We start from the raw sequence: 54,966 nt of genomic DNA on the forward strand, positions 1-54,966 counted from the left end.
CACAGCTTGCACCGAGTCAGAACTGGCAGCGAAGAATTGGACAGAGCGGTGATCTCGTCGACCGGCTCGAATCCGTTCCGCTCATATAGTGCTGCCAACTCCGCGGCAGTGATGGGCCCGGTGTTGGTTGAAGTTTGCTCGACCCAGAGTCGCCAATGGCAAAGGCGGCAAGCGGGCTCGTCGCGGGTGTGGAGTTCCAGGAGGTAGTTCAGTAGATAGTCGCACTCGGCACCACAGTCTAGGCACCGTGTTCGCCAGCGCTCCTTGATCCCGGGAAACGGGACGACTGATTTCATGCCAATCTCTCCAAGGATTACTTCGAGGCATTCGAGGCACCATGCTGGCTTCGTTGTGGTCCGAAAAGCTGCAGTATTCCCGCATGTGCCAGACCAGCAAGGTTTCATTCCGGGTGCCATAGGCCCTCCATTGTTCATTCGCGCGGACCCAAAGGCAGCCCGTGTAATCAAGATGTCAATGCTAGCCGCTGCAACAGTGGATTCGAGCCTTGTCATTCACGTTGCGTATGGAGTCAGGTAGGCCAGATTGGACTGCCCCGAGAGTCAACGAATCCCGGGGCAGCGCCGAGTCGGAGGAATGCGACCCGGTGGAAGCGTCCTCGCCGTATAAGTGCCCTTGTCGCGTCTAGGCTTTCGCCTCCCAATTGGCGATTATCTCGGAATGGCGGGCCGCACTGACAGGACCCGGATGCTCGGCGACAACCAGAACAGGGTCAGTGGCATCCGAAAAGTAAGTCCCTAGAATGTCTTGGCGTCGCCTTCAAGGTTGCACTCTCTTCGACGGGCTTAGGCGCCACCGAACGATAAGATCATTTTGTGGCCGTGCTAAAGATATTGGACACGCGCTTAGTAGTCTCAGAGAAACATTTGCTGCTGGAATTTGGGGGATAACGACGTGTGGATCACCGGTGGCGTGAATTTGCCGCAAGCCGTTCTTGACGCGCAGGCTGCAGGGCGACTGGTGCTGTTCGTTGGCGCGGGCGCTTCAGTCGATCGTCCGTCCGGGCTGCCGCTCTTCGACAAGCTAGCAAGTCAATTGGCGGAAATGGCGCTAGTGCCGTTCGACAAGGATGTTGCGATCGACTTCTTTCTGGGATCAATGCCGGAGGGTTTTGACACTCATCGGCATGCGCGCGATATCGTCACCCGCGCCGGCTCAGCCCCCAATGCAACGCACGCGGCACTTGTCCGTGTCGCTTCTTCCCATGGGCAGTTGAGGATCGTAACGACGAATTTCGATGACCATCTATCGACGGCGGCAACTGCCGATGGCATCACCGTATCTGATACTTGGGTTGGACCGGCACTTCCACTCGGAGGAGACTTCACGGGAATTGTCCACCTTCACGGGTCCGTGCTTCGCGAACCTCCAGAGCTTGTTCTTGATGACCGTGACTTCGGGAGGGCATACCTCACCGATGCGTGGGCGACCCGCTTTCTATTACCCATGTTTCAAGGGTTTACCGTGTTGTTTGTCGGCTACAGCCATGATGATCCGATCATGCGCTACCTCGCACTTGGCCTCCCATCGGGAACGCCACGCTATGCCTTCACAATAGACAACGAAGCAAAAAACAGTAAATGGGTTCGGCTCGGGATACAAACGATCGGCTACCCCGTCAAAGACCATGATCACAGCGCACTCGTGGCGGCTCTGGAAGCGTGGGATCTCCGCGCCCGCATGGGACAGACTGACCACCATGCTCGAATCGTCGAACTAGTTGAAGGCGGGCCGACACTGACTCCGGTGGACCACGACTATCTCGTCAGCCAGCTGGACACTGCAAGCGGTGCTCGCGAATTCGTCCGGGCTGTAAATGCCGCTGAATCGGCCCAGCAAGTCGCATGGCTCCTTTGGATAGAGGACTTACCCGAATTCAAAGTGATCTTCAATGGACAAGACGGAAATGCCACGGCTAACGTCCTTGGAAGCTGGTTCTGCCAGAGTTTCATAGCTGTACCTGAACTTCATGGTGCTGCATTGCAGACAGTGCAACGATTGGGGCAGTCGCTCGGTAAAGAACTCTTTCGTGACGCCTGTTGGGCTGCCGACGAACTATTCAAAGCGGATGGTGACGCTGGCAGACGATGGAAAGTGCTGCTTGCAACCTCAATCCCTGGCCACTCCGCACCGGTCACTTCGGAATCCCTTCTTCCTTACGAACCAGCCGGGCGCCTAGAAGACTCGACGGTACTACGTGCCATTCTCAGACCCTATCTCGTGCTCAAACGGCGATGGAATTTTGGAGGCTCCGAGGAACTGACACCGTTCCCGGATGCAGAGGTGTACTGGACCACAGACGAAGGAAGTCTGACCGCGCACGTCTTGAAAGCCGTCGAAGCATCGGTGTCCGGGGATTTGATGCTCGGAATGCTGCTGGAAAGCTCTCTCCATGAGGCCTATGAACTGCTTGACGCCTACCACGGTCAACGAACCTGGGATCCTTTGAACTCAGGGCGTTCGGCTATCGAACCACACGAGCAGGACGAGAATCGTGACCCAGTAGATGCAATTATCGATGCTCTGCGGGAGTACGGTGCCAAGAATACGCTTGCACTAGCTGACCTGCCTGAACGATGGTGGTCACTGGATCGAATTCTCTACAAACGACTCGCCTTACACCTGGTAGCACTAGACACTTCCCGGTCGCCCGACGAAAAGATCTTGTGGTTGCTGGAGCGAGCGGCACTCTATGAGTATGACCTCAAACACGAAGTTTACGGCGTCCTTAAAATGGCGGCAGAAACAGCCACTAGCGATGCTCGTGACAGCTTACTGAAGGCGGCGCAGGCTGGACCGACCCTCCCTGAAGCCCTTCCAAATTTCGATCGACAATTTGCCTACTCGACTTACAACTTACTTGTGTGGTTGACCCAAGTAGCACCAGAGTGGGCAGAAGCTATCGTGGCGAAAGAAGAGGTGCAGTCCGCCAATACTGACTTTGCCCCCCGGGCCAACCCTGACTTCGATATGTGGTCGTCAAGCGGAACATGGGGAGGAAAGCTGCCAATGGAACCCGAAGCGTTAATTGCATCTATTGAAGACGACCTTACGGCTGCTATGGACGACCTGCTTTCCATGGATTACTCGGAACGGAATTTCGGTGAACCTGAATGGAGGGACGCTCTTTCCCTTGTGAATCAAGTTGTTGAGTCCCGTCCAGAACTTGGTGAAAATATCTGGTCGTTCATTGATGGGCGGTTGGAACTTGGGGCACAGGCAAACGATCTTCGTGGAGCTGTCATCGAAGGCTGGGCAAAAGCTCCATTGGATGGGATTGGAGACTCCATAGTTGCCAGAGTTGCGACACAGATACCAAGTATTGAATCGGCGCGGTCAATCAGCAGCTTCCTTTTGGAGCAGGGGCGCAAGCGAATCGACAGTGTTGAAGTTCCAGCTATTGTCGCAATGCGGCGCATGGCTCTCGATCTCTGGACGGCTCATGGACAGTCGTTCACTCACTATGCTGAATTGGACCCCAATTCGTCCGCAGCACTCTATCTAAATTGTTGGCCAGGGGATCTCGCCCAATACTGGTTGGTCGAAGTAGATCGGCGGTGGCGAAAGGATCGTGACGGCTGGTCCGGTCTTAGCCTAGAAGAACACGAAGCACTGAATCAGCTACTCGACGGGCCGCCACTCGCACTCCACGCGACGCAACCTGCATTGGCCAGCCAATTGTTCTTCTTATTTGGGGCGGACCCGACCTTTGCGACCGAACGTGTGATCCCACTATTTGGCGAAGAAGAAACAGCGGCGCTGGTATGGAGCTCCTACTTATACGTACCTCGATACAATGACAAGATGCTTGAGGCTGGCATGTTAGACGCCACGATCGGGGAGTGGAAGCGACTAAGCGAATTGAGCGGTGGTACACACCAGAATCAATTTTTCTCCCTAGTCACTTCAATCATCTCTTTTGCCGGCATTACCCCGGAGTCGAGGCAAAAGATGCTCGACGAAAGTGTGCTTGCCGCTGGTGGTAAGTTTGAAGCGAAGTTTGCCCAGGCTGTTGTACGTTTCATCCGCGCGGACGCAAAAGTCGGAGCCAAATTATGGAACACGTGGCTTCACGAACACCTGACTGCGCGCATGAACGGAGTGCCACGAACCCTAGCCAGCGAGGTCCTTATTTGTTGGTCGGAGATTGTTCCTTACCTCGGTGATGGTATTCCAGAGGCAACTGAGCTGCTTGCCAGTAGGGGCATCGGCCTTGGTTTGCGGCCTGTCCAGCGGGACATTCCAGAAAGCGCGCTATCCGCTCACGGCGAGACTCTGGCATTGCACTATGCAGAACGAATACGTAGTTCGGCACCGAGTCACTACGTTGTCACTCACCAAGTGAAGAAACTGATAGATTCTCTGCGGAGCAGCCTTGGCGATGCCGGAGTGGAAGTCCTCATTCAAGCGGCAACTGAGAGAGGAATCATCAGCAATAGGGGTGAGTGAGGGGCCGACCAAGATTTGGTTGACGCCTGGTCAGAGCAATGGAGCCTCCGCGTTACTTGAGTTCAGAACACGTTCTGAATTGGAGCTAGTGCATGAGCACACTAACCCCACCCAGAACGACTTTTCAGTCATCTGAGCTGAGTCGTGCATCTGCTGATGTGTTTGCGGCTGCTGCGGATCATCCTGTTCGGGTCACCCGGCGCGACAGCGAAGCGCTTGTGCTGATGTCTGAGAGTGCAGACCAGGCCCGTGCCTCGCTGTTGGAGCTTGCTGCTCAGCTTGTCGCGGTGTCGACGAGCTCGGATGGAAGTCTTGCGTCTCGAATGAGTGACCGCTTCCCGTGGATGCTTGCCCTGAGACCAGTTGACCAGGAAGCCTGCGCGAACGATATATTGACAGCGGCTCGTGCCTCCTTTGCAACGAACCAGCCTCACTTGGCCATTGCGGAACTCACGTCGTGGCGTGAAACTGCGACTGCCATCGCGGCGGGTCTTGGCCAGGAGCCTGTGGAATGGCTCGATGACTAAGAAGCGGTCGAGCGTCCTTAGGGCAGGGCAAGAAGCGCATAGGTTGAGCGGCCGACAAAGAAGAGCGAATACAAGCTTCGCTTCGCATCTGTGCAGGCGAAGCGTGGCTGGACCGCACTGAAAGCTACGGCCAGGAACTCCTTGGCCGTTGCGTGGGACTTTCTGACCAGAACACCTCAGTCCACTACCCCCACCAACTACCGCCTACGCGGTGAACTGGGTGGTGTGACCCGAGATGGTTCTAGTCATGAGCGATGGCAGCACAAAACAAACCAACACTCAAAGGTGACGCGCGGGTCTGCTCCAATAGCCACAGGCATCGTTAACATCCGTCCCTGAGTACCAGTTCGCCAGGTCGAGTACTCAACGAAACCGGGGGCAGACATATTCGATGTTTAGCACAACATAAATGACAGGGGTGCCAATTGCGAATATGCTCCAAATCATGCCTATACACGCATCTCACTTCGGACCATTCCTCTCCCTCGGGCTCGTTGCAGCTAATTCGAGCAGGCGGAGCGTAGACAGGCTACTCAAAGAGATTCAATCTGAAGTGTTTTCTAAGCGTCCGAGTTCCGAGCAAGGTAAGCCGGGCAGTGTGAAAAAAATCGAGAAGTTCACTGAAGGTTCAATCGAAGGGCAGGGTTTTGTGTATCGAGTACAGGAAACCCCTTCATGGTGGCGAGGCCCATCGGATAGTACTCCAAACGGCAAACGTTATGAGTCTCCAATTCTCAGTGACGTCCATCATTTAGTGCTGTTGCTGAAACTGAAAGAAGTGTTCGCGGTTTACACATCTCACCCCTCCGATTGGAGGAGAATCAAGCGAGGAATTGATGATGGGCGCGTGTCAAAGATAAAGCTTGTGCCCGCTGAACTGCTAAACGGTGCGTTCACCCACAATGATTGGGCAATGGGTGCCGTCTGGATGAAGGGATTGCACAACTCTGTAGAAACGAAGGCCGATAGCAAGCAGTTGACTGGCCTCAATGTGCGATCGGCCATCGATCCCTTCGGGGACCAGACATACCATTTTTCGTCGGGGCGCTCGAAGGTTCCATCTGGAAATGACCATGAGACACTGGGCCTTTCTCCGGGAAAACACCGGATTTGGTTGGGCCAGTCGGCCGATTTTGCAGATTTTTGTGAAAGGGCATCCTGGGCAATGGGGCTACTTTCTGGCGCGACTGAACTGGCGACACCTATCGAGCAACTTGCGCAGCCTCTAAGTTCTCTTGACAAACTTGGGATCCCGGACGAAGTCAGCTGGGCACCGCAGGGTGATCGCGATTCATGGCCCCCAGAAACGGTGGAAGCTGTTGACCTGCTTGACGAGATGAGCATAGAACTTGTCACTACGAATTCGAACATCGAGAAGGTTGAAGGAGGCAGGAGGCTCGACGTCGTCATAAAGATAATTGATCAGGGGGCTTCCGTTGCCGACGTTACGCTGGAAATTCAATATTCTGGCACTTCGAGCCCGGTCGCAATGACTGTGAAGCGATCCATTTCTGCAGATGATCCTTCAATTTGGGAAGTCGCTGTCGAGACCATCTTCTTGGCCGAAGGGTGGGGAAAGCTCCGTTATGGCAATGGCTGCGTGGTCTCAGGAGACAGAGCGTACCTGCCGCATTATTCAGCAAAGCCATTCACGGCCTGGACTTGGGTCGATTCCTTTTCTCTTGACGGCATCGATGTGACGAAAGAAAAGCCAACAATTGGTGGCGGGACAGATAAGCGAAAAGTGGATCTTGATCGCATAGGCAAAACCGGCGACGATTCCTTGTTTGCTTGGATACACAAACATTGGGGGCGTGAGCGTGAGGGGATATTGCTTTGCGACGATGGTAGTGGCGAGATCGCCGACTTTTTGCACCTAGCGAAGTGTGACCAGGACGGGGAGAGTGTGCTTACTCTAATCCATGCAAAAGCGAGTAAGAGCGCAGATGCCGGGCGAGGCCTATCGGTTAGCGAGTACGAGGTTGTTGTGGCTCAGGCCGTCAAAAACCTTGCCTACGCGTCCACTGAAACGATAGTTGAGAAGCTTCGCAATCTCTCCAAAAACGCCAGAGTGTGGGTCAACGGGAATAGGCAAGACGGAGCATCATATTTTGCTGATCAGCTTAAAGATAGGGGGCATAAGGTGCGTCTTCGAATCGTCGTGCTTCAGCCTCACACCCTCAAGATTCGATACGAAATCGATCCCAAAGCGGCGACCGCTTCGTTGAAAGCTCGTCACGCTCAACTCAGCACGCTTCTCTTGGAAGCCGAGGCGGCTTGTCGGAGTATCGGTGCAACCTTTAATGTCTACGCCTCTAAGAATTGAGCGCAGGCTGGAGCAGTGACCCATTGTCAGCGGCCATGAGAACCTGCCCATAGGCGGCCACGAAAGGGTCTACGGCCTGCTCGTGCCACAATGGCCCGCGCGATTTTGACGACGTAGTGGTCGGCCGCTCCGCAATGACCGGGTGTGGGTAAAAGAATTCGTTCTGACGCGTCCTGGAATCACGTCGCTCAAAAAGCGACGGCATGATTCGTGGGATGGCTCACAAAGCCTATGGACTTGTAAATGGGATCAACAATGCTCGCATATACACTTGGTCCATGGGAGATTATGATTTTCGGGCGTTATCACCGATCGACTTCGAAGTTTTTGTTCGTGATTTGCTTAATGCGGACAAGGGGCTAAAGCTTGTAACTTTTGCCGTCGGTCCTGATGGCGGCATCGATCTCCGGGACTCTGAATCCGTTGATCTTCCTGTCATAGTTCAGTGCAAACACATGCCAAGCGCAACCAAAAGAACACTTGTAGCTTCAGCAAAGGGTGAGGCTATGAAGTTGGCGGGCGTCAAGATGCACAGCTACATTTTCATAGTTTCGGCGCCTCTGACACCTGATGCCGAAGACGAAATTAGAGAAGAACTGGTGACCCTGAAAACCAGCAATGTTGAAGTCTGGCATAAAGGAAAGATCAATGAAGCATTGCAGAGATTTAAGCAAGTTGAGCAAACACATTTCAAGCTATGGCTCTCAAGCTCGACAGCGCTCGTACGCATAGTTAACAGCGCTGAATGGCTCCGCAGTGAGGAGCTCGTTCAGCGAATAATCGATAGAGCGAAACTTTTTGTTGCAACACCGTCCTACTCCCTTGCACGTGAAATCTTGGCAAATCAAAACGTACTCATCATCACGGGGCCACCGGGCGTCGGAAAGAGCACGCTCGCCGAGATGCTGTTGTTGGATCATTGGGAACAAGGCTGGCGGATCGCGAATATTGACTCTGATGTCAAGGAAGGGTGGAAGCAGATCAGAGAGGGGGAACAGCCAACGATCCTGTTCTACGATGACTTCCTTGGGCAAGCGAGCAGTGCTGAACTGAACAAGAACGAGGCCGGCAGCCTCACGGCGCTTCTTGAGAAGATCCATCGCGGCAAAGGCAAATATAGAATAATCCTTACCAGCCGGGAACAAGTTTTTGGCGAAGTGATTCATGGCCTCGATGACCGGCTAAGACGGCTAGGAACGATCGAAGGCAAGCTGACAATTGACCTTGCGCAAATTAGCCGCCTCAACAAAGCTGAAATCTTATTCAACCACCTATATTTTGGTTTCGAAAATGACTCAATTCGGCGTATGCTCGCATCGGATGTTCGATATCTCCAAGTTGTAGATCATATTGCTTTCAATCCCCGAATTCTCGAAACTGTTGCAATTGTCAATACTCACATTGATGTCGATAGTTTTTATGTACGCCTTTTTGAATCTTTAGAAAATCCAGAAGAAATATGGTCCGTGAGTTTTAGGCAATTGCCATCACTTGCTGTGGATATACTTCTACGGCTTGCAAGCGAGCCGGAACGCCTAACACTCGATGAGCTTAGATTCCATATAAATATTAATGAAGAACGCGAGTGGATGCCCACTCTACGCATCTTAGATGGGACTTGGATTACGCTGAACCCAAGAACTGGCCCAGTAACTTCCGTTGCACTATTCGATCCAAGTCGCCGCGACTATCTCCTTAGTCAATTTGAAGAAGAGCATTTCTTGAAGCGGCTACTAGAGAACCTGGTGAAGTGTAGTCAGTTAGCATACCTTCTTCGCTTGGCGGGCTACTTGCAGAACACAGTATCCGGCGAGCACTTCAAGAATCGACCAGTGTTGGGTGGGAACCTTGCGGGAGAGTTGCATAGTCTTGATTACTTGATAGTTAAGGTCGCTGGGCGGAATCTCGAACTTGCTTCCGAGAGTGAACGTAAGCGGAGCTCCGCTAAGTTGCTACGGGAGGCAGGGATCGGCACCCGAACAGTAAGTTGGCAAGGTGAGAAACTTTCGGAGCGGTTGGACACTCTGCTGTCACTGGCTGCACTAGCGTTCGGGACTCCAATGGCCCAGCCGCTAGCAGAGAATCTTCTTTGTGAAAACGTCAAGGAATTTCTAGAGATGTGCCATTCTCGCGTCTATCCTGACTCGACTTCCCTATTTCGCCTTGGCGCTTGGCTGGCAGAGGACATTCGACCCTCGTGGGCTCACGATTCTGCGGCGGAAATACTCATGCTCGCGTTCGAGCATGCGGAACAGTCCAGTGACCTCTTGGAATACGGAGAGGTTTCGCAGGCTTATCGAGAAGGGGAATTTATTGTAGTTGGTGAAAAACTTTTGGTTGAAGCCATCGAGCGTGAAGTGGATGCAATTCGTCAACAGTCTCCTGATTTTGAGTTGATGGAGTCTATATTGAGTGAGCTCGAGCATGTCATTGATGAACTTGGAGTAGATTATTCTCTCGATTCAATTTTGAATGAAATTGATGAATTGAAATCCACATATAGGGAATCGTCAGGCTATTCTGGTCAATCTTATCGTCGAACGACTACTGTTGCTGATGCCTCGGACGCAGATTTATCTAGTTTATTTTCTAAGCTAATCTAAATAAAATTATATAAACTACCTTGTTGTGCAATTTCAATGCTCTAGAATAATATTGGTAAGATCTAGATCGGTGGATCTTGATTCTGTTCGGATAGTACTTCATTGCGGCCAAAATGCACTCCACTGTATTTGCTACTCGATGATAGGTACTTCGGATTCTCGGTCTTGGATGGAGTGCTTTGCCGAGAATCGTCGTGACGGGGGGCGTTCCCGTCGTGAACACTTGTCCTTTAGATCTGGTCAGGACTACGCCAAACCTGGCCGTACTGCCATAGAAATCCTTGAGTCCGCAGTGTTTTCCAATGTTGGAAGTTGGTTCGTCACCGTGGTCAATGCGGCTGCCCGAATCAGGTTCATCTACGGGGAGGAAGGATCCACGCAGCCAGTGAACATGCTATCCAGTGGTTTGTAATCCTGGAATTCACGGGCGATCCTGCTGGCTTCGTTGAGTTGGTCCCCGTGAACTTTGCTCCAGTCGATGAACCAACCGGCATCGGCCGCTACTCGGTTCCAAAATTCCCGCTGTGTCCTGCCGTTGCCCTCACGAAACGGGTGGATGTGGTTGAAGCCGTCGTAGTAGTAGGAAAGTTTAGCCACGAAGTCCACGTGACCCAAGCCCTGCATCGAGGCATCGTCGTGGAGTTCTCGAGCTGTATTTGCGGCCGCTCGCTCTATTAGATGTACTGGGCAGAATGGTTCATTGCCGGGGCGGGCTAAGTCAGTTGTGCGGATTTGCCCAGCCCAAGGATAGATATCTCCAAATAGATGTCGATGGATTGCCTGGAACTCCAATAGATCTCTGGTAGGTTCTATGCTGACACTGTCGCGCAACTGGATAAGACGGGCAGCTACAAGATCGGCCTCGATAGCTGCCAATTCGGTGTTGGTCTTAGCTCCTACGAGGTTTCTGAGGATGCCAGATATCGGATCCATATAGGGATCCGGAGCTGAACTGTCGAATTCAGTCGAGTCCAAAACGTGCACGTGCTTTTCTTACCAATTCATCAGATGTCACTTTGCCGGCCACGTACTCTTGGGAATCCGCGCGGTAGTCGGCACTGACCTCAAGCCCCTCAAGACTCATACTATGGGCGGCCTCGTTGACCCAATTGGCTCGCTGCTCGTTCATCGTCATGCTGGTCCTTTCCAACTTCGGCACACTATCCATCTAGGGCCCCTTCGGTTCCCTGAGTCCAGAACAGAGGGATAACTAAGCATTGGACTCTTGAATCAATTCTACGTGCATTGGCCCTGAATGGTCGTTCAAACGGGGTGTTTTGCATATATGTCCGCCTGACCTGAGGCTGAGGGCAACCAATGTCGTCGTATGCACCGGATCTCGTTCCTGACATCCCACGCATGCACGGTTCCGTCACTCTGGTGTGCCGCCATCACGGTCGGGACATTCGACACGAGGTTCGATGGCAGTCATTTCACGCTCATTTCTTATCTCCGAAATACCGTACTGAGACTCCATGCCTTGGCGAATCCAAATCGGGGAAGTGTTCACAGCTCCTCTCACATGGGTGTGTTGACAGTGTCAACACGTTTCCTGCCGGACTGGTCCGGACTGCGTCGTACTGGGCCGTATTGGCGAGGTGGTTTGCGAGTTCCCTGTGTTTACGCGGGTTTAAATCACTTTCAAGTCCCACCTCGGGCACATTTCATACAAAGAATGACCTCCTGGAGACAGGGGGTCATTCTTGTTTCCGCCTGGTGCTGTCCGCGTAGCTCCGCTGGTGAATGGGAGATGGGGGGGGGGCAGTGCCCTCGCTGGGGCCGGTATTTCCTTGCCAGCATCATTGTGTCGCAGATATGTCCCCCAGTTCATGCATGGTCCTGTCCTGGCTTTGGGGCGTGGACAATGAGCACGGGACAGTGGGCGTGGGAAACGCAGGCGGAACTGACCGAACCCATCAGCAGGCCGGTGAATCCGCCAAATCCACGCCGGCCCAGAACCAGCAGTGAAGCCTCCTTACTGGCCTCGATCAGGCTCTGTCGGGGAGGCCCCATTTTCAGTCCGGTAGTCAGGTTTTCGGGCCAGTCCATGCCAAATGCGGCCTCGATCGCAGTGTCCAGAATCCCCTGTGCCGCCCCCTTGAAGTCGAAGGTGCCCACAGAGTAGGGGAGTTGGTAAGAAGTGGGAATTGTCCAGCACAGCAGAGCGTGGACGGGTGTGCCCAGTCTGGTGGACAGTCTGACAGCTTCCTGCAGTGCCGCAATGGAGGGTTGGGATCCATCGACCCCCACCACGATGGCTGTAGGGATCAGTTTGCCGTTCATGATGCATTCCCTTTGCTCTTTGGAGGCGTCCAGACCCAGTCGCGAATCTCCGGTAGATCCTTCCGATGCTCCCGAATACAACTTCCGTGCTTCTTGAACATCCATTGGCAATGGCCCGCCTGTTCCTGTGCCTCGTCAAAGTGCAGGCCCACCCGGTCCACGGCCTCCAACGCAAGGTTGTATGGGCTCATCAGGTTCAGGTGGCCGTGCAGGAGTTGATGGAAGGCGCGGCCGTAGCCGTGCAATGCCACTATCACCTCACCGTCTGGCGTGAATAGACATTCAAAGTCGGCGTCAGGTATACCGCGCGGATGCTCTTGCTTGTCCACGACCACCAGGTTCAGGCTGGGAACGGGGGTTCCGCCAAGGAAGTTCACGGGCGTGCTCCAGCCATTTTTCTTGTTGGATGGTCATGGAAGCACTCACCCTGGCAGACGTCTCGTAGGTGGCAAGAAGCCCGGGGTGGACCAGGACAGGATCGTTGCCGGAGACAACCGCCGGGGCCTGCCAGGCGCCCTCCAAGGGAGCCGCCTCCGCTTCGCCGTCCCCCACAACACAGGCCACGACGGCGGGACCGCCATGGCCGGGGCCCATTACGAAGGGCATCCTGGCCCGGTATTGCGAATCAGCCGGTTGAGGTGGACGCAAATCAATAAAATCCCCGGGCTCGTATCCCAGTGCCCGAGCAAGCGATGTTTGATGTCCTCTGCCGCCAATGGTAGGCGCAGCACGGCATTGTCCTGAAGATAGATTTGCGCCGCAGTCAGGTAGCTGGCGGCATTCCAGTACCGGCGCAAGAGGGAGAATTCTGCGGGCAATCCGGCTTCACTGGACCCTCGTTGGGTTTGGTGGTTGATTCCATCAAGGTCGCTGTTCAAGGCAGGCTCCGTGTTCATTTCGCTGATTGTGTGCCGGGTCGACCGTCGTTCCGACGCAGGCAAACAATGTCCGTTACTCTCAGCGTGGCACGCACGGATTCATACCGTTAGGGCCCTTAGACTCTGTCAGGGCACGTCAGTGGCCGTGAAAGATGGAGGGAAGGCGCAGCTAGGCTGAACTGCTCGAAGCGCACACGAAAACTAACGAAAGATGGTTCGAGTCATGGAAGACCAGACAACCCGTGGGGGATCACACATTGTGGTTGGTGTCGATGGCTCACCCGAGTCTGGGCTGGCCCTGCGATGGGCACAAACGCTGGCGGGCACACTTGGGGCAACCATCACCGCCGTCACAGCCTGGCACTTTGATACCTCTTTTGGCCCCTATACGCCGTCTGAATGGAATCCCGAGTCAGACGCCCAGCAGGTTCTGGCGGACGCCCTGGCACAAGCGTTTGGGGATCAGTTCCCTCCAGGATTGAAGGCACAGGCAATCCGGGGCCGTCCGGCACAAGTTCTCATCGATGAGGCAAAGTCCGCCAAGATGCTCATTGTCGGCTCCCGTGGGCGTGGGGGATTCGCCAGCTTGTTGCTGGGCTCTGTCAGTTCGGCGTGTGCTGAACACGCAAGTTGCCCGGTGTTGGTGGTTCATGGAGCGGAAGATGCTGCGGAGGTGGTGACTGTGGGCGAAATCCATGAGGACGTCGATGAGCCTAGCCGTATCAGCTGAGCCGGCAGACCTCACACAGATTTCAATTGCCGGCACAGCCCGACTGAGCGGTGAGCAAGATCTTCGTGAACTACAGTCCGCGGAAAGTGGCTTGAGTGGAGGGTTGAGCTAACGTAAGTTTCGCTGTCCGTGAGTTCGCGTCAGCGCTTACGCGGCGACAACCCCTCCGGTTTGTCGATCACGGTCCGCCCGTGTCATTCCACGAGTGGACGGCTCTCTAAGGAAACGCCATGGCCATCCTCGTTGGTAGCATTCTGGCCATCGTCATACTGCTCTTGATCGTGGCAGTGCTTGCCCTCCATGTAGTCAATCAGCATGAAATCGGCCTATTTTTCGCCTGGGCCGCGTTACAAACGTCAAAAGGCCCGGCCTAGCCCTGACTATCCCCGTGATCGAAAGGATGCCGTGAAATTACTGATTGTCATTGAAAACGTGTACTCCGTGATCGACCAAATTGCCCAGACCACCTTGCGGAAAGTCGTTGGGCAACACACCCTAGATGAGACGCTGGCTGCGCTTAAGGACATTCAGCTCCCTGACAGCATGAAACGTGCCATGGCACGCCAAACGGAAGCAGAGACGGAAAGGCGGGCAGAAATCATTGCCGCCAAAGGCGAATCATTGGCCGGCGGCGCGCTCGTCGACGCCTCGGACACCATGATGGCAGACCCGCTGGCGCTCCAGCTCAGGAACCCCCAGACGCTGGTTGAGTTGGGCGTGGACAAGAACACCACTGTTGTATTCCCCGCCCCGCTGATGAGCGCCATCAGCGAACTGGGTGCTTTCATGGCCCGCGAGACCGCATTGGCGAAAGCTGTGAAGACACCTGGCGTTGCCGCGACGGGAATGCCCCGCGGCCTCGTTGACCCGCTTGCTGCCGTCCTCGAGAACCAGGCCAGGCAGACTCCTACGGACTTTAGGACTCTTTGATTTATGCGCGCCGGGCGGAGCGGCTCCACCTTGGCCTGCTTCTGGTTCATGTGATCCCTGAGGATCTGGTGTCACATGGGAATCCCGAGTACCGAAGTGTTCACGACGCCATTGCCGGCCTCCTGGAGAGTGAGGCAGGCAGGGCTCGGGAACTTGCGCCAGCCGTGCATGTGCAGACCAGGCTGGTCAGTGGTGAGACGGTTCCTGTGCTGGTCGAGTTGTCAGCCAGTGCCACCATGGTGGTGGTCGGAACGGACCGGATGGCCACGCGGGACGATATGGAGGGGCGTATGATCCTGGAGTCAGCCGTCTCCTGCCTGCGAGCCCGCCAGATACATCTGAGCGTTTCCGACCGCTTCGACTCTGCGATACTCGTGGTGGGAAGCCGCGGCCTGGGAGCGGTGCAGCACGCGATCATGGGCTCAGTGACACAGGTTCTGCTTTTGCACGTTCCCTGCCCCCCTATCCTGACCCGACCAGCCGGGTGAGGATGACTTTGAGGGCCTTGGTTTCCGCCGCCCGGGAGAACGTGTCGTACGCTTCAAGGAACTGGTCAAAGGTGAAGTGGTGAGTTGCCAGTTTGCTGGCCGGGATCTTGTCCTGGGCCACGAGTTTGAGCAGCATCGGGGTGGTGCTGGCGTTGACCAGGCCCATGCTGATGGTGATATTTCTGATCCACAGCTCCGCCATGTTCAGGGTGACCGCCTGCCCGTGGACGCCGACGTTGGCCACGTGGCCGCCGGGCCGGACCAGATCCAGGGCCATGGTGAGGGTTTGCGGGGTGCCAACGGCTTCAATGGAGACGTCGACGCCGGCACCGTCGGTTAGGGCGAGTACCTGGGCTTTCCAGCCCGGGGAGCCGGAAACTACTGTGTTAGTGGCCCCGAAATCGAGCGCCTGATCAAGGCGGTTTTCATCCAAGTCGATGGCTATGATCGTCGCTGCTCCGTAGAGTCCGGCCGTGGCAATCGCGGCCAGGCCTACGGGGCCGGCCCCGATGACGGCGACGACGTCCCCCGGGGCGACGTGCCCGGCCTTGACACCAATTTCAAAGCCCGTCGGGAGTATGTCCGAAAGCATGACACCTTGATCGTCGCTGACATTCTCTGGCAATTTGTACAGCGAGTTGTCCGCATACGGGACCCTGACATACTCTGCCTGGGTCCCGTCAATGAGGTGGCCGAAGATCCAGCCAATGCCGGACTCACCTTCATCTCCAAGGCAGTGGGAGTACAGGCCGATTCTGCAGTTGGTGCAATGCCCACATGACTTGATGCACGAGATGATGACGCGGTCGCCGACGGTAAAGTTGCTGACCGTCTGGCCCAGTTCGATAACCGTCCCGACCCCCTCATGGCCAAGAATGCGCCCATTGTGCACGGCAGGAACGTCCCCCTTGAGGATATGCAGGTCAGTGCCGCAAATGGTGGTTGTATCGACGCGCACAATGGCGTCGGACGGATGAAGTATTGCCGGATTAGGGACATCGGTCCAACTGATCTGTCCTGGACCGTCGTAGACGAGCGCTTTCATTGTTTGTCCTTGCGTTGGGGGTGGTATTCGGACACGTGACTACTCAAAGGTTGAGCGTCGTGTATCGGCCAGTGGTGTAGTCCAAATGTCGGCCCTGGGGACGGGAAACCGCCGCCCATTGAGCGTCACTGTGTTGATGCGCACCACGTGTTCCTTGTTGCCGCCCTGCCACGGTTGAAGGGGCGGGACTGTGGGTTCGGCGAGCCCGGAGTCGTGGTGGAGCTCTTGGCCGATGCCGCACAGGACCACGCTCCAGGCTTGCTCTGTTGTCGCCTCGTAGCCATCAATTTCAAAGGCCACCTGGGAGTTGGAAGTTACGGCAGGGAATTTGGCTCCTTCGGCGGTGCGAAAAATGACCGAGACGTTGTTCACCGCGTAGTTGACCGGAAAGATTTCAGCGTGAGCTTCAATGACAACGGCCGGGGAATCGGGGGTAGTCACTGCCGGATTTGATTTCATCGTCATGGAACCGACTCTAAGGGTCTGGTGCCGGGGGCTGTAGGGCACAAAGCCCCCAACGGCGTGAGCTGGGTGGCCATACTTGAGAGCCGAACTTCGGCCAACCAGCGTAGTCTGTCGATAGTGGCCCAAATGAGGTGGGCCAGTGCCCGAATACCGATGGCCGATCGAAGGTGGGTCTATGGAAGAATTTAACGTGGATTCGGCTGAGCCATTGCTGCCGACTGCAACAGGCACAAGGATTGAGGATCTGCTCAGGGAATTTGTTGATCGAGCGGGCGAACTGCTCTCAACGCAGGAACGAATGAGGGGCTTGTTAGCGGCTGTCGTTTCAGTGGCCGAAGACCTCAGCCTTGATGCAGTTTTAGAGAGGGTGGTGAAATCGGCCTGCACGCTCTTGAACGCCCGCTATGCCGCGCTGGGAGTCATCGGTGAAGACCAGTCATTGAGCCACTTCATTACCGTTGGTATTGATGAGGATATGATTCGCAAGATTGGTCCCTTGCCCACTGGGCACGGAGTCCTGGGCCTGTTAACCAGTGACCCGCGCCCGTTACGCCTGCATGATTTGAATGCTCACCCGGCCTCCGTTGGCTTCCCTGACAACCATCCGCCCATGGTGACTTTTTTGGGTGTCCCCGTACGTGTCCGGGGGAAGGTCTTTGGCAACCTGTACTTGACTGAGAAGGCAGGCGCCGAAGACTTTACGGTCGAGGATGAGGAATTGGCTGTAGCCTTGGCGGCCGCGGCCGGGGTTGCCATTGAAAATGCCCGTTTGTTTGAGGATGCCAGGCGCCGTTCTCGTTGGCTGGAAGCGTGTATGTACGTCACGGGCCGAATGATGGATGACGAACGGAACATCACCGAGAGTAGTCTGGACATGATCGCGGAGTCCGCTATGGCGGAATCGGACTCCGCCCTGACCATGATTGTGGTATCTGCGGAGAATGGACCTGAGCTTTATGTCGCAGCGGCCGTCGGGGAACGTGCACCGCTGCTGGTCGGGCGCACGTTGGCGTTGGACTCCCCGGCAATCGCAGAAGTGTTGCGGTCAGGTGTCCCGACGGAGTTTGAAGATGCCACTGATCTGCTTGGCGAAGCGGACGGGACTGGCTTTGGGCCAATAATGGTCATAGCGTTGGGCCCGCAGGGAACAAATCAGGGTCTTTTGATCTTCGCGCGGAGCCAGGGTTCAGCCAGCTATTCCCGGATCGAAATGGAAATGAGCGCCGTGTTTGGATCCCATGTTGCGTTGGCCTTGGAACTGGCCCGGACGCACAGGTTGCGTGAACAGCTCATGGTTTTCACCGACCGGGACCGCATCGCCAGAGACTTGCACGACGTCGTCATTCAGAGGCTTTTTGCCGCTGGGCTCAGCGTCCAGAGTCTGCAGCGGTTCATCACGGACAAGACGGCCTCGAAGAGGATCAGGGCCGTCACAACCGAGCTTGATGAGACCATTCGTGACCTGCGCAACACTATTTATTCACTGAGGGTCAGTGCCGGTGAAACGGAGCTGCTCAGCGATTTGATCCTGCGGGCCGTTCGCAATGCTGCCAGGCCGCTGGCCTTCGCGCCGCGGTTGAATCTGGCTGGCCCCATCGACTCTGCGATTTCCGAGGAGACGGCCAAACACCTTTTGGCAGTCTTGTCCGAAGGATTGAGCAACGCGGTGCGCCATTCCGATGCCGGCGCCATCGAAGTTTCCGTTGATGTTGTGGGGGAGACGGTGACCATCACTATTGACGACGACGGCGTGGGGTTGGGAGTCCCGGGTCAACGAAGCGGGCTTTCCAACATGGAACAACGGGCCAAAATACTCAACGGGACATTTGAGATTGGTAGTACAAACGGAAGGGGAACCCGCCTGAGGTGGTGCGTACCGGTGGCAGGTCCTCAATGATGTTCTGGAGTGCTCTTCCACCGCGTGTCGGTAATGAATACCGCCGCCTGGGTGCGTCGTTCAAATCCCAGCTTGGCCAGCAGCGATGAGACGTAGTTCTTGATCGTCTTTTCGGCGAGAAACATTTCGCGGCCAATATCCCGGTTGGTTAAGCCATGCCCAATGAACTGCAGGACGCGGGCTTCCTGCGGGGTCAAGGCCGAGATTCGTGGATCCATGCGTTCTGGTTCGGCCAGTCCCTGGATCACTTTCGCCATCACCTCGGGGCTAAAGAGTGATTCGCCTTTGGCGGTCCGGTGAAGGGAGGTGAGTAAGTCTGTGCCGTCAATTTCCTTCAACACGTAGCCAGCTGCGCCGGCAAGAACAGCGCCACGCAGCGCCTGTTCGTCGTCGTAACTGGTGAGAATAAGGCATCGCAGCGTTGGATCAACGGACCGTACGTCACGGCAGACTTCTATGCCCGTACCATCGGGCAGGCGGGCATCCAACACGGAAACGTCCGGATGCAATGCCGGAATGTGACGGGTGGCCTCCTGAGCCGAACCGGTAGAACCAATGACCCTGAAACCCTCGCCCTCCAGGAGTTCCTTCAATCCCCGCCGGACGAGTTCATGGTCGTCGAGAATGAAGACCGTTATGGGAGCTGCAGGCTCGCGCGAGGTCAGTCGATCAGGATCAATTGGCCGATCCATGGTCCTCATTCTCCGTTCGTGATGATGGTTCCCACTGAGGGTTCTCTTGAGGCGTTGAAGTAGTCTTCCTTCGTTTGTATCAGTATTGCCAGTCTTTCTTACCCACCAAGGTCCAACAAGGGTACAAAGTCATAGGGGATCAGCCCGAGTTCTGTGTGTCCAGATCCGCCAGTTCCTGACCTTCCTGGCAGGCCAGCAACCTGCCCTTACCTCATCGATCCCTGCTAGGGCTGCGATATGTGCCGCCGAGGCAGTTCGGAACTTTTAGGGAAGGAGGTTCAAGGACGTGTCCCAGTTGAAGTTCTCATGGGCGGGGCTGACTTGCAGGCCCATGACCAACAGCATCATGGCCTCCAGGTCGCGCGCCCGGCGAAGCGGCCCAACATCGATGGGCCGCAACCCCGACGCGGCAACAACGGAGCTGACCTTGAGCTTGGCCTGTTCCGAGTCACCAGCAATGAAGACATCCAGTGGCACTCTGGCCACCGATCCCAACTCCAGCGGCTTCGCGAAACAGGTGTTGAATGCCTTGACCACGAACGCATCGGCAGTGGTGTGAAGAGCGATTTCTTCGGCGGCTGAGGTTCCCACGGGGGTCACTAGGCTGTCGAAGGTGGCCAAGTCAACGGGGTTGCAAATATCCACCACTACACGTCCTGCCAGGGCATCACCGTAGAAGATCACCGATTTCTTGGCCTCAGCAAACGGTACAGCGAGGAAAACGATGCCGCCTTCGACGACGGCGCCTTCCCCGCCACCCTGAGCCCCGGCTCCGAGAAACTCGACGAGCTCGCGGGTCTTTTCCCCGTTGCGTCCCAGAATCTGCACGGAGTGCCTGGCACTGATCATCCGTACAGCGATGGACCTGGCCATATTGCCGCTACCAATGATGGTTATTTGTTCCATGGCTTTGCTGTCTTTCAGAGGGAGATGCGTGTGTAGGTGAATCTTGATGTGGTGGTTCTCATTCGGCTGAGGCGTGGGTGGCATTCGCTTGGGGGGTCCACCACTGCGCTGGATCGATCACCTTGAATTTACGGCCTGTGACTAAAGTTGGAACAATGCGGACAAAGGCATTCTTGTGCCCGGAGTGCCAGGGAAAGAGCATAAGAGAGTAGCTATCCAACACATCCTGGGTCGAACTGATGAGCGCGGCACTGCCTTTCACAACAACACTCCACGCAACGCCGCTGGCGGGGTCGACGCCGTCGGCCTCAAGGGCTACAGGCGTATCACGCTGGGCTGCGGCAAGCTTTGTTCCTTCGCCGGTGCGAAAGACAATGGTGCCATGGTCAACGGTGAAGTTGATGGGAAAAATATCTGGGTGGTCAGTGACCCAGACGGCCAGACGCCCCACGGATACTCCGCGAAGTAGGGCCCAGCACTCATGAACGGGTAGTTCCTCCGTGCGGGCGGCAGCTGGTTTGTTCATCATGGAATCGAGCCTAAACGGACGGCGCCGGTGGCACTAGAGTCTAAAGACCCGCAGCGGTGGCGATGCTCAAATTGCACTGCGGAAACGTGGAGTGGAAAGGTTTATGGTCCTCCCTGGACATCGGTATGCGGGCTGCGCTTTGTTCTAGGCCAAAGTCCTGAGCGGAACAAGCGGCTGCCCGATGTGCGGCGGAACGTCCAAGCCGGCAACCAGTCGGTTACCGATTTGTTCAGCCCGGGCCGTCAGCGGAGCCAACTGCTCTGAATGCAAGTGGACTTCGACACCGTTGTCCAGACCGTCAATCAAAGGTCGTATCTTATCGGGGAGCTCGGCACCCAGACCGAGCGCCGCCTAGACCCCATTTAGCACCTACCGGAGCATGCTGGCTGGGTGGTGTCCTCGGACGGGTTAGTTACTGCTGGCCCACCGGGGACCCGCAAACGGTCAAAGCGCTGGCAGCTCGGACAAACAAGCCGCATGACCACGATCTTCACGCATAAGTCGAGAGTCGAGCGCCCCCAGGTCAAACTGCGGACGATCCAGGCTCAGGACGCACCCGTGCTTCACCGGCCGCTTCAGGACTCCGAAGCGGCGATTTCTACTGTGTCAGTGCACTCCGGGAGCCAGAGAAGATTGCCGTGGTCTATTGATGAGCCCCGCTGCAGCAGTCTCGTTCTGGCGGTGATTGATAAGGCTAGGAACGCAATGACTGGAACGAGTTGAACTGGACTTTAGGCAAGGGCGGACCTTCTGCTAAATGACCCGCCCCGATTTTAGCTTGTGCACAAGTAACTTGTGCACAAGCTTTTAACGTGCAAGACTGTAGATATGAGTGAGAGTGAAGAATCAATGGAGCCAAGTTCTGAACCTCTGGACCGCATGGTGTGCTTCGCACTGTACGCAGCAGCGCGAGCCACCAACCGCCGCTACATTGCCCTTTTAGCGCCTTGGGGCCTGACCTACCCGCAGTACTTGGTCTTAGTCCTGCTGTGGACGCGCCGTTCATTGTCCGTCAAGGAAGTTGCCGAGCATCTCATGCTTGACTCCGGCACCGCATCTCCACTGATTAAAAGACTCGAAGCCCGCGGCCTTCTCAGGCGCGAGCGGTCAGCTGCGGATGAACGCGCTGTCATTGTGTCCTTGACTGACTCTGGACTCGGCCTGAGGGAAGAGCTGGCCCATATTCCAGGCTGTATTGCCCAGTCCATTCACCTGACTCAGGCTGACGGACAAGCTGCACTTTCACTACTTCATGATCTGACTCAACGCCTCTCCAGCGCACTCGCCCTTGGAGAGAACCCCACTGAAAGGTCCACGCAATGAACCCCCTCTACACAGCTGAAGCCCTCTCCACCGGCGCAGGCCGAAATGGTCGCGTCAGGACAACTTCCGGAACGGTGGAACTGGACTTGGCTCTCCCTAAGGAAATGGGCGGATCTGGAAAGGGCGCAAACCCTGAAGAGCTGTTCGCTGCCGGATATGCGGCATGTTTCCACTCGGCCCTGCAGATGGTGGCACGCACCCAGAAAGTTGCTATCTCAGACACCTCCGTAGGGAGCCGCGTGAAGCTTCTTCCCAATGGCGAGGGCGGCTTTGTTCTCGCCGTCGAGCTGGAGGTTGTAATCCCCGAGATTGACCGGGACAGCGCCCAAGCGTTGGTGGATGCCGCCCACCAAGTATGCCCCTACTCCAATGCGACCCGGGGCAACATCGAGGTCACCGTTACCGTCGTTGACGACTAATCCTTCAACACTTCAACGCTGCACTTCACATCACCGTGGAGAGCAACCCATCAAAAATCACCGCTTCCTCGGGAGCAACACAGAATCACGATTGAGAGAATCATGCGCGCCCTAATGCACACTACGTTCGGCGATCCCTCGGAAGTCCTCACCGTTGAGAACGTCCCCGTCCCAGAACCCGGCGACGGCGAAGTCCGGGTCCGGCTGCTCCTATCACCTATCCATAACCACGATCTATGGACGATTCGCGGCACCTACGGGTTTAAGCCTGAACTTCCCGCGCGCGCCGGGTCCGAAGCCGTGGGTGTCATTGACTCCATCGGGGCTGGGGTCACGGAGCTGAAGGTTGGCCAACGCGTTGCCACCGGTGGCACCTTTGGGGTGTGGGCCGAGCAATTCATCGCACAGGCTGCGGCACTCATTCCTGTGGATGACAGTATTTCCGACGAGGTGGCTGCACAACTAGTGTCAATGCCCTTCAGCGCTATCAGCCTTCTAGACTCCTTAAAGCTGAACACGGGCGACTGGTTTGTGCAGAACGCCGCCAATGGAACCGTAGGGCGCCTCCTAGCGCAACTCGCCCAGGCCCGCGGGATCAACGTTATTGGTCTTGTCCGGCGCAGTGCTGGCATTGCCGAGCTTGCCGCACAGGGAATCAACAACATCGTTGCCACAGACACTGACCAATGGCCCGCGCAAGTGCGGGCCATCGCAGGCGATGCACACCTTGGAGTTGGTATTGATTCCGTTGGTGGACGTGCCAGCGGGGAAGTCCTCTCGCTCCTGGCAGAGAACGCCACGTTGGTTGTGTTCGGCGCCATGGCCTCTCCCATCATGGAGATCGGCTCCGGAGATGTCATTTTCAAACAGGCAACTGTTCGCGGATTCTGGGGAAGCAAGGTCAGCACGTCCATGCCTGCCCCACAGCGCGGTGCGCTGTTAGGTGAACTGGTCGGGTACATCAGCAGTGGCGTGCTGACACTTCCCGTGGAAGCGAGCTACTCCTTCGACGAGGCCAAAACTGCAGCCAAGGCAAACTTCACACCTGGCCGCACCGGCAAAGTCATGCTGCACCCCTAACACTATGAAGCTTTGGTCTGCATGAGCTCGAAGTTTTTCTGCGGTGAGGTGTTGCTCTGTGGCGCAGCACTGGTGCCCGCTAGGGTGGGTTTATGCAGATTGAAGTGATCATCACCGGGTGGGAGCAAGGCTGTTGTGGGGCCCCTTTTCAGGTAGGTTCTCCCATGACATGGAAGCTCCAGGCCGAGGATCCAGCACAGAAGCACGCGGATGCTCTTCCTCGGTTCCAGGAGGAGCATCATGAACAGACCCCAGAAGACGTACCTCAGTGGGATGTAACAGGTGTGGTTGTTGCCATCACGGGCATCAACTATCCAAGCCTGCCCATCACGGGGGAGCCACGGTCTTTCACCCCGGCCACCGAGCATCCACAAGACTGTGCCATTTCTTCTGTAGGCGAGCCTGCTGAGCCTGATTTTGAGCAGTACAGCGTGGTCTTTGAGGTGGCTGAGGATGCCGAACTGCCTCCCTATGCCCCGGAGGAAACACTGCGGCAGATTGAGTTCGAGGCCATAGCTGAGGAACTCAACCACGCACGCATGCATGACGGAGTTGGTGTGGTGCTGGAAGCTCTCGCCGATCATGCCCAGAACAGCTACGGCACAGTTGCCCGCATAACTCGCGAAGCCAATAGGTCAGCGGTTACCGCGGAGCCTCACAACACGGAGGCCACGGCCATTCGCTGGGCGCGCAGCAGCGCGAACGACGACGGGATACTGGTTACCGTTGGCGATGGAACCTGGCTGCTACCGGCCACGGCCGCTGATGCCGATTCTGTGGGAGAGTTCCTTCTTGCTGCTGCGCAAGGACGGGTGGCAGAACACGTCAGGCTTGGCGAGGGCAAGGCCCAATATCTCGCAACAGAGTTTCAGGGAACAGATGGGCATCTTTGGTCAGTGAAAACAGAGTTCGAACCCTTCGATTCTGGAAATGGAGTCTTTGCCTTTGTTGGCACGCTCTGGGAACGCGTGCAACGAGGGGAACACCGCTACCAGAAGTGGGAGCGCTGACACACTTCCTCTCAAAAATTCTCGGCTCCTGGCAAATAGGGAATGGGGCAACTCCGGTGGACTGGCGAGCCATGCCGTCAACGAATAAAAGGCAGCTCGCCGGGCCGCCTTCAGCGAGGCCGAGCGGTTGTGGCAAGAAGGCACCGCCGCCCGCGCCGGCTTCGACCCCAAGTTCGGTGGCTGGGCCGTGCTCATCTTCGCTGGAGGGATCCGGAAGCGGCCTGAGGAATAAAGCGGTTCTGCCGAGACTTTCAGCATCCCACCAAAGAGTCAGTCGTTGGGTTGGTCCGTTCGCCTTCCAGCACCATCTCCATCTCCAGTTTCGCCCTCTGTATCGGCAAAGGTGCGCTGGTAGAGGTCCTTGCCGTAGCTGGTGGGTAGCGGTGCTGCGGGGATGAGCCGGAAGGGTCGTTGCCCGTCCGTGCCGCGTTCGGCACGGAGGAATACGGTGGTGTCCGTATGCTCCTGGTGGTAGCGGTGGGCAAGGGTGTAGAGGTGGGTGACAAACACCATCTTGATATCGATGTCCCTCATGGCGTGAATAAAACCGTCCGCAATCTCGGAAGCTTCCCTCTCATTAGTGGCGGCGAATGACTCGTTGCACAGAAGCATGGCGCCAGGAGCCATCGCCGGGACGAGGGAGCTCATCCGTGCCAACTCTTCGTCGAATTTCCCACTTGTCATGGTGGCGTCCTCCTCACGCTTGTAGTGCGTGAACACACCAGTGGTGACTGTGGCAGAAAATGATTCAGCGGGGGCAGCCATGCCCGCTTGCATCATGATTTGTGCCAGACCAAGGCTGCGCAGCAACGTTGATTTCCCGCCCTGGTTGGCGCCTGTAATGATCAGCAGCGGTTTGTTTTCTGCTCTGAGCTCGTTGCCTTGCACCCGCCCGCGCACACGCAGCGAGAGGCACGGATCGAATAAGGCTTGCGCGCTCCAAACGTTACGTCCCAGCGGGTGGGGATCGGGTAGGCATTCCGGTTCGCCTTTGGCCGAGAGTTGCTCGTGGAGGTTTAGGGATCCCAGGTAGAAGCCGAGTTCGTTGCGTAGGGAGGTGAAGAAGTTGAGGATATGGTCTGTGGATTGTCCTAGTGCGTTCGCAGCAAGATTCACTCCGCGGTCCCGAAGCCGGCCCAGTGCTTCTCCTCCGGCTTCATCACGTGGTGCCACGGTGTAGCTGTAGGTGGGCTTGCCAAGCATAGAGTGCCGTAACCGGAAGCGGCGGTTGTCTGGCTGCGGGGATCGCAGAACGTACTCTATGCCTTGACCGCCTGTGCCAAGGCTGGCACTCATCAGAACACCGTCGTTGAATCGAAGGTAGCGCAGGTGCTGGCGCATCTCATCGAAGTAGTCCTCGTCCAACTCACGGCGGACAGTTTCGAAGAATCGGGTAAACCCTTCAGAGTTAAACAGGTTGGCATTCTCTTCGGTGAGTGTCCGCAACCGGCTGAGCAAGGGAAGGAATGTTTCGGCTCTGGTGATCGAGGTATGAAGCAGGGAGGAGCTGTTGTGCGTCATGAAGAAATTGTTGTGGAATATTTTCCGCTCCTCCACGATGGCCTGCACCGCCAGTTTGTAAAACTCGCGGACTAGCTCAGGCTGTGCCAGCACATCAGTAAGTATCGCTTGGCGGTAGCGGATCGCCTCCACATTGCTCAGGCCGGTGAGCATGGCGGAACGGGCCGCAACATAGATCACTGGGTCATCAAGTGCCATCGCATGCCAGAGGGTCTCCAGTTCGAGATCGGAAATCAGGTCTTGCTGACCGAGGGGTGGCTCATCCACGCGGCCTTGGCGGCGGGCATAAGGCCTTTCCAAGGATTCCAAAAGGTCAGCGTCTATCTGAAAGTCTTGGTCCTTGAACATCAGCAGGGCCTTCATGATGACCCTGCCTCGGTGCCACGGTTGGCTGTTATTCTCTCGTAGGTCAACCCGTATTTATCCGCAATGGCATGGGCGTAGGCTCGCCCGTTTGCTTTGATGCGGATAACTTTGTGTGTGCGGATGGCCGGGTCATGGGGATCTACTTGGCTGACCATGCTGACAGTCTTGTGGTTCAGGGTGGAGAGTTCGTCAAGGAAAGTGACGCACACTCCCAGCGCGTCCAGCTCGGTAACCCGCTGCAGGATTTTGCTACTCAGATAGACGGCATCGGCCACCGTGGTGGAGTTGAACACCTCATTCAGTACCATCAGGCTTGCCGGCGTAGCCAAGGCCAGATCGGCGTGCAGCCGGTTCAGTTCATCCTGTAGCTTGCCTGCCAGGGTGGCGAGATCCTCTTCCTTTTCGAAATGGGTGAAGATCTGATCACACAAGAACAGACGCACCTCCCTCCCCGGAACAGGGCAGCCAATCCGCGCCAAATGATGCAACTGGCCAATGGTTCGGGCCAAGGTGGTTTTGCCACCGTTATTGGGACCGGAGATGACCAGAATGCGTTCAGGCCCACTGAGAGTGATGTCGCTGGCGACCACCGTATTACCCTGGCCGATCATTTGGGCGGCTAACGCAAGATCGAAGGTATCCAGAACCTGCTCGGCCTTGTTTATGAGTGAAACACGGGGGTAGCTGAAGTTGAGCCCGGCCTTGCGCAGCGGGCGAATGTATTTCAGGTAGCTTAGGTAGAACTGGAATTCGCGGTCGGCAAGGGCCACAGTCTCATCCATGTAGTCATGGTGCTGCTGGCAGAAGGTATCAAGTGCGGCGAACAATTCTGGATACAGCTTGGCAACCATGCCCAAGATATTCAGGTTGGCGAAGTCTTCTTCCTTCCAGTCCGGGCGTGTGTCGCGGTAATCGCTCTGTGCTCCCTGCTGGAAACGCTCGAATGTTCCAGTGACCTGATCGCTGTAATTTGCCTGGTCTTCGAAGCGGCCCACTGTGACCTTGTCACCCTTCACTAAGATTGCGTACTCCACGGAATCCAGTGCTTCCTTTAGTTTCCGTGATTCCGAGAGCATCAAGGTAAAAGCCGCCGAGGCCAGATACTTTTGGAGGTGGTCGGACAGCCCGAGCAGGCCCAAAGAGCCCACGCCTACCGTTTGCAGGCCCTCCGAGAAGGTCATTACACTCTGGCAGTACTTTTCAACGGCGTTGAGGAACCACAGCGCCCGGTGGTAGTGAGAGTAATCCTGATGCTCCGTCGCCATCTCTTGGGTGCGGTATGTGAAGTCCGCCACCAGTGTCTGGGACTCGAACGCTGACACCAGCTCGCGTACCTCGCGGCGCTCCAAATCCTCAAACACACCCTGCCGGTAGCGCACCGCATCAACGTCCCGCAACGGACGGTAGAAGAAAGGTCCCAGCCTGTACCGGTCTTTGCCGGTCACAGCTGCCACCACCTGATCCAGGTTCAGATCGGAGAAATACCCGGGCTGCGTACCCTGATCCACACCTAGCGGCACCCGTCCAGTGAAAAGGATGCTGTGCGCATGATGACCCAAGGCTGAGGAGCGAGGAACTTCGCCACTAACAACCATCACGCCACCGCCTACATATCGAAAGAGCAGGGCCGATCAACTCTGTGCCCATGATAGGCACAGTCCAGCGGCATAAAGGAGAGCTGAGTGAATTTTCGCCCTAGGATAATAGGAAATGCCTTTCAAAGACCAGCTCAAGCAGTGGGCCACGCAACGGCCAGACCACCCGGCAGTGATTGCCGGGGCGCAATCCATGAGCTATTCCCAGTTGCTGGCCAGCCTCCAGAGCCAACCACAGCCAGGACGGCAGGGGATTTCTGTCATCAATGAGCCCACCGGTGCAGAGCTGGTGGTGCAGTTTTGCGCCGCTGTCTTTCAGGGGCGCACCGCTATGGTGCTCGACGCCGGATGGCCGCAAACGCACCAGCACCAGCTCCGTGAGCTGGCACTGACCTGGGCCGGGCACATCGGCTCCGGTGAGCGACCTTTCCTGCTAGGCCTATCCTCGGGGACCAGTAACATCCCCAAGGGTTTCCTCCGCAACGCGGCATCCTGGCGGGAATCATTTGAAGAAAGCTCCCGGTACTTTTGTCTCTCAGATTCAACGCGCACCTTGGCTCCGGGGCCGCTGTCTGCAAGCATGAACCTCTATGCGCTGGGCGAGTCTCTGTTCACCGGCGGAACCCTTGTTGTCCTCCCACAGTTCAGCGCCGATGCTGCCATAGAAGCCATCACGGACCACGCGGTCAACCGGCTCGTGCTGGTGCCAGCAGTGCTGGACATCATAGTGCGGCGCGCACTAGCAACCGGTGCGGACGGGGGAATGCTCCAACACATTCTCTGTGCCGGTTCGGCACTCTCTCCAGAAGTCATAGAGCTGGCACGGACGTGGGCTCCCAACGCTAGAATCCAGCAGTACTACGGCGCCGCCGAGCTCGGTTTTGTCACCGCTTCTCCACTGCAAGCTCTCGAAGCCACACAGCCTCCCGGCACTTCAAGCACTGACGGCGGTGCCGTAACTAGCGGTGGGGTGGGCCTGCCCTTTCCTGGGGTTCAGCTGAGCATCCGCGGCGAGGACGGTGGGGAAGTTCCGGCCGGGAAGGAGGGACTGGTCAGTGTCAAGAGCCCCTATATCGCCCAAGGCTACGCCTGGGGTGATGACGGGCTCGCCTTCCGTGCATTGGGAGACAACGGCTGGCACACGGTGCACGACCGTGGCAGCATCGACCCGGAGGGTTTCCTCCACCTAGCCGGGCGGGCCAGCGATATGATCATCACCGCCGGCAACAACGTTTATCCGCATGCGGTGGAACAGGCCTTGCGCAGCGGGGTTGATTCAGGGGCGCAAATTCTCGTGGTGGGCATTCCGGACACCGTCCGGGGGCAAAGGGTGGTGGCCGCTTTTTATCCAGCGAGGCAAGCACAGGGCCATGCCAGCGCTGGGATTCTCCCGTCTCTGCGTGCGGCTGCCGCTTCATTACCGGCAAGCCACCGCCCCTTGCATTTCTATGAGCTGGGTGAGTTACCGCTGACAGGCAGCGCCAAGATCAGTAGGGTGCGCTTGGCCCAATGGATTGTAGAAGGAGACCCCCGTGCCAGACGCCGGACATGATGGAATACACAATGATCCACGGAGAACTCCTGTGGTGCTGCTGGCTAGGCGGTTGCCTAACGCCAAGGCCGGGGGAGCCTATAAGAATCACAGGGCACATGATCTCGCCGCAGCGGTGATCAGCCACCTCGTGATGGAATCCGGGATCAACCCGCTGGCCATCAACGATGTCATCTTGGGCAATGCCACCGGTGGTGGAGGAAACGTTGCGCGGCTGGCAGCCCTGACTGCCGGGCTGGCCGAGAGTGTGCCGGGGTTGAGCGTTGACCGGCAGTGCGGATCCGGTTTGGAAGCGATCATTTTGGCCTGCCGTCTGATCCAAGCCGGAGCGGGTGAGCTGTATCTTGCCGGCGGCGTGGAAAGTATCAGTACCGCTCCCGCCAGGGCGCATAGGAACGCAGAGGGCGCCTTGGAGTTCTATGACCGCGCCCAATTCGCCCCGCTGGCAACAGGGGATCCGGATGCCGGTGTGGCTGCGGAAAATGTGGCCCGCCACTATGGCATCACCCGTGCACGGCAAGACGCCTACGCCATGGAAAGTCACACACGAGCACTCGCTGCCCAGCGCAACGCCGCCTTCGCCAGCGAACTTGTGCCCTTCGCGGACCTTGCTGCGGATCAAGGCATCCGTGGCAACCTCAACGCGAGGCTCATGGCACGCTTCCCACCGGCTTTTGTTGCGGGCGGAAGCGTCACAGCCGGTAACTCGTGCCCGTTCAGTGATGGGGCTGCAGTGGCTGTTGTCACCTCGCTGGAGCATGCCAGGACACTCGTGGCAGCGGGAGATACAGATACTGGTGCCAGTGTGGGGTTGGCGTTTCGGGCAAGTGCCGTTGCCGGCAATGATCCGAATCTATTGGGAGTGGGTGCGGCCCGCGCCATGGAGCTTCTTCTTGCCAGTACTGGTCTGGGGATCGAACAGGTGCGCCATTCCCGCGTGGAGTTCAACGAGGCCTTTGCCGCCCAAGTACTTGCCGTGGCGGACCTGCTGGATCTGGACCCGGTGCTGTTCAACCACGACGGCGGTGCGTTGGCTTTGGGGCATCCGTACGGCGCCTCCGGGGCTGTCCTTGTAACGCGGCTGCTCGCTCAAGTGCAGGCAACGTCCCAACAAACCCCGGAGGCCAGGTCCCAGCCTGCGCTGCAGACCGGGTCCCAGGCTGGGGCGGCCGCCGGTCAGGACGCCTTCGCGATGCTCAGCATGGCAGGGGGGATGGGGCTGGCTGCCCACTTCCAAACTGTGGATTTGCGTCCACAACGCTAGGGCTACGGCTGCAACACTGGGTTTGCGCTCATCACGCCCGCTTGCGCCAGTAGCGCTAGGGGAGGGATTCGCCGTCGTGCTTGAGTGTGTTGGGCTTGCCTGTGTTGGGCTTGAGGGAGTTGTGCTCGCTGGCGGGGAGCCCAGGGGTGTGGGGTGCAACGTCAAAGGGTTCGGGATCGCCGAGGCCGCGGGCCGCCAGGGCTTCTCCGGTGGCCCGTGCGTAGGCCACGGTGGCAATCACCACGGGCAGTGAACGGGCCAGTAAGTTGCGCTCCAGGCCGCGGGCCCGGGCTGCGTCGCGCACGTCGGCAAAGGCACCAATGACAAACGGTATGCTGCGCAGCATCAGGGCCACCGTGAGGGAAAAGCGTTCGGGATCGGCGCCAAAACGCTGCAAGGGCTGGACCAGTGCCGAGAGCCCGTCAAGAAGTTCGTCCACGGGCGTGGTGGCGGTGAGAATGTTGGAGGCCAGGACGGTGGCCACAATGGCCGCAACAACCTGCCACGCCACCACAGGCCCGTGTTGCCACCACTGATATCCGCCAATGAGTACCAGGAACACCAGCATCATCCGGATGGCACGCCACAGTCGTTGCCAGGACAAACCCGCCACAAAGTGCGCGGCCGTGACAGCCACCAGCGTTGCCGTGGTAATCCACGCACCCACCAGGGTTGAGATCATCGGCGAGGCCAAGCACAGTACCGCCACCGCCAAGAGCAGAACAGCTTTGGCGGCGAGGGGCATGCGGTGGATCACGGAGGAGCCACGGACGTACCCGGCCACCATGAAGGCGTGCCCGCGCACTAGCTTGCCATCTCGCGGTACGCCGCAATGGCTTCCTGGGGTGCGCCGTCGAACGCCACCTGGCCTGCCTCGATGACCAGGACTCGTTCAAAGGTGGCGGCCAGGACAAGATCATGCGTTGACATGATGATCTGTTGGTCCAGGGTGCTCAGGCGTTGCATAAGGAGCTGGGTATTACGCAGATCCAGCAGAGTGGAGGGCTCGTCCAGGACTAGGATGCTGGGGTCAACGGCCAGCACCGTGGCCAGCGCCGTCAGTTGGCGTTCGCCACCAGAGAGTTCGTAAATACTGCTCTGTGCAAGATGGTCAAGACCGTAGCTGGCCAGGATGTCCAGGGCCTTCTCCTGCCGCTGTTTTTTGCTCAGTTTTTGCCGGCGCAAGGAGAGCTCAAGGTCCTCCTGTGGGGTAGGCATGACCAGCTGTGACAAGGGGTCAGTGAAGACGAAGCCAACACTGCGCCGAACAGCAGACGCTTCGCTGCGTGTATTGCGCCCCTGGACATGAACTGTTCCCGAGGATGGCAGAACAAGGCCGTTGAGCAAGCGGAGCAGGGTTGATTTCCCAGAGCCGTTGGCGCCAATAATGGCAATGCGTTTTTCGGTGAGCTCCAAGGTCAGCGGCGCCAGTATCTGTTTTGCCACTTGGGTGCGAGGATCATCCGGGGCAAGGGTCAGCCCAGCGTCAGCTAAGACTATGCCTTGGCTTGGGGCGCCGCCTTGGCTTGGGGCGCCGCCTTGGCTTGGGGCGCCGCCTCTGCTTGAAACACTGCCAGAGTTTGAGGAGGCGCTCACCGTTGGCGGCGGACCAGGAGGTCGGGGAAGGCTCTGTGCAGGCTCAGCGCAATCACCACGGCGAGAACATTTTTTAGGACATCTCCGGGAAGATAAATCAGATCCGCTGCAATGGCGGCCGGGACGCTCATGCCCTTGAAAACAAAGCCCGCAATGCCACTGATGTGAATAACTACGGTGCCGGCCATGGCCGCCATAAACAGTGCGGCGGGGCGCCACCGGCTACGCACAGCCCAGGTGGCGAGCAGGCCAATCACGGCAGCCCCGAAGATGAATCCCACAATGTAGCCGGCTGAGGGGCTGGCCAAGACGGCCGGGCCGGCACGGAAACCGCTGAAGATGGGCAGACCTATCAAGCCCAGCAGCACGTACAGGCCTACGGCTGCTGTGCCGCGGCCTAAGCCAAGCACCAATCCGCACAGGGCCACCACCAGGGTTTGCAAGGTAATGGCCACGCCCAAAGGGCCCACATTGATGCCGGGGACGGCGATGGAGGCTGCCATGAGGGCGGCAAAGACGGCGATGAGCGAGAGATCCATGGCACCCCAGCGCCGCCGTGGGAGGGCAATGGGGAGGATATCTTCGTCCTTTGCTGGTGCTTTTGCTGGTGTGACTTTGCGTGATGTTTGATGCATTCTGCGTGCTTTCTTCGTGGAGGGATTCTCGTAGTGCCTGAACGTCGTTAGACTAAGGAGGTTGTCCAACGCCATGGCAAGCAAATTATGCTCGCGGGTGGCGTGTTCGGCACCTACCCATTCTTTGAAAGGTTACTACGTTGATTACGGTCCAAGACCTTGAGTTACGCGCAGGAGCGCGGTTGCTCATGGGCGAAGTGTCATTCCGCATCGACAAAGGTGACAAGGTTGGGCTGGTGGGGCGCAATGGCGCCGGCAAAACCACGTTGACCCGTGTCCTGGCCGGGGAAGGTCTTCCGGCCGGTGGCAAGGTCACCCGTTCCGGTGAAATTGGTTACCTGCCGCAGGATCCGCGTACCCCTGACATGGAGCAGCTGGCACGGGATAGAATTCTCTCCGCCCGTGACTTGGACAAGGTCATTACGAAGCTGCGTAAAGCTGAAGCTGACATGGCCAGCGATGACACCAGCATTCGTGACAAGGCCATGCGCCGCTATGACCGTCTGGAGGTGGAGTTCCTCGCCGGTGGCGGTTACGCTGCCGAAGCCGAGGCTGCTGCGATCTCCTCAAACCTGGCCCTGCCCGAACGTATCTTGAACCAGCCGTTGAAGACACTCTCCGGTGGTCAGCGCCGTCGTGTGGAATTGGCTAGGATCCTGTTCTCCGGCGCCCAGACCATGCTCCTGGATGAGCCCACCAACCACTTGGATGCCGACTCGATCGCCTGGTTGCGTGACTTCCTCAAGAGCCACCAGGGCGGGCTGATTGTGATCAGTCACGACACCGAACTGCTAGAAGCCACCGTCAACAAGGTCTATCATCTTGACGCCAACCGTGCCACGATCGACCAGTACAACCTTGGCTGGAAGAAGTACCTTGCCCAGCGTGAAACGGATGAGCGGGCCCGACGCCGGGAGCGCGCTAACGCTGAAAAGAAGGCTGGCGTCCTCATGGAGCAGGCCAACAAGATGCGCGCCAAGGCTACCAAGGCTGTGGCCGCACAGAATATGGCTAAGCGGGCCGAGCGGCTGCTAGCGGGGCTAGAAGACGTGCGAGCTCAGGACAAGGTGGCGGCGCTGCGCTTCCCCGATCCTTCACCCTGTGGCAAGACCCCGCTGATGGCTGAGGGTCTGAGCAAGTCATACGGCTCACTGGAAATTTTCACGGATGTCAGCCTCGCCATCGACAGAGGATCCAAAGTGGTCATTCTGGGTCTCAACGGTGCCGGAAAGACAACACTGCTGCGCATGCTGGCAGGTGTGGCCAAGCCGGATACGGGTGAAATTATTGCCGGTCATGGCTTGAAAGTTGGCTACTACGCGCAGGAGCACGACACCCTGGACGTGACACGGACTGTTCTGGAAAACATGCGCTCTGCCGCCGGTGACATGAACGATGCCGAGGTGCGTGGCATCCTTGGCTCATTCCTGTTCTCCGGTGATGACGTCAACAAGCCTGCAGGTGTGCTCTCCGGTGGCGAGAAGACCCGCCTAGCGTTGGCTACCATCGTGGCATCCAGCGCCAACGTGCTGCTGCTCGATGAGCCCACGAACAACTTGGACCCGGCCAGCCGCGCCGAAATTCTTGGCGCACTGAAGAACTACACGGGTGCAGTGGTACTTGTCAGTCACGATGAAGGCGCTGTCGCAGCTCTTGATCCCGAGCGTGTGGTGCTCCTGCCCGATGGTGATGAAGACCTCTGGAACCAGGACTACCTGGACCTCATCACGCTGGCATAATTTCCGCCGTACTAGTTCCCACCGCGCAGCGTTCCGGCTGTGCAGAAACTGCCGTGTGCTTGGTTTAGCGCACGGCAGTTTCTTTTGCCCCTGTGATTCTCAGAAGCTGGTCATAGCTGAGCGAGAGCATGGCCTGATGGCTGCCGGCCCCAGCCCAAAGCACGGGGTACTGCCGTAGTTCGGTGTCGAGGAGGCAGCGCAGTTGCTGCGGGTGCCCGAGAGGCGCAACACCGCCCACCGGCTGGCCTGCGTGCTCGAGCACAAAGTCCGGGCCCGCACGGTTGATCTTGGAGAGCCCGTTTTCACGGGCCACCTTTTTCGTGTCAACCTTGGCAGCACCGCTGGCCATGATCAGCAGGGGTGCCCCGCCACATTCAAAGATGAGGCTATTGGCGATGGCGCCCACCTCGCAACCTAGGACTGCTGCAGCGGTGGCTGCAGTGGCGACGGAATCCGGCACGAGCAAGACAGTGTCGCGGAGCCCAGCCTCTGTCAGGGCGCGGCGGACATTTTCCACCACAGGATCGGACAGTTCGGCAGCGGCATCGCTTTGCAGGAACACATTCACGCTTCTTAGCCTAGGCCGGAACCGGGGTTGGTCAAGGTGCTAGAAGCCCTGGGCATCCAGGAGTGCGTCTTCGGCTTCCTCAGCGCTGGGCTTGGCACCGGGTTTGCGCACCTTGACGTGGCGTCGCGGGTGGAACGCTGAACCGCGGCCGTAAAGCTCCTCAACGGGCACACCGGATTCTGCGGCTTCCAACGCATCGAAGTCATCGTTACGGCGTTGCATGCGCGCCGCGTAGCCGAAGCCGATAAAGGCCAGGATGCCGAAAGCTATCCACTGCAAGGCGTAGCTTAGGTGTGAGCCTTCGTCGATGGACGGGGCAGGGAAGGCGACGGGGTTAATCGCGGCTGCGGGGGATTCACTCGCAAGCTGGCCGTAGGAACCAGTCTTGATGGGATACCCCACCTGCCCGGCATACTCCTTGAGGTCAATCGATGCCAACTGCCCTTCCGGGGCGCCACGGTCCAGTTTGGGCTCGGCAGGTTTGAGCCGGGCAATGACCTCAACAACTCCCGGTTTCGGTTGCGGAACAGTGTCCGGATGGCCGGCCTCGTTGTTACCAATGGGCAACCAGCCACGGTCCACGATGACCGTATCGCCATTCTCGAGTGTCAACGGCACCAACACTTCATAACCCGGAGCGCCATTCAGGGGGCGGTTGCGCACTATCCGCTGGTCCGAGTTCTGGTAAGTCCCCTTCAACCGGACCTGAGTCCACTCCTTGGCAGGATCCAGCTGATCAAAATTAGCGGCAATATTGGCATAGTCCACCACTGCACCCGCATAATTTTGCTGAATCTTGTGAATGTTCTCAACCACAGCGTTGCGTCGATTCATCTGCCAGTTACCAAGAGCCACACAGGCGATGGCAAAGACCACCGCCATGGCGAAGTAGCCCAACCACCTACTGGTCAACAGAAACTTGTACGTCTTCATGAACTAGGTGGAATCCTTAGGGCTCAAGGGCAGTGGGGGAGAGGGGCAGTGTTTCTTTCCACAGCAAGCGGCTCTGGAGATAATCCTCTAGCCAAGCCGTGTGATCGGCGCAGGCCAACCAGATCTTACGGCGCTCCTCTGTGTGTATCTTGGGATTGTTCCAGAGCAACTGCGTGGTAGCAGAGGCGCGGCAGCCCTTGCGGGAACAAATCGGTGTTTGCACCACAGGCGATTCAGGCTGTTCTTCCCCGCCCAGCATGTCAAAGATATTCAAGGTCCCTGGCCTCCCATTTCATCGGACGTGGTTTCATCCGGCGTGGCCTCGACGGGGACTGTTGCGTCCGGCTCAGTTACGTCAGTGTCCGCGTCGTCGGGGACGATCTCACCCTGGAGGATGCCTTCAGAGGAGGAGTCGGTGCCGTCCGTGGTGAACTCTGCGTCCGTCACGGCATAGAGGGGAGCCTCATCGAGCAGTTCCACAGTTTCCTGGTGGACGGTGTCCGCTCCACCATTGGCGAGCATGACAGCAACCCAGGGCAGCACCACGGCGCCAACAATGGGGACGATCTTGAACCAGCCGTCAAAAACGAAAATAAGAACCAGGCAGACCATACGGATGCCCATGGTCAATGAGTACTGAATCATTCTGTGACGCATGTCTTCGCTATGGGCGATGGCTGCGTTCGTAATGGCTTGAACAGGGGTGCTGGGTTCGCCGCGGCGGGACTTGCTGCGCCGGCGTGCACCGAATTTCGGTGTAGCTGATTGTTCTTTCATCACACTCCAAGGGACCTCTTTATTCTCTCACTGCCGCCGTGCACAACCAAAAGCTCGAGTGGGTACCGCCGCGGCTTTCACGTAGGATTCCTTAACTAGGGTGAAACTTCCACATCATTTACTTTCAGGAGGAATATATGAGTGCATCGGTAGGCGCGCAAAAGCAGGCTCGCAGTGTTTTGGTCACGGGTGGCAACAGGGGAATTGGTCTGGCCATCGCGAAGGCATTTCTGGCCAATGGCGACAAGGTGGCTGTGACCTTCCGTAGCGCTTCGGAACTACCCGAGGGCATCCTGGGTGTCCAGGCGGATGTTACTGACGCTGCGTCGATCGACGCTGCATTCACGGAAGTAGAAGCCGCCCATGGTCCCGTTGAGGTGCTCGTTGCCAATGCTGGCATCACGAAGGACACGCTCTTGATGCGCATGAGTGAAGATGATTTCACCTCTGTGGTGGACACGAACCTGACCGGTGCGTTCCGTGTGATCAAGCGTGCCTCCAAGGGCATGATCCGGATGCGCAAGGGCCGTGTGGTGTTGATTTCATCCGTGGTAGGGCTTTACGGCTCTCCTGGCCAGATCAACTACGCCGCGTCCAAGGCCGGCCTGGTGGGCATTGCCCGCTCACTGACCCGGGAGCTAGGTTCACGCGGGATCACGGCTAACGTGGTGGCCCCCGGTTTCATCAGCACCGATATGACGGCGGCGCTGCCCGAAGAAACCCAAAAGCAGTACCTATCCACCATCCCTGCAGGCCGCTTCGCCTCGGCCGAGGAAGTGGCCGATGTGGTCCGCTGGATTTCCAGCGACGAGGCGGCCTACATCTCCGGGGCAGTCATCCCTGTTGACGGCGGATTGGGCATGGGCCACTAAAGCCCGACGGCGCGTGCCCGACCCGGCTGAACAGGCACAGCCTGCTCAACGTGATGGGCTGCTTGAGCGGCACGGTCTGCTCAGCAGTACGGGCTGCTTGAGCCGCACACTGTTCGCACATGCTTGGCACGTACTCGGTAGTACGTTAGGGCAACGCTAAGATTCGACAAGAGTAAGCCTGCGCGGGAGCGAAAGACAGCAGCCGGCGCAAGGCAGAGAAACATGAGAAAAAAGGAAAACTTGCATGGGAAAGCTCGATGGAAAGACAGCCATTGTCACCGGATCTTCACGGGGCGTAGGCGCTGATGTAGCCAAGTTCCTGGCTGCTGAGGGTGCAGCCGTTGTGGTCAACTACCGCCAGAAAGCGCCGCGCGCCAACAAGGTAGTTGCCCAGATTGTGGAGGCAGGGGGACGGGCCGTGGCCGTTGGCGCTGACCTCACCACCCAGGAAGGGGTGCAGGCTCTTGTCAGTGCGGCCTTGGAGAACTTCGGTTCACTGGATCTGGTGGTCTTGAACGCCTCAGGCGGCATGGAAGCCGGTATGGCGGAAAACTACGCTCTGCAGCTCAACCGCGACGCGCAGGTCAACCTGCTCAACGCGGCCATGCCGGTACTTCCCGCCGGATCTCGCGTGGTATTTGTCACAAGCCACCAGGCGCACTTCATTGAAACTGTCCCCACCATGGCCGAATATGAGCCGGTGGCCAAGAGCAAGCGTGCCGGAGAAGACGCCTTGCGTGCCTTCATTCCTAACTTGGCTGCGGAAGACATCTCTTTGGTAGTTGTCTCGGGGGACATGATTGAAGGCACCGTGACAGCAACTTTGCTGGACCGTGCCAACCCGGGTGCCATCGAAGCACGACGCGCGGAAGCCGGCAGGCTGTACACAGTTGCCGAATTTGCGGCTGAGATCGCTGCCATGGCCACGGCCGATGTCCCCTCGGGTCACACGGAATACGTGGGCGGCGCAGACTACTTCAAGTAGCAGCGGAGCCTATTTCAGGCTCGAGAACAAAAAACAGCAGCGGTCCTCCGGCGAAAACCGGGGGGCCGCTGCTGTTGTGGCGCCGGAACTATGTTGGGCCGGAACCGTCTGCTTGATGAACTATTGCTTGGTTTTAGATGTTGGCCAGGACCAGTGCAACATCTAGGTTGGCGATGTTGATTTGGGCATCGGCCGCGGCGCGCACGGCGGGCTTGGCGTTAAAAGCCACGCCCAGAGCGGCTGCTGCCATCATGTCCAGGTCATTGGCGCCGTCGCCAATGGCCATGGTGGCCTGTCCGGGGATGGTCGCTTCTGCACTCCACGCCCGGAGTTGAACGGCCTTGGCTGCTCGGTCCACCACGGCCCCGCTGACCTTCCCGGTCAAGTATCCGTCAACAATTTCCAGATCGTTGGCCAGGGCGTGATCCAAGCCCAAGCTTTCGGCCAGAGGTGTCAAAATTTGGGAGAAGCCCCCGGATACTGCACACACCACATGCCCTGCAGCCTTCGCCTCGGTCACCAGCCGTTGCGCACCGACTGAGAGTTTGATCTTTTGGCCCACATCGGCCAGAACGCTTTCGGGCAGTCCGGCGAGAGTGGCAACCCGGTGGTGCAGGCTCTGCTCAAAGTCCAGCTCTCCCCGCATGGCAGCTTCCGTGACACGGGTAACCTCCGCCTCCGTCCCGGCATGGGCTGCTAGCAGCTCAATGACTTCCTGCTGAATCAGAGTCGAATCTACGTCCATGATGATGAACTTGCGTTTCGCCGCCCGCAGCGAATCAGGCACGATGGCGGTGCTGATGCCTTCCTGTGAGGCTTCCGCGAGAGCTGCGCGCAGACGGGCAATACGTGCCGCTCCTTGGGCCTCAGTGGTGCCACTGGGTTCGAGTGCGCCCAGCTCAAAAATGGCAGCTTCGAATCCGGAATGGCTTTCCATGCGTTCCACGGCAACGGTGTAGCCGTGCTCGGCCAGGATTGTTTTGACCGAGGCCAGAGTCTTGGGGGAGAGCGTTTGGCCATAGCTGACAGCAGTAAATGTGGAGGGCATGAGAAGTATTCTAGCCAATCAAGAGCTGGCCCCAAACGTCCAGGGTTCGAATCCTGTGCCAGATGCCTGCCAACAGTTGGAATCAGCGTTGTCATGAAGGGCTCGGCAGCGTTGGTCCGGTTAGCGTTGGCCGCCTTCCGTGCCCTAGGCTCACTAGTTATGAATGAAGTTTTGGGTTTGGCCGGTGTCAGCGTAGTCCGCGGCACCAAAACACTGTTGGACAACATTGATTGGCGGGTTGCTGAGGGCGAACGCTGGGTGGTGCTGGGACCGAACGGTGCCGGGAAGAGCACCCTCATGCAAATTGCTGGTGCCCGTATGCACCCCACCCGGGGTGTGGCTGGCATCCTCGACGAAGTGCTGGGCGCAGTTGACGTCTTTGAACTGCGTCCCCGCATTGGTGTGGCCTCTGCCGCACTGGCGCACCAGATTCCGGAGCATGAGAAGGTCCTCAACGTGGTGGTCACCGCCTCCTACGGTGTGACCGGACGCTGGCGGGAGGATTACGAGCGCGACGACGAACGCCGTGCCTTCAATCTCTTGGATCAGTGGGGTGTCTCCACCTTCTTCAACCGTCCGTTCGCGTCCCTCAGTGATGGTGAGCGCAAGCGTGTCCAGATTGCACGAGCCCTGATGAGCGATCCCGAACTGTTGCTCCTGGATGAGCCAGGTGCCGGCCTTGACCTTGCCGGACGTGAAAGCCTAGTGAAACGGCTCAGCGAACTGGCCGCGGACCCCCTGGCCCCGAGCACGGTTCTGGTCACCCACCACCTAGAAGAAATTCCTCCGGGCTTCACGCACGCGCTGCTGCTGCGTGAGGGCGCCGTAGTGGCCCAAGGCCCGTTGGCCGAAGTACTCACGGAAGAACACCTCAGCGCCACGTTTGGCCTGCCACTGTCTGTAACAAGTAACGCGGGTCGCTACACGGCGACTGCTCGCAACTAACCGGCGTAGTACCAAACGGTGAATACGCTCGATTCCTTCTTGATCCTGCTGGGCGGGTTATGGGCCGGAACCATCAACACAGTTGTTGGTTCCGGCACGCTCGTCACCTTCCCAATCCTGATTGCGCTGGGGATTGCCCCCGTCATGGCTGTTGTCAGCAACGCTATGGGCCTGATCGCTGGGGGAATCTCCGGAACGTGGGGGTACCGTCACGAGTTGCTAGGCATGGGGCGCAACCTTGCCCGCCTCATGCCCGCCTCGCTGCTGGGTGGAATCACCGGCGCCTACCTGCTGCTGCACCTTCCTGAAACGGTGTTCTCCGTGGTGGCGCCGCTGTTGATTGTGCTGGCACTGCTTTTGGTTATTTTCCAGCCTCGCTTACAGGCGGTCATCAAGGCGCGCCGCGAGTCAAACCCCTCAGCCCGTTCCCATGATCTAGCCATGATGATCCTGGTCTATTTGGCTGGCGTCTACGGCGGCTACTTTGTGGCGGCGCAGGGTGTGCTGCTCGTGGGAATCTTGGGGATTTTCATGTCCGGAACCCTGCAAAACGCCAACGCCGTCAAGAACGTGCTCTCACTGACGGTCAACGTTGTGGCGGCAATCTCCTACCTGCTGTTTGCGCCGGAGAAAATCATCTGGGTGGTGGTCGGTTTAATCGCCGTCAGTTCACTGATTGGCGGGTTCATCGGCGCAAAGATCGGGCGCAAGTTGCCGCCGCTGGTACTGCGCTCCGTCATTGTTACGCTGGGCCTGGTGGCACTTTACTTCATGATTGCGAAACTCCTAGCCCTATGATCATCCATCTCGAAACCGCCAACGACCCCCGTGTGAGTGACTACGTTTCCCTCACGGACGTCCAATTGCGCAAGGTCAAGGAGCCTGCCGAGGGCCTGTATATTGCCGAAAGCCCTAAGGTGGTGCGCCGCGCTCTCGCTGCCGGACACCAGGCTCGCTCCTTTTTCCTCGCGGAGAAAAGGATGCCCGAGGTACTTGACGTCCTTGAAGCGCACCCTGACGTCCCCGCGTTTGTGGGCACCGGGGCCATGCTGGAGGAAATCACAGGCATCAACCTCCACCGCGGAGCCATGGCCGCCATGCACCGTCCCGCACCCGTGGAGATCGGCTCCTTACTGGCAGGGGCGCGCCGGGTAGCCGTCCTTGAAGACATCAGCGATCACACCAATATTGGGGCAATCTTCCGCTCCGCCGCCGCCCTGGGTGTGGATGCGGTGCTCATCAGCCCGCGTTGCGCAGACCCTCTATACCGGCGCAGCATTCGCGTGAGCATGGGTGCCGTTTTTCAAATCCCATGGGCCCGCCTGCCAGAGGGGCCAGGCGCCCTGGACGTGCTGCATGAGGCCGGATTTACGACGGCGGCACTGGCCTTGGAGCCGGATTCGCTGTCCATCCATGAACTCGCGGCGCGCAACGAAGCAAAATTGGCTCTCATTCTCGGCAGCGAAGGGTATGGGCTCAGTCCTGAAACCCTGGCATCCGTCAACCATGCAGTCATGATCCCCATGTATGCAGGAGTGGACTCACTGAATGTGGCTGCCGCTAGCGCCGTTGCCTTTTTCGCCACGGACCCGCGCCGGCAATAAGCGCCCCCAGAAGCCATGCGCGGGTAGTGTTGAACCATGAAGATAGCCGAGCAAGTACCCGACTTCGAACTCTCCGACCAGCACGGTCAAGTTCGTAGCCTTACTGAACTCACCGCAGAAGGTCCCTTGGTAATTTTCTTTTACCCCCTGGCCAGCAGCGGCGGCTGCACCAAGGAAGCCTGCCATTTCAGGGACCTGCAGCAGGAATTTGCAACAGCAGGTGCCTCACTGGTGGGTATCAGTACCGACTCAGTGGCCAAACAGCTCGATTTTGCGAACAAGAACCACTTTGACTACCCACTTCTGAGCGACCGGGACGGCGCGGTGGCGGATGTGTTTGGTGTCCGCAGGCGTTTGCTGGCGAAGGCGCTTCCCACTAAAAGGGCCACGTTTATTGTTGATTCGAACCGAATCTTGCGTTTTCAGATTTCCAGTGAAACCAACATGGACGTGCACGCGAACAGCGCACTTGAGGCTTTGTCACAGCGGGCTTGGTGAAATGGGATTGAGACGGTAAAGTTTCTAGCTGGTCCTCGTGACCATAACATTCATCCGTCTGGCAAAATCCAGGCAATAACATTCTGAGGTTCATTGTGAAGCAGAACACCCACCCGAAGTATGAAGCCATCGTATTCAACGACCTGGCTTCCGGTACCAAGTTCCTGACGCGTTCCACCGCGACGTCCAAGAAGACCATCGAATGGGAAGATGGCAACACCTACCCCGTCATCGACGTTGAAATCTCTTCCGAGTCGCACCCGTTCTACACGGGCAAGCAGCGCATCATGGACAGCGCCGGCCGTGTTGAGCGCTTCAACGCTCGCTTCGCAGGCTTCGGCAAGAAGTAATACTTCTTACCAACAGTTTTTTCTAAGGCAGGGTCCGCACGGAAAGTGCGGGCCCTGCCTTTTTTGCGCTTCCCCCCGCCAGCTTGGGAAGATAGAGCCATGGCTTCTGAACTGCACGGTGAAAATTCTGAACTGCATGGTGAATATAAGGTTCACGGCGGCAAATTGGTGGTGGTAGATTGCCGCGTCATTGATGAGACGCTAGCGGATGTACACGTCAGCGGCGACTTCTTCCTGGAACCTGACGAGGCACTTGATGACATTAACGCCGCGTTGAACGGCTTGCCTGCCAACCTTTCTGCCGATGCGCTGGCAAATGCCATCACGGCAGCACTGCCCCCGGAGGCCGTGCTCTTTGGTTTCTCCGCCCAGGCCGTAGCCATCACGCTCCGCCGGGCGCTGACGAAAGCAACGAGCTGGCTCGATCACGAGTGGGACGTCATCGCCCCAACCATTTTGCCAACGGCCCTCAACGTGGCATTAGATGAGGTATTGACGGAGGAAGTGGGTGCGGGGCGCCGCAATCCCACCCTGCGCTTCTGGGACTGGGACGAGCCATCCGTGGTGATTGGCAGCTTTCAGTCCGTGCGCAACGAATTGGAGCCGGCCGGCGTCGAAAAGTACGGTATCAAGGTGGTGCGGCGGGTCAGCGGTGGTGGCGCCATGTTCATGGAGGCCGGAAACTGCATCACTTACTCCCTGTACGTGCCCCAGACGTTGGTGGACGGGCTGAACTTTGAGGACTCCTACAAGTTCCTTGACGCATGGGTTTTGGCCGCCCTTGAATCCATGGGAATTGAGGCGTTTTATGTGCCCCTCAATGACATTGCCACGGGCAAGGGCAAGATTGGTGGTGCAGCCCAGAAACGGCTCAGCAATGGCGCCATGGTGCACCATGTGACAATGAGCTATGACATTGACGCAGACAAAATGGTGCAGGTGTTGCGGATTGGCAAGGAAAAACTTTCGGATAAGGGAACCCGCTCGGCCAAGAAACGGGTGGATCCGCTGCGCCGCCAAAGCGGCATGAGCCGGCAGGAAATTCTAGAACGCATGGCGGCAACGTTTAGCGCGCGTTATGACGCCCGCCCAGCCCTGCTGACCGAGGCGGAACTGGCGGAAGCAGCACGCAGGGTGGAGAGTAAATTTGGCACAGAGGAATGGCTGAACCGGGTTCCATGAGTGCCCTTGCCCGTGTGAGCTCCCGTATCAAGGGTGCCTGGCCCAATCAGCCACCAGCGGCCTTTGCCTTTGTCATGGCTACCGGCATAGTCTCCTCGGCTCTACTTGATGCGGGATGGGGCCTAGCTGCAAGAGCACTGCTGTGGATGGCCGTTGGCGCTCTTCTGGTGTTGCTTGTTGGACTGGTGGGCAGATTAGTGATCCATACCAACGACGCCGTGATTGACTTCCGTGACCCCCACAGAGGTTTCGGATATCTGACCATGGTTGCGGCCATCAACGTGGTGGGTGTGGGTTTCCACCCTGTGGCGCCAGCCGTCACGTGGGTCATGGCTGCCATGAGTATTCCCTTGTGGCTTTTTCTGGCCTATGGTGTGCCGCTGTCCATGATGCTGCGCACCGAAATTGGTGAGACGTTGCGCCCACGCCTGCTGCCCGTGGATGGGACCTGGTTCCTGTGGGTGGTTTCCACCCAGTCACTGGCCATGGTGGCGGCGTCCCTGGCCACCGGTGGCAGTCAAGTACGGTTCCTAAGCGATGCGGCGGTGGCGTTTTGGGGCATTGGCATCATGCTTTATTTGACGCTCACCACCCTCGTCATGCTACGTCTGCTCACGGGCGGTGAGAACCATGGCGGGATTGTGCCCACCAACTGGATCTTCATGGGGGCCACGGCCATCACCGTCCTGGCCGGTTCTATGATCTTGCACCTGCCAGCAGAGGTGCCCGTCATCCACGTAGCCGGCCCCACCGTGGGCGGCATCAGCTATCTGCTGTGGGCTTTTGGCTTGTGGTGGGTTCCCCTTTTGGTGGCCTTCGGTTTCTGGCGGCATGCGGTGCGGCGCGAACCCCTGCGCTACTCAACGGCGCTGTGGTCCATTGTGTTTCCCCTGGGCATGTTCGCTGTGGCAACCTACCGTTTTGGCACGGTCAACCACATGCCCCTTGTTGCCTGGCTGGGAAACGTGGCCACGTGGACGGCCGTGGCAGCCTGGCTTGCAGTTCTTCTCGGCATGACGCTGACCTTTATCCGCTGGGTGCGGCGTGGGAATCCCGCCGGTTAGGCCCCAGCCTGTGCCCTCAGCGCACGGAGCATTTGGTCCCGCTGTTCCAGCACAATTCTACGTAGCCCTGCCGGGGCATCCGCATGCCCGGCCAGCCACGTGTCCGTGCGGTGCACCACGGGATGGTGTTCCGGGCTGGTGCCGGCGGCCAAATCCTGGCGCGAAGGGAACAACCCGCCCACAATGCGCCCGGCAATTTCCAGGCTCCGACTACGCCATACATCCTCAATAGACTGGAAGTAGGGCTCAGTGAACGGCGCCAACAACACGGCCTCACCCACCATGAAACCTGCGATCGTGGCACTGAGGAGCTCGTTGCTCAGTTCCTTGCCCTCCACAGCCTCCGCCCAGCGCTCTGCTTTAAGTTCAGCGACTGGCAGAGCCGCGACGGCGGCACAATGGTTGGCCCGGTGTTCCGCCGTGGTGTCCTGTGCCAATTCGGCATCCAACTCGGCGCGCGTAGCATTCCCGCGCGCGGCAAGTTGTTGCCACAGCAGCCAGCGCAAGCTCCCATCCACGACAAGACCCGGCGGCACGTTCACCCCAGCCAGAAGTTCCCGGCTGCGCTCATTGAGCTCATCGCTGCCCCGGCCCAACAAGGCCAGCGTACGGGCCCAGACCAGCTGTTCATCACTGCTGGGGGCGGCTTGCTGTAGGAGCTGTTTGAGACCGGAATGCAACTGTTCCCCAGCCCCGTCACGGTCACGGATGGGGCAGAAGTGTTCAAGTGCGTACAGGGCATTCTCTGCCAGGGTTTGCAACAAGCTGGTGTCGGCCTCGCCACCAGCATGAGCCACCACCGTACGCAGATACACGGCTGCGGGCAACAGGGCATCCCGTGTGGCGTTCCACAACGCAGACCAGACAAGGCTGCGGGCCAATGGGTCAACTATGCGGCCCACCCCCGTCAGCGCCGTGCTCAGTGAGCCGGCATCCAACCGAACCTTGGCGTAGCTTAAGTCCCCATCATTGAGAAGGACCAATTCAGGGGCAGGGCACCCTGTGGCCTCTGGCACCTGCGTCTTAGCGCCCACCACATCGACGGCGAACGAGGCGCTCCTGACCAGGGCACCGGCGTCGTACGTGAAAAAGCCAACGTCAAGGCGGTGGGGGCGCACGGCCACACTGCCGGTCAACGGATCAAAGGCTGTTTGTGTGATGGACAGTGACGTCACGGCGCCCTTGTCAACATCCAGATCCGGGACCAGCGTGGACATGCCCGAGGTGCCAAGCCACTGGGCTGCCCACGTCTGAAGGGCGCGGCCCGATGCCTTGCTGAGCGGGACCAGCAGGTCCTGCAGGGACGTGTTGGCGTATGCGTGGTTCTTGAAATACTCGCGAGAACCGGCGATGAAGGCCTCCCTGCCCACGTACGCCACGAGTTGCTTCAACACGGAGGCACCCTTTGCGTAGGTGATGCCGTCAAAGTTGGACTTGGCGGCTTCCAGATTCGCGATGTCAGCGAGGATGGGGTGTGTTGTAGGCAGCTGGTCCTGAGTGTAGGCCCAGGCCTTGCGACGGCTGGCGAACATGGTCCAGGACTTCTCACCCCAATCGGTGGCCTCCGCAACTGCGAGGTGGCCCATATAGTCGGCAAAGGACTCCTTCAGCCACAGGTCATCCCACCACGCCATCGTGACAAGATCGCCAAACCACATGTGCGCCATCTCGTGCATGATCGTATTGGCGCGTTGCTGATACGCGGTGTCTGTGGCGCGGGAGGAGTACAGATAGGCCTCGGTGAGAGTCACCAGACCAGGGTTTTCCATGGCGCCGAGATTGTATTCGGGCACAAACGCCTGATCATACTTGCCGAAGGGGTACGGATAGTCGAAGAGCTCGTTGAAGTATGCCAGCCCGGACTTGGTCACCGCAAAAATGGCCTCGGTATCAAAGTGGCTCGCCAGTGACGCCCGGCAATAAGCGGCCAAGGGGATGTTCATCTGCAGGCCGGCATGACTGCTCTCGGGAGAGAAAACCATGGAGAAATGATCTTCTGCCTTGAAGTACGGTCCGGCCAGTACGGTTGTAATATATGTGGAAATCGCTAAGGTGGGGGCAAAATCCCAGCGGCTTAGCTCAGCGCCCGCCGCTGTCTTTGTAGCCACTGTCTTGTTGGCCACGGCTTGGTTGGATGCCACCAGCCAATGCGCTGGTGCCGTGACATGGAAGGTGAAGGGGGCCTTCAGATCGGGTTGCTCAAAATTGGCAAAAACGCGGCGGGCGTCAGCCGGCTCGTATTGGGTATAGGTGTAGGTTTTACCGTCCGCGGGATCCACAAACCTGTGCAGTCCCTCGCCGCTCGTGGAGTAGGCGGCCGTGGCGCTCACCACTACCTCGTTCTGGGCGGCTAGGGCGGGCAGGATAATCCGCGCCCCGTCAACCACCTCGGCTACGGGTAAGTGGTGCCCGTTCAGGATCACCGATTCAACAGATAAACCTATGAAGTCCAAGAAAGTGTGTGATGCTCCGGGGGCGGACATGTCAGCCGCGAAGCTAATAGTGGTTCGGCTCGCGAAGCCAGGAACGGCAAGGTCTTCCGCTTCGCTAAGATCCAGTGCTACATCGTAGCCATGGACGGTGAGGAAGGACTTCCGGAGGGCGGCTTCACTACGCAAAAGATTTTCATTGGACACCAATTCATTCAATCATGTACCGCCACCAAAGCAAGCACGGACTAAAGGAAGCTGGGCGTCCAAGGCCACGAGGCGCCCAGTGTATCAAGACACCCAAGGATGTTAGGGGGTCATCAGGTGCACGGCGCCAAAGGCCAACGCTGCAATAAGGGCCCAGGCGCACATGGCCATGGCGGTTGCGCGCAGTCCGGTAGCCAACAGGTCCCGGACCCGGACGCTGGAACCCAGTCCAAAGAGTGCAGCACCCAAGGCAATGTCTTGAGCCAGGGCGCCCCCTTCAATGACGCTCTGCGGCAACCAGCCCGTGGTTCGAATCGCGGCCAGCAGAAGGAAGCCCACCACAAACAGGGGCACTACGGGCGGAAACCGGGTAGCCTTCGCCGTGCTTGTATCCGTTGGGGCTGCGTCTGAACGGCTTTGATGTGCTGCCAGCTCACCCTTCTGGCGGCGGCGTTCCACACCCCCGGCTACTCCCACAATAGGTGCCAGAAGCACTACGCGCGTGAGCTTGATAACCACGGCCGCACTGAGCGCAACGTTTCCCGCCGTCTGTGCCGTCGCCACCACCTGTCCCACGTCATGAACGCCAGCGCCCACCCATTGGCCAAACTGCAGCGCGGAGAGACCCAGAGGATGCATCAGCAGCGGCAGTACACCAATCGCCAGTGTTCCACACAGTGTCACAAGGGCCACTGGCAGCACCGTGTCTTCATGTTTGGTCCCCTTGACAGCGGCCATGGCGCCGATGGCGGAAGCTCCACAGATGGAGAAGCCGGTGGCAATCAGAAGAGGTAGATCGCCGGCCAGCCTAAAAAGCTTCCCCAAAGCGTAGGTGCCAGCAAAACTGAGCAGCACCACAGTAACCACCAGTGCAACACTGAACCAGCCCAGATCCATGATGTCTCCTAGGCTGAGCTTCAGACCTAAAAAGACGATTCCCACGCGCATCAGATGCTTCCCGGCAAAGTTCAACCCGGCGCGCCACGATCCTTGGCACAGTGTTGAGGTGCCTGGGAGGTTGACGGCGGCAATGCCCAGTACCACTGCTACCGTCATGGCTGGCAGCATCGGTATCAGGGCATGAACAACCAAAGAGAGCGCCACGGCCGCAAAAGCTACAGCCATTCCAGGCCCCAGCTTCCGTATGCCGTCCCCTAAGGCTTGCCGGCCGGCGTCGGGCTTCACCATGGGCTGGGCTTGTAGTCCTTGAGGAAGACACCGTATTGGTCTTCGCCAGATTCGCCCATGACGATGGGATCATAGACTCGGGCAGCTCCGTCCACCAGATCTAGTGGCGCGTGGAAGCCTTCCTCGGCCAGGCGAACCTTGGTGTAGTGCGGGCGTTCGTCAGTGATCCAGCCGGTATCAACTGCCGTCATCAGAATGCCGTCGGTCTCCAGCATCTCCTGGGCGCTGGTGCGGGTCAGCATGTTCAATGCGGCCTTGGCCATGTTGGTGTGCGGATGGCCCGGGCCCTTGTAGGCACGGGAGAACTGGCCCTCCATGGCGGAGACATTAACAATGTACTTGCGGTGGGCTGCGGAAGCCTGCATGGCCGGGCGAAGACGCGAAACCAGCAGGAAAGGTGCCGTGACGTTGCAGAGCTGGACTTCAAGCATTTCCAACGGGTCCACCTGGTCCACTACCTGGGTCCAGCTGTTGATTGCCGCCACATCAGGAACCAGGCCTCCGGCGTCGATGGCTGTGCCTGCTTCGATGCGATCCAAAGAGGCCGAGCCCATGGAGAGCGCCAAAGCGGCAATTTCATTGCCAGCCAGTTGCGGGTGTTCCATCATCTGGGTGGCCAGGGCTAGCGGATGTTTGTCGTGGGCATGGCCAAATGTGACCAGTTCTGGCATGGGGGAGTCGGTGGGCAACTCCTCAAGTTCAGCGTCAACGAGCGGTTTGTAGGCGTTGCCGGAGCGGCGAACTGTCTGTGCAGCATTGTTGATGATGATGTCCAGCGGGCCGGCTTCGTTGAGGGAATCAGCCAGGGCCACAACCTGGGTTGGATCACGCAGGTCTATGCCGACGATGCTCAGGCGGTGGAGCCATTCGCTGCTGTCTTCCATGGCGGCGAAGCGGCGGGCAGCATCCTTGGGGAAGCGAGTGGTGATGGTGGTGTGGGCCCCGTCGCGCAAGAGGCGCAAGGCAATGTACATACCGATTTTTGCCCGGCCTCCCGTGAGGAGGGCGCGTTTGCCGCTGAGGTCGGTCCGCGCGTCGCGCTTTGAATGGTTGAAAGCGGCACAGTCCGGGCACAGCTGGTGATAGAACGCGTCTACCAGGGTGTAGTGCTGTTTGCAGATGTAACACGGGCGGGAACGCAGAAGCGTTCCCGCCGTGTCACCAGTCGTTGAGGGTTTGAGCTTGTTGCCCCGAGTCTCATCGTCAATGCGATCCGGAGCCGCGGTGGCGGTCAACGCGATCACTGCCTTGTCGGCGTCGTTGATCGCATCACGCTTGACCACTCGACGGTGCCGTTTGACTGCCTTGAACATTTTTCCTGTAGCTCGGCGAACCGAAACATAGTCAGGGTGCTCTTCGTCGTAGACATGGATGGACTCCAAAACCTTAAGACAATTTTGGATCTCTTCAGGGGTTAATTCGGGGGCGCTCACCCATCAATGCTAGCCTCTCCGTCATATGACATTGACCCAGCATGAACGGGGGTGATGGCAGAAAGTTGATTCTCCACTATTTTCATTGCCGTCTCCTCGGACAATTGGTTCCTGTCGATGGCGAGGGCGAGAGCCTCGGGCAGCTCTGCCGCCGCTTCTAGAGCGAGTTTTCTTTCATGCTCGTCAGGCGGCGAAACGAACTGTCCCTTGCTCAGGACCGTGAGCCCGGACTCGGTGATGGTGAAACCGCGAGCCCTGTCCAATTCGACGTCTACACCGATCGTTGCTCCGGCTGGGATCTTGACGTTCTTATCAATGATGGCGCGGCGTATAACGGCGCCGGCGCCAACCGATACCCGATCCATGAGCACAGATTCCTGTACCCGTGCACCTGCGGCTACAAAGACGTCGTTGGAGAGGACAGAATTCTCCACTACACCGCCGGAGACCACAACGCCAGGGGCGACTATGGAATCCAGAGCTGTTCCCACCGAGTTCTGTTCCCCGCGGACAAACTTCGCCGGTGGAGAGGTTGTATTACGCGTGAAGATAGGCCATGCCCTGTTGTACAGGTTAAAGATCGGCATGGGCGAAATCAGATCCATATGCGCGTCATAGTAGGAATCGATGGTTCCTACATCTCGCCAGTAGTTCCGGTCCCGGTCAGTGGCATCAGGGATGTCATTGGTGGAGAAATCGTAGACGTAAGCCTCATCTCGGCTTACGAAGTACGGGATGATGTCCCCGCCCATGTCATTTTTCGTGTCTTCCTTGAGCGCGTCCTGTTCCAGGGCTTCGATCAGGGCATCTGCGTCAAAGACATAGTTTCCCATGGAAGCAAGGAACTGGTCAGGGGCATCCATCAGCCCCGGAGTCGATTCAGGTTTCTCCACAAAGGCTGAGATCTTGTGGGCGCCAATTGCCCCGTCAATGGGGGTTCCATCAATTTCGATGACACCAAATTGGTCAGCCATCTCCAAGGGCTGGCGCACGGCGGCAACTGTTGCGCGGGCGCCAGAGGCGATGTGGCTTTGGACCATTTGTTCAAAGTCCATGCGGTAGACGTGATCGGCTCCCACCACCACCACAATATCGGGCTCAGCATCGCCGATGAGGTTCAGAGACTGGTAGATGGCGTTGGCACTACCTAGGAACCAGCTCTTACCACGGCGCTGTTGTGCGGGAACGGAGGCAACATAGTTACCCAATTGTGTTGACATGCGCCATGTTTCCGAAATATGACGGTCAAGGCTATGCGATTTGTATTGTGTCAACACCACAATTTTGAAATACCCTGAATTTGCCAAATTAGACAATGCGAAATCGACTAACCTAAATCCGGCGAAGGGAACAGCCGGTTTAGCGCGGTCAGCTGTCAAGGGCATTAACCTTTTACCCTCACCACCTGCTAAGACGATCGCCAGAACCTTCTTGACTGACATGATTCAACCTCCGACAGCTTGTATGGTGCACCTCGCGGTGGCCTGATCTGCAGGTCACAACAACTTCACACTAGAACAAATGTGTCCCGACAGACTACCTTGTTAGTGTGCGTATCGACATTGTGACAAAAGAGTTTCCGCCCGAGATTTACGGTGGGGCCGGCGTGCATGTAGCCGAGCTCAGCCGTGTCTTGGCAGCCAAAGCAGATTTGCATGTGCATGCCTTTGGAAAGGAACGGGACAAGGACTTTCATGGCGCAAATGTGACGTCATATGAGAATCTTCCTGAACTTTCACAAGCAAATGCAGCAATACAAACATTGGGTGTTGATTTACGGGTTGTTTCGGCCATCGCAGGCTCAGACTTGGTCCATTCACATACCTGGTATGCGAACATGGCCGGGCATATTGCTGCGCTTTTGCATGATATCCCGCATGTCCTCAGCGCCCACAGCCTCGAGCCGTTACGGCCCTGGAAGGCTGAACAGTTGGGAGGCGGTTATGCCGTTTCCTCGTGGGTTGAAAAGACTGCTTACGAATCGGCAGCAGCGATCATCGCGGTATCAGCGGGCATGCGAGCAGACATCTTACGCAGTTATCCCGATGTAGATCCGGCCAAAGTGAAAGTCATTCATAACGGTATTGATGTGGCTCAATGGCAGCGGGACGAGGAAGACGGATTTGTCCGCTCGCTCGGTATCGATCCAGACCGGCCCAGTGTGGTGTGGGTAGGGCGGGTGACGCGTCAAAAGGGCGTGCCCTACCTGTTGAAAGCGGCTGCGTACCTGCCGCCGGAGGTCCAATTGGTGCTCTGTGCCGGCGCTGCTGACACCCCGGAGCTCGGGGCTGAGGTCAATGAGCTCATTGACGGTCTCAAGGCTCAGCGCGATGGCGTCATCGTCATCGAGCGCATGTTGCCGCGTGCTGAGCTGATTCAAGTTCTCAGTCACGCGACTGTGTTTGCTTGCCCGTCCATCTATGAACCCTTGGGAATTGTGAATTTGGAGGCCATGGCGTGCGGTGCTGCCGTGGTTGCCAGCGCCACGGGCGGCATCCCAGAAGTTGTGGCACACGGCGAGACAGGTTTGCTGGTTCCTCTCGAGCAGGTCAGTGATGGAACTGGAACACCGCTGGACCCGGAAAAGTTTGTTGCTGATTTTGCCGCAGCCATGATCGAAGTCGTCAACGATCCTGCTCGGGCACGTGAGATGGGAGAGAAGGGCCGCCAGCGGGCCAGGGATAACTTCTCTTGGGAGTCAATTGTGGAGCAGACTCTCGATGTTTATAAGAGCGTTCTTCCAGAGTAGTAGTTGTAGCTAAGTTGTAGCTAAGACAGAGGAGGCCCGGTCAATGACCGGGCCTCCTCTGTCTTCTTACGGCGGTTGTGGGGATGATCTGGCATTTTTGGTGATGCGGCCGTGCTGTGGCTTAGTTGGTGTTTTTTGGGAGGCCGTGGTGGTAGTTGTTGCGGCGTTTGGTTTGGGTGGGGTCGATGGTGAAGGGGGGTGTGTACCAGGGGGTGCCGTTGATGAGTTGTAGTTGCCATTGGCTGTGGTGGAGGAGGGTGTGGTGGTGTTGGCAGAGGAGGGTGGCGTTGTTGAGGTCAGTGGGGCCGCCGTCTTGCCAGGGAGTGATGTGGTGGGCTTCGCACCAGGTGGCGGGGCTGGTGCAGTCGGGGAAGGTGCAGCCGAGATCGCGGGCGTAGAGGGCTTTGCGTTGGGTGGGGGTGAAAAGGCGTTGGGTGCGGCCTAGGTTGATGATGTTTTGGCCGGTGCTGTAGGTGATGGTGGTGATCTCAGGGTCACAGAGGGTTTGTGCGAAGAGGTTCAGCGGCATGGGGCCGCTATGGGTGGTGTAGATAGTGCCGGTGCCGGTGGCGGTGTTGTTGCGGAGTTCTGCTTCGGTGCAGCTGAGGATGAGTTGGGTTTTCAGGCCGCCGTTGAGGGGGAGTTTTCCAGTGCGGGCGGCGAGTTTGACGCAGGAGATGAGTCCGTCGAGGAGTTTTTGTCCGTAGGTGCGGGTGTCTTTCACGGCCGGGTCGGTGCTGTTCGGGTCGATGGAATCTAGCCCTTCGAAGGGTTCATTGCTGCCCGGGGCTGGGACGTTGATGCCGTAAAGCTGATGAGGCCACGGCACTGTTTCCTCAGCATCCACTGGATCCGCAGCATCCACAGCATCCACTGGATTCGCTGGGTCCGCAGGGTCCGCAGTTTTGGCTGCGTCCTCTGCAATATCGGTAGATGCGGTAGTCACTGGGTCCGCTGCTTGTACTGGGTTATCTGTTGCGGCTGGGGCGAACCAGAACCAGGTATCGCCGTCGAAGACGGGGGCGATGGCGTTCTCGGGGGCTTGTGGTGGCCGTGGTGGTATTTCCCCGGGTTCTAGCTTGCGTCGCCATCCGTTACCCAGAGGTGGTGGTGTGGCTCTGGCCGGTTCTGGTGGCTCTGGTGGGTTGGGGGTGGTGAACTGGGCGGAGAGATCGCGTAGTTGTTCTAGAAGTGAGCTTTGCCCAGCACATTCTTGGTTCCGGGTGGTGTCTGTCCCGCCGCTGGTGTCTGTGCCGGCAGTCCCGCCT

53 protein-coding genes are annotated in these 54,966 nt (G+C 58.0%); 26 read left to right on the forward strand and 27 right to left on the reverse strand.

Going from position 1 to position 54,966, the window contains the following annotated elements; all coding sequences use genetic code 11:
* The coding region (locus tag RY113_RS17105; RefSeq protein WP_315915596.1) for a hypothetical protein at positions 1 to 296 on the reverse strand (296 nt) is incomplete at its 3' end.
* Positions 297 to 912: 616 nt separating this feature from the next.
* Between RY113_RS17105 and RY113_RS17110 the strand changes: the two genes are divergently transcribed.
* From RY113_RS17110 to RY113_RS17125, 4 genes are all read left to right on the forward strand, one after another.
* Positions 913 to 4,467: an SIR2 family protein gene (locus tag RY113_RS17110; protein ID WP_315915597.1), complete on the forward strand. Its 3,555-nt coding sequence runs from the start codon at positions 913 to 915 to the stop codon at positions 4,465 to 4,467.
* A 92-nt stretch (positions 4,468 to 4,559) separates the two neighbouring features.
* A complete protein-coding gene (locus tag RY113_RS17115) occupies positions 4,560 to 4,994 on the forward strand; it encodes a prevent-host-death protein (RefSeq protein ID WP_315915598.1) in 435 nt (144 codons plus the stop codon).
* Between the two features lie 598 nt (positions 4,995 to 5,592).
* Positions 5,593 to 7,320: a hypothetical protein gene (locus RY113_RS17120; protein WP_315915599.1), complete on the forward strand. Its 1,728-nt coding sequence runs from the start codon at positions 5,593 to 5,595 to the stop codon at positions 7,318 to 7,320.
* 278 nt (positions 7,321 to 7,598) lie between these two features.
* Complete coding sequence (locus RY113_RS17125) at positions 7,599 to 9,923, forward strand: restriction endonuclease (protein WP_315915600.1); 2,325 nt, start codon at positions 7,599 to 7,601, stop codon at positions 9,921 to 9,923.
* A gap of 357 nt (positions 9,924 to 10,280) precedes the next feature.
* Here the strand turns inward: RY113_RS17125 and RY113_RS17130 are convergent, their stop codons facing one another.
* From RY113_RS17130 to RY113_RS17155, 6 genes are all read right to left on the reverse strand, one after another.
* Positions 10,281 to 10,856 (reverse strand): Fic family protein, encoded by a 576-nt coding sequence (locus RY113_RS17130; RefSeq protein WP_315915602.1) that lies wholly within the window; start codon positions 10,854 to 10,856, stop codon positions 10,281 to 10,283.
* 28 nt (positions 10,857 to 10,884) lie between these two features.
* Positions 10,885 to 11,058 carry a hypothetical protein gene (locus RY113_RS17135; RefSeq protein ID WP_315915603.1) on the reverse strand — a complete coding sequence of 58 codons (174 nt, stop codon included), beginning with the start codon at positions 11,056 to 11,058 and terminating at the stop codon, positions 10,885 to 10,887.
* Positions 11,059 to 11,750: 692 nt separating this feature from the next.
* On the reverse strand, positions 11,751 to 12,206 hold the full coding sequence (locus RY113_RS17140) for a universal stress protein (protein ID WP_315915604.1): 456 nt from the start codon (positions 12,204 to 12,206) through the stop codon (positions 11,751 to 11,753).
* Positions 12,203 to 12,535, reverse strand: a complete 333-nt coding sequence (locus tag RY113_RS17145) for a hypothetical protein (RefSeq protein ID WP_315915605.1) — start codon at positions 12,533 to 12,535, stop codon at positions 12,203 to 12,205. The genes RY113_RS17140 and RY113_RS17145 overlap by 4 nt, the downstream gene beginning before the upstream one ends.
* Complete coding sequence (locus RY113_RS17150) at positions 12,501 to 12,800, reverse strand: hypothetical protein (RefSeq protein ID WP_315915606.1); 300 nt, start codon at positions 12,798 to 12,800, stop codon at positions 12,501 to 12,503. Before RY113_RS17150 ends, RY113_RS17145 begins: the two co-directional genes overlap by 35 nt.
* Positions 12,800 to 13,102 carry a hypothetical protein gene (locus RY113_RS17155; protein WP_315915608.1) on the reverse strand — a complete coding sequence of 101 codons (303 nt, stop codon included), beginning with the start codon at positions 13,100 to 13,102 and terminating at the stop codon, positions 12,800 to 12,802. The genes RY113_RS17150 and RY113_RS17155 overlap by 1 nt, the downstream gene beginning before the upstream one ends.
* Before the next feature lie 205 nt (positions 13,103 to 13,307).
* On the opposite strand from RY113_RS17155, the gene RY113_RS17160 reads away from it, so the two are divergent.
* The 4 genes from RY113_RS17160 to RY113_RS17175 all read left to right on the forward strand — a co-directional run bounded on the left by RY113_RS17160 (position 13,308) and on the right by RY113_RS17175 (position 15,232).
* Positions 13,308 to 13,814: a universal stress protein gene (locus tag RY113_RS17160; RefSeq protein WP_315915610.1), complete on the forward strand. Its 507-nt coding sequence runs from the start codon at positions 13,308 to 13,310 to the stop codon at positions 13,812 to 13,814.
* 230 nt (positions 13,815 to 14,044) lie between these two features.
* Positions 14,045 to 14,188, forward strand: a complete 144-nt coding sequence (locus tag RY113_RS17165; RefSeq protein ID WP_315915612.1) for a hypothetical protein — start codon at positions 14,045 to 14,047, stop codon at positions 14,186 to 14,188.
* A gap of 31 nt (positions 14,189 to 14,219) precedes the next feature.
* Entirely contained in the window at positions 14,220 to 14,744 is a 525-nt protein-coding gene (locus tag RY113_RS17170; RefSeq protein ID WP_315915613.1) for a hypothetical protein, read from the forward strand.
* A 68-nt stretch (positions 14,745 to 14,812) separates the two neighbouring features.
* A complete protein-coding gene (locus tag RY113_RS17175) occupies positions 14,813 to 15,232 on the forward strand; it encodes a universal stress protein (protein ID WP_315915614.1) in 420 nt (139 codons plus the stop codon).
* Here RY113_RS17175 and RY113_RS17180 read toward each other — a convergent pair.
* Together RY113_RS17180 and RY113_RS17185 are read right to left on the reverse strand one after the other, a co-directional pair.
* Complete coding sequence (locus tag RY113_RS17180; protein ID WP_315915616.1) at positions 15,207 to 16,277, reverse strand: zinc-dependent alcohol dehydrogenase family protein; 1,071 nt, start codon at positions 16,275 to 16,277, stop codon at positions 15,207 to 15,209. The two genes, RY113_RS17175 and RY113_RS17180, sit on opposite strands and share 26 nt — an antisense overlap.
* Positions 16,278 to 16,316: 39 nt before the next feature.
* Positions 16,317 to 16,742 carry a pyridoxamine 5'-phosphate oxidase family protein gene (locus RY113_RS17185; RefSeq protein ID WP_315915618.1) on the reverse strand — a complete coding sequence of 142 codons (426 nt, stop codon included), beginning with the start codon at positions 16,740 to 16,742 and terminating at the stop codon, positions 16,317 to 16,319.
* 175 nt (positions 16,743 to 16,917) lie between these two features.
* Here RY113_RS17185 and RY113_RS17190 point away from each other — a divergent pair, with 175 nt between their 5' ends.
* On the forward strand, positions 16,918 to 18,639 hold the full coding sequence (locus tag RY113_RS17190; protein ID WP_315915619.1) for a GAF domain-containing protein: 1,722 nt from the start codon (positions 16,918 to 16,920) through the stop codon (positions 18,637 to 18,639).
* Here the strand turns inward: RY113_RS17190 and RY113_RS17195 are convergent.
* The 3 genes from RY113_RS17195 to RY113_RS17205 form a co-directional block, all read right to left on the reverse strand.
* The gene (locus RY113_RS17195; RefSeq protein WP_315915621.1) at positions 18,633 to 19,331 is read right to left on the reverse strand and encodes a response regulator transcription factor; all 699 of its coding nucleotides are present in this window, start codon (positions 19,329 to 19,331) and stop codon (positions 18,633 to 18,635) included. The genes RY113_RS17190 and RY113_RS17195 overlap by 7 nt on opposite strands.
* A 264-nt stretch (positions 19,332 to 19,595) precedes the next feature.
* Positions 19,596 to 20,237, reverse strand: a complete 642-nt coding sequence (locus tag RY113_RS17200; protein WP_315915622.1) for an NAD(P)-binding domain-containing protein — start codon at positions 20,235 to 20,237, stop codon at positions 19,596 to 19,598.
* A 58-nt stretch (positions 20,238 to 20,295) separates the two neighbouring features.
* Complete coding sequence (locus RY113_RS17205; RefSeq protein WP_315915623.1) at positions 20,296 to 20,766, reverse strand: pyridoxamine 5'-phosphate oxidase family protein; 471 nt, start codon at positions 20,764 to 20,766, stop codon at positions 20,296 to 20,298.
* Between the two features lie 828 nt (positions 20,767 to 21,594).
* Between RY113_RS17205 and RY113_RS17210 the strand changes: the two genes are divergently transcribed.
* The 4 genes from RY113_RS17210 (at position 21,595) to RY113_RS17225 (ending at position 24,598) form a co-directional block, all read left to right on the forward strand.
* On the forward strand, positions 21,595 to 22,089 hold the full coding sequence (locus RY113_RS17210) for a MarR family winged helix-turn-helix transcriptional regulator (protein WP_245932166.1): 495 nt from the start codon (positions 21,595 to 21,597) through the stop codon (positions 22,087 to 22,089).
* Positions 22,086 to 22,508, forward strand: coding sequence for an organic hydroperoxide resistance protein (locus tag RY113_RS17215; protein WP_110106187.1), 423 nt, complete (start codon positions 22,086 to 22,088; stop codon positions 22,506 to 22,508). The genes RY113_RS17210 and RY113_RS17215 overlap by 4 nt, the downstream gene beginning before the upstream one ends.
* Positions 22,509 to 22,610: 102 nt before the next feature.
* Entirely contained in the window at positions 22,611 to 23,588 is a 978-nt protein-coding gene (locus RY113_RS17220; RefSeq protein WP_315915624.1) for a zinc-binding dehydrogenase, read from the forward strand.
* 92 nt (positions 23,589 to 23,680) lie between these two features.
* Positions 23,681 to 24,598 (forward strand): DUF6578 domain-containing protein, encoded by a 918-nt coding sequence (locus RY113_RS17225; protein WP_315915625.1) that lies wholly within the window; start codon positions 23,681 to 23,683, stop codon positions 24,596 to 24,598.
* Positions 24,599 to 24,868: 270 nt separating this feature from the next.
* Here the strand turns inward: RY113_RS17225 and RY113_RS17230 are convergent, their stop codons facing one another.
* Positions 24,869 to 26,482 (reverse strand): MutS-related protein, encoded by a 1,614-nt coding sequence (locus RY113_RS17230; RefSeq protein WP_315915626.1) that lies wholly within the window; start codon positions 26,480 to 26,482, stop codon positions 24,869 to 24,871.
* Positions 26,479 to 28,080, reverse strand: a complete 1,602-nt coding sequence (locus RY113_RS17235) for a MutS-related protein (RefSeq protein ID WP_315915642.1) — start codon at positions 28,078 to 28,080, stop codon at positions 26,479 to 26,481. The genes RY113_RS17230 and RY113_RS17235 overlap by 4 nt, the downstream gene beginning before the upstream one ends.
* A 115-nt stretch (positions 28,081 to 28,195) precedes the next feature.
* Here RY113_RS17235 and RY113_RS17240 point away from each other — a divergent pair, with 115 nt between their 5' ends.
* Together RY113_RS17240 and RY113_RS17245 are read left to right on the forward strand one after the other, a co-directional pair.
* Positions 28,196 to 29,632 carry a fatty acid--CoA ligase family protein gene (locus RY113_RS17240; RefSeq protein ID WP_315915627.1) on the forward strand — a complete coding sequence of 479 codons (1,437 nt, stop codon included), beginning with the start codon at positions 28,196 to 28,198 and terminating at the stop codon, positions 29,630 to 29,632.
* Positions 29,613 to 30,896 (forward strand): thiolase family protein, encoded by a 1,284-nt coding sequence (locus RY113_RS17245; RefSeq protein WP_315915628.1) that lies wholly within the window; start codon positions 29,613 to 29,615, stop codon positions 30,894 to 30,896. The genes RY113_RS17240 and RY113_RS17245 overlap by 20 nt, the downstream gene beginning before the upstream one ends.
* Positions 30,897 to 30,951: 55 nt before the next feature.
* Here RY113_RS17245 and RY113_RS17250 read toward each other — a convergent pair whose 3' ends face one another.
* From RY113_RS17250 to RY113_RS17260, 3 genes are all read right to left on the reverse strand, one after another.
* Complete coding sequence (locus tag RY113_RS17250; RefSeq protein WP_315915629.1) at positions 30,952 to 31,701, reverse strand: energy-coupling factor transporter transmembrane component T; 750 nt, start codon at positions 31,699 to 31,701, stop codon at positions 30,952 to 30,954.
* Positions 31,701 to 32,342: an ABC transporter ATP-binding protein gene (locus tag RY113_RS17255; RefSeq protein WP_315915630.1), complete on the reverse strand. Its 642-nt coding sequence runs from the start codon at positions 32,340 to 32,342 to the stop codon at positions 31,701 to 31,703. The genes RY113_RS17250 and RY113_RS17255 overlap by 1 nt, the downstream gene beginning before the upstream one ends.
* A gap of 146 nt (positions 32,343 to 32,488) precedes the next feature.
* Complete coding sequence (locus RY113_RS17260; protein WP_110106195.1) at positions 32,489 to 33,127, reverse strand: biotin transporter BioY; 639 nt, start codon at positions 33,125 to 33,127, stop codon at positions 32,489 to 32,491.
* A gap of 140 nt (positions 33,128 to 33,267) precedes the next feature.
* On the opposite strand from RY113_RS17260, the gene RY113_RS17265 reads away from it, so the two are divergent.
* Entirely contained in the window at positions 33,268 to 34,866 is a 1,599-nt protein-coding gene (locus tag RY113_RS17265; RefSeq protein WP_315915631.1) for an ABC-F family ATP-binding cassette domain-containing protein, read from the forward strand.
* Positions 34,867 to 34,930: 64 nt separating this feature from the next.
* Here RY113_RS17265 and RY113_RS17270 read toward each other — a convergent pair whose 3' ends face one another.
* From RY113_RS17270 to RY113_RS17285, 4 genes are read right to left on the reverse strand one after another with little or no spacing between them, the layout of a single operon-like run.
* Entirely contained in the window at positions 34,931 to 35,434 is a 504-nt protein-coding gene (locus RY113_RS17270) for a YbaK/EbsC family protein (RefSeq protein WP_315915632.1), read from the reverse strand.
* A gap of 39 nt (positions 35,435 to 35,473) precedes the next feature.
* Positions 35,474 to 36,367 (reverse strand): SURF1 family protein, encoded by an 894-nt coding sequence (locus tag RY113_RS17275; RefSeq protein ID WP_315915633.1) that lies wholly within the window; start codon positions 36,365 to 36,367, stop codon positions 35,474 to 35,476.
* Between the two features lie 16 nt (positions 36,368 to 36,383).
* Positions 36,384 to 36,641, reverse strand: coding sequence for a hypothetical protein (locus RY113_RS17280; RefSeq protein ID WP_373366682.1), 258 nt, complete (start codon positions 36,639 to 36,641; stop codon positions 36,384 to 36,386).
* Positions 36,638 to 37,144 carry a DUF3099 domain-containing protein gene (locus tag RY113_RS17285; RefSeq protein ID WP_315915634.1) on the reverse strand — a complete coding sequence of 169 codons (507 nt, stop codon included), beginning with the start codon at positions 37,142 to 37,144 and terminating at the stop codon, positions 36,638 to 36,640. The genes RY113_RS17280 and RY113_RS17285 overlap by 4 nt, the downstream gene beginning before the upstream one ends.
* A 137-nt stretch (positions 37,145 to 37,281) precedes the next feature.
* On the opposite strand from RY113_RS17285, the gene RY113_RS17290 reads away from it, so the two are divergent.
* A complete protein-coding gene (locus RY113_RS17290) occupies positions 37,282 to 38,016 on the forward strand; it encodes a beta-ketoacyl-ACP reductase (protein ID WP_110106200.1) in 735 nt (244 codons plus the stop codon).
* A 244-nt stretch (positions 38,017 to 38,260) separates the two neighbouring features.
* Positions 38,261 to 39,001: an SDR family oxidoreductase gene (locus RY113_RS17295; RefSeq protein ID WP_110106201.1), complete on the forward strand. Its 741-nt coding sequence runs from the start codon at positions 38,261 to 38,263 to the stop codon at positions 38,999 to 39,001.
* A gap of 133 nt (positions 39,002 to 39,134) precedes the next feature.
* Here RY113_RS17295 and serB read toward each other — a convergent pair whose 3' ends face one another.
* Positions 39,135 to 40,049, reverse strand: a complete 915-nt coding sequence (serB, locus tag RY113_RS17300) for a phosphoserine phosphatase SerB (protein ID WP_315915635.1) — start codon at positions 40,047 to 40,049, stop codon at positions 39,135 to 39,137.
* 159 nt (positions 40,050 to 40,208) lie between these two features.
* Here serB and RY113_RS17305 point away from each other — a divergent pair, with 159 nt between their 5' ends.
* The 7 genes from RY113_RS17305 to RY113_RS17335 all read left to right on the forward strand — a co-directional run bounded on the left by RY113_RS17305 (position 40,209) and on the right by RY113_RS17335 (position 45,692).
* Positions 40,209 to 40,994, forward strand: coding sequence for an ABC transporter ATP-binding protein (locus tag RY113_RS17305; RefSeq protein ID WP_315915636.1), 786 nt, complete (start codon positions 40,209 to 40,211; stop codon positions 40,992 to 40,994).
* 18 nt (positions 40,995 to 41,012) lie between these two features.
* Complete coding sequence (locus RY113_RS17310) at positions 41,013 to 41,792, forward strand: sulfite exporter TauE/SafE family protein (protein WP_110106203.1); 780 nt, start codon at positions 41,013 to 41,015, stop codon at positions 41,790 to 41,792.
* Positions 41,789 to 42,598, forward strand: a complete 810-nt coding sequence (locus RY113_RS17315; RefSeq protein ID WP_110106204.1) for an RNA methyltransferase — start codon at positions 41,789 to 41,791, stop codon at positions 42,596 to 42,598. The genes RY113_RS17310 and RY113_RS17315 overlap by 4 nt, the downstream gene beginning before the upstream one ends.
* A gap of 36 nt (positions 42,599 to 42,634) precedes the next feature.
* Positions 42,635 to 43,096, forward strand: coding sequence for a peroxiredoxin (locus RY113_RS17320; RefSeq protein ID WP_110106205.1), 462 nt, complete (start codon positions 42,635 to 42,637; stop codon positions 43,094 to 43,096).
* Between the two features lie 95 nt (positions 43,097 to 43,191).
* Positions 43,192 to 43,446: a type B 50S ribosomal protein L31 gene (locus tag RY113_RS17325; protein WP_110106206.1), complete on the forward strand. Its 255-nt coding sequence runs from the start codon at positions 43,192 to 43,194 to the stop codon at positions 43,444 to 43,446.
* Positions 43,447 to 43,545: 99 nt separating this feature from the next.
* Positions 43,546 to 44,628, forward strand: coding sequence for a biotin/lipoate A/B protein ligase family protein (locus RY113_RS17330; protein WP_110106207.1), 1,083 nt, complete (start codon positions 43,546 to 43,548; stop codon positions 44,626 to 44,628).
* Complete coding sequence (locus RY113_RS17335; protein ID WP_315915637.1) at positions 44,607 to 45,692, forward strand: tellurite resistance/C4-dicarboxylate transporter family protein; 1,086 nt, start codon at positions 44,607 to 44,609, stop codon at positions 45,690 to 45,692. Before RY113_RS17330 ends, RY113_RS17335 begins: the two co-directional genes overlap by 22 nt.
* Here the strand turns inward: RY113_RS17335 and pepN are convergent.
* The 4 genes from pepN to glgC form a co-directional block, all read right to left on the reverse strand.
* Positions 45,689 to 48,328 (reverse strand): aminopeptidase N, encoded by a 2,640-nt coding sequence (gene pepN / locus RY113_RS17340; protein WP_315915638.1) that lies wholly within the window; start codon positions 48,326 to 48,328, stop codon positions 45,689 to 45,691. The genes RY113_RS17335 and pepN overlap by 4 nt on opposite strands.
* Before the next feature lie 102 nt (positions 48,329 to 48,430).
* Positions 48,431 to 49,516, reverse strand: a complete 1,086-nt coding sequence (locus RY113_RS17345) for a putative sulfate exporter family transporter (RefSeq protein WP_315915639.1) — start codon at positions 49,514 to 49,516, stop codon at positions 48,431 to 48,433.
* Positions 49,510 to 50,949 (reverse strand): SDR family NAD(P)-dependent oxidoreductase, encoded by a 1,440-nt coding sequence (locus RY113_RS17350; protein WP_110106211.1) that lies wholly within the window; start codon positions 50,947 to 50,949, stop codon positions 49,510 to 49,512. Before RY113_RS17350 ends, RY113_RS17345 begins: the two co-directional genes overlap by 7 nt.
* Entirely contained in the window at positions 50,946 to 52,391 is a 1,446-nt protein-coding gene (gene glgC, locus RY113_RS17355) for a glucose-1-phosphate adenylyltransferase (protein WP_315915640.1), read from the reverse strand. Before glgC ends, RY113_RS17350 begins: the two co-directional genes overlap by 4 nt.
* Positions 52,392 to 52,498: 107 nt before the next feature.
* On the opposite strand from glgC, the gene glgA reads away from it, so the two are divergent.
* Positions 52,499 to 53,698, forward strand: coding sequence for a glycogen synthase (gene glgA, locus RY113_RS17360; RefSeq protein ID WP_110106213.1), 1,200 nt, complete (start codon positions 52,499 to 52,501; stop codon positions 53,696 to 53,698).
* A gap of 121 nt (positions 53,699 to 53,819) precedes the next feature.
* Here glgA and RY113_RS17365 read toward each other — a convergent pair.
* Positions 53,820 to 54,966: DUF222 domain-containing protein (locus tag RY113_RS17365; RefSeq protein ID WP_315915641.1), on the reverse strand; the 1,147-nt coding region annotated here is incomplete at its 5' end.

The organism is Arthrobacter sp. lap29 (genome assembly GCF_032458965.1).
In the GTDB taxonomy this organism is placed as follows: Bacteria; Actinomycetota; Actinomycetes; order Actinomycetales; family Micrococcaceae; genus Specibacter; species Specibacter psychrochitiniphilus.

Coding starts and splice junctions, on each gene's coding strand:
- RY113_RS17150 (WP_315915606.1), bottom strand. CDS start 12,800: ATGGGCCCCGGCCATGGCGGTCCCGCCGTCGTGGCCTGTGTTGTGGGG.
- RY113_RS17165 (WP_315915612.1), top strand. CDS start 14,045: ATGGCCATCCTCGTTGGTAGCATTCTGGCCATCGTCATACTGCTCTTG.
- RY113_RS17320 (WP_110106205.1), top strand. CDS start 42,635: ATGAAGATAGCCGAGCAAGTACCCGACTTCGAACTCTCCGACCAGCAC.
- RY113_RS17135 (WP_315915603.1), bottom strand. CDS start 11,058: ATGACGATGAACGAGCAGCGAGCCAATTGGGTCAACGAGGCCGCCCAT.
- RY113_RS17330 (WP_110106207.1), top strand. CDS start 43,546: ATGGCTTCTGAACTGCACGGTGAAAATTCTGAACTGCATGGTGAATAT.
- RY113_RS17155 (WP_315915608.1), bottom strand. CDS start 13,102: ATGAACACGGAGCCTGCCTTGAACAGCGACCTTGATGGAATCAACCAC.
- RY113_RS17290 (WP_110106200.1), top strand. CDS start 37,282: ATGAGTGCATCGGTAGGCGCGCAAAAGCAGGCTCGCAGTGTTTTGGTC.
- RY113_RS17205 (WP_315915623.1), bottom strand. CDS start 20,766: ATGATGAACAAACCAGCTGCCGCCCGCACGGAGGAACTACCCGTTCAT.
- RY113_RS17180 (WP_315915616.1), bottom strand. CDS start 16,277: ATGAAAGCGCTCGTCTACGACGGTCCAGGACAGATCAGTTGGACCGAT.
- RY113_RS17140 (WP_315915604.1), bottom strand. CDS start 12,206: ATGAACGGCAAACTGATCCCTACAGCCATCGTGGTGGGGGTCGATGGA.
- RY113_RS17285 (WP_315915634.1), bottom strand. CDS start 37,144: ATGAAAGAACAATCAGCTACACCGAAATTCGGTGCACGCCGGCGCAGC.
- serB (WP_315915635.1), bottom strand. CDS start 40,049: ATGCCCTCCACATTTACTGCTGTCAGCTATGGCCAAACGCTCTCCCCC.
- RY113_RS17210 (WP_245932166.1), top strand. CDS start 21,595: ATGAGTGAGAGTGAAGAATCAATGGAGCCAAGTTCTGAACCTCTGGAC.
- RY113_RS17240 (WP_315915627.1), top strand. CDS start 28,196: ATGCCTTTCAAAGACCAGCTCAAGCAGTGGGCCACGCAACGGCCAGAC.
- RY113_RS17235 (WP_315915642.1), bottom strand. CDS start 28,080: ATGGTTGTTAGTGGCGAAGTTCCTCGCTCCTCAGCCTTGGGTCATCAT.
- RY113_RS17190 (WP_315915619.1), top strand. CDS start 16,918: ATGGAAGAATTTAACGTGGATTCGGCTGAGCCATTGCTGCCGACTGCA.
- RY113_RS17260 (WP_110106195.1), bottom strand. CDS start 33,127: ATGCATCAAACATCACGCAAAGTCACACCAGCAAAAGCACCAGCAAAG.
- RY113_RS17230 (WP_315915626.1), bottom strand. CDS start 26,482: ATGAAGGCCCTGCTGATGTTCAAGGACCAAGACTTTCAGATAGACGCT.
- RY113_RS17200 (WP_315915622.1), bottom strand. CDS start 20,237: ATGGAACAAATAACCATCATTGGTAGCGGCAATATGGCCAGGTCCATC.
- RY113_RS17215 (WP_110106187.1), top strand. CDS start 22,086: ATGAACCCCCTCTACACAGCTGAAGCCCTCTCCACCGGCGCAGGCCGA.
- RY113_RS17130 (WP_315915602.1), bottom strand. CDS start 10,856: ATGGATCCGATATCTGGCATCCTCAGAAACCTCGTAGGAGCTAAGACC.
- RY113_RS17305 (WP_315915636.1), top strand. CDS start 40,209: ATGAATGAAGTTTTGGGTTTGGCCGGTGTCAGCGTAGTCCGCGGCACC.
- RY113_RS17160 (WP_315915610.1), top strand. CDS start 13,308: ATGGAAGACCAGACAACCCGTGGGGGATCACACATTGTGGTTGGTGTC.
- RY113_RS17225 (WP_315915625.1), top strand. CDS start 23,681: ATGCAGATTGAAGTGATCATCACCGGGTGGGAGCAAGGCTGTTGTGGG.
- RY113_RS17185 (WP_315915618.1), bottom strand. CDS start 16,742: ATGACGATGAAATCAAATCCGGCAGTGACTACCCCCGATTCCCCGGCC.
- RY113_RS17345 (WP_315915639.1), bottom strand. CDS start 49,516: ATGGTGAAGCCCGACGCCGGCCGGCAAGCCTTAGGGGACGGCATACGG.
- glgC (WP_315915640.1), bottom strand. CDS start 52,391: ATGTCAGTCAAGAAGGTTCTGGCGATCGTCTTAGCAGGTGGTGAGGGT.
- RY113_RS17315 (WP_110106204.1), top strand. CDS start 41,789: ATGATCATCCATCTCGAAACCGCCAACGACCCCCGTGTGAGTGACTAC.
- RY113_RS17125 (WP_315915600.1), top strand. CDS start 7,599: ATGGGAGATTATGATTTTCGGGCGTTATCACCGATCGACTTCGAAGTT.
- RY113_RS17275 (WP_315915633.1), bottom strand. CDS start 36,367: ATGAAGACGTACAAGTTTCTGTTGACCAGTAGGTGGTTGGGCTACTTC.
- RY113_RS17295 (WP_110106201.1), top strand. CDS start 38,261: ATGGGAAAGCTCGATGGAAAGACAGCCATTGTCACCGGATCTTCACGG.
- RY113_RS17195 (WP_315915621.1), bottom strand. CDS start 19,331: ATGGATCGGCCAATTGATCCTGATCGACTGACCTCGCGCGAGCCTGCA.
- RY113_RS17335 (WP_315915637.1), top strand. CDS start 44,607: ATGGCTGAACCGGGTTCCATGAGTGCCCTTGCCCGTGTGAGCTCCCGT.
- RY113_RS17115 (WP_315915598.1), top strand. CDS start 4,560: ATGAGCACACTAACCCCACCCAGAACGACTTTTCAGTCATCTGAGCTG.
- RY113_RS17220 (WP_315915624.1), top strand. CDS start 22,611: ATGCGCGCCCTAATGCACACTACGTTCGGCGATCCCTCGGAAGTCCTC.